This window comes from Acidovorax sp. 1608163 (assembly GCF_003669015.1).
Lineage (GTDB): Bacteria > Pseudomonadota > Gammaproteobacteria > Burkholderiales > Burkholderiaceae_C > Acidovorax.
In genome coordinates this window covers 3,251,459-3,307,701 of the sequence record NZ_CP033069.1, presented here as the reverse complement: position 1 = coordinate 3,307,701, position 56,243 = coordinate 3,251,459, and the positions used below count along the sequence as shown (strand labels likewise).

Sequence of the window (56,243 nt, the reverse complement as noted above, 5' to 3'; positions counted from 1 at the left end):
GGCAATGTGGGGTGACAGGGGATCGGGCAGCAGCACTGGTGTGTCCAGTTCAGGGGGCACGGCGATGGTGGACGCCGCCCGCAGGGCGATGCTGTCCTCGCTGGCCCAGCCTTCGCCCCAGGGCACCACGCCCGCAGCCACGGGCTTCATGCCTACCACGCGACTGTGGTGCTGTGCCAGGGCCTGCAGCAGCGCGCAGGAGACATGGGTTTTGCCCACGCCGGTATCGGTGCCCACCACAAAGCAGGCGGTCATGCTGGTTCCTCTGCCAGGGTGGCTTGCAGGGCATGGAATGCGCCCTGGGCCAGGCATTGCACGGCTTCGTCGTCCAGGACATAGGGCGGCATGGCATACAAGGTGTGACCTGTGCCGTTGGAGATGGGCCGCAGCAGCAGCCCCTGCGCCAGTGCGTGCTGGTGGTAGCGGCGGGCAAAGTCGGGCAGCGTGGTGTCTACATCCCAGGCCCAGACCATGCCCAGGCGGCGCGCGTGGCGCACGCGGGGGTGGTGGGTGAGGGGCGCGCAGGCCGCGTCGATGCGCTGGGCCAGGGCGGCGTTGGCGGTCAGCGTGTCCAGTTGCTCAAACAGCTCCAGCGTGGCCACCGCTGCGCGGCAGGCCAGCGGGTTGCCGGTGTACGAGTGCGAGTGCAAAAAGCCACGGGCCACGCTGTCGTCGTAGAACGCTGCATACACCGCATCGGTGGTGAGCACGGCCGACAGCGGCAGCGTGCCGCCGGTGATGCCTTTGGACAGGCAGATGAAGTCAGGCTGGATGCCCGCCTGCTGGTGGGCGAACATCGTGCCGGTGCGGCCAAAGCCCACCGCGATTTCGTCCACCACCAGGTGCACCTCGTAGCGGCTGCACAGGGCGCGGGCCAGGCGCAGGTACTCGGCATCGTGCATCGCCATGCCTGCGGCGCATTGCACCAGGGGCTCGACGATCAGGGCGGCAGTGTCGGCATGGTGCTCTTGCAGCCAGTGCTCCAGCGCGTCGGCGGCGCGGCGGGCCACGTCGGCGGCAGTCTCGCCCGGCTGGGCCTGGCGGGCGTCGGGGCTGGGTACGGTGGCGGCCAAGCGCACCAGCGGTGCGTAGGCCTCGCGAAACAGCGGGATGTCCGTGACGGCCAGGGCGCCCACGGTTTCGCCGTGGTAGCCCCCTGCCAGGCCGATGAAGCGGCTCTTGTTGGGGCCGCCGCAGTTGCGCCAGTAGTGCGCGCTCATCTTCAGCGCGATCTCGGTGGCCGATGAGCCGTCACTGCCGTAAAACGCGTGGCCCAGGCCGGTGAGGGCGCCCAGGCGCTCGGACAGCTCCACCACCGGCGCATGCGTGAAGCCCGCCAGCATGACGTGGTCGAGCTTGTCGAGCTGATCGGCCAGCGCGGCCTTGATGTGAGGATGGCTGTGCCCGAACAGGTTCACCCACCACGAGCTGATGCCGTCCAGGTAGCGTTGGCCGTCCTCGGCATGCAGCCAGGGCCCTTGGGCCCGGGCGATGGCAATGGGGGGCTGCGCCTCATGGCGCTTCATTTGTGTGCAGGGGTGCCACACGTGGGCCAGGCTGCGTTCAGCGAGGGATGCAAGGGGCGTGGTCATGGCGTGCAGGCTGGTTCAGGCGCTGGGTGCCTGGGGCAGGTCCAGCGTGCACGCGTCGCCCACGGCATCGCGCCACACGCGCACCTGGCTGGGGTGCAGGTCGGCCACGGCACGGGCGATGAAAAGGCACAGATGCTCTAGCGTGGGCACGCCCAGGCCAGGCACTTCGTCGAGAAAATGGTGGTCGAGCTGCTCGCGCACTTGGGCCAGGCGTGCGCGCAAATGGCCCAGGTCTTGCACCATGCCGGTGGCAGGGTCGAGCGGGCCGGTCAGGGCCACTTCGGCGTGGTAGGTGTGGCCGTGGATGCGGCGGCTGCCCTCGGCCTCGATCTCACGGCGCAGGGTGTGCGCGGCATCGAAGAAAAAGCGTTGGCGAATGGTCAGTTGCATGGCAAAAAAGGGGGCAGAGGCCGGTTCAACGGGAGCAGGAAGGTGGGATTCCGCAATGGCGTCGGATCAACGAATCCCGGTCAGCTTGTGGGTTTGCAGGCTCAGGCGCCAGGCGGGGTGGCGCATGCAGGTGTCTATGCACAGGGCGGTGTTTTGGCGTTGCAGGGGCCCGTCCATGGGCTGCAGGTAGCGGTGGGCAAAGTCGGTGTCTTGCTCCAGCGTAGGCAGGTCGAACCCGGGTTGAGGCCACACCAGTTTCAGCTCTTGCCCGCTGCGCTGCACAAAGGGGGCGCCTGCCTTGGGGCTGATGCACAGCCAGTCGATGCCTTCGGGGGCCTTCACGGTGCCGTTGCTTTCGACGGCGATGCGGAACTGCTGCGCGTGCAGCGCGTCGATGAGTGCTGCATCCACCTGCAGCAGGGGCTCGCCACCGGTCAACACCACCAGGCGGTGGCCTGCGCCCACGGGCCATTGCGCGGCGATGGTTTGCGCCAGCAGTGCAGCCGTCTCGAATTTGCCACCCAGCGTGCCGTCGGTGCCCACAAAATCGGTGTCGCAGAACTGGCAGACGGCCTGCGCGCGGTCCTGCTCACGGCCCGTCCAGAGGTTGCAGCCCGCAAAGCGGCAGAACACTGCGGGCGCGCCCGCCTGGCCGCCTTCGCCTTGCAAGGTGTAAAAAATTTCTTTGACGCTGTAGGTCATCGGGCCACCGGAGGGACTAAGAGGGTAGGGGCCGCAGGCGCGGCCATCTCGGGGTAGTCGCGGCTGAAATGCAGGCCCCGGCTTTCGCGGCGCAGCTGGGCGCTTTTCACGATCAGGTCGGCCACCTGCACCAGGTTGCGCAGCTCCAGCAGATCGCGCGTGATGTGGAAGTGCGCGTAGAACTCCTGGATCTCGCCCTGCAACATGGCAATGCGGTGGGCGGCGCGCTCCAGCCGCTTGTTGGTGCGCACGATGCCCACGTAGTCCCACATGAATCGGCGCAGCTCGTCCCAGTTGTGGGAGATGACGACGGACTCATCCGCATCGGTCACGCGGCTGTCGTCCCAGGCGGGCACGGCAGGCAGCGTGGAGGTGGGGGCGGCGGCAATGGCCTGGGCGGCCGCACGCGCAAACACCATGCATTCAAGCAGCGAGTTGCTGGCCAGGCGGTTGGCGCCGTGCAGGCCGGTGCAGGCCACTTCGCCCACGGCGTACAGGCCCGGCAGGTCGGTGCGGCCGGCCAGGTCGGTCAGCACGCCGCCGCAGGTGAAGTGGGCGGTGGGCACCACGGGGATGGGTTCCTTGGTGATGTCGATGCCCAGCGACGCGCAGTGCGCGAGGATGTTCGGAAAGTGCTCTTGCAGGAACTCCGGGCTCTGGTGCGAAATGTCGAGGTGCACGCAGTCCAGCCCGTGCTTTTTCATCTCAAAGTCGATGGCGCGGGCCACCACGTCGCGCGGGGCCAGTTCGGCGCGCGGGTCGTGGTCGAGCATGAAGCGCGTGCCGCCCGCCGATGGGGGCAGCAGCAGCTTGCCGCCTTCGCCGCGCACGGCCTCGCTGATGAGGAAGGACTTTTCGTGCGGGTGGTACAGCCCTGTGGGGTGGAACTGGATGAATTCCATGTTCGCCACGCGGCAGCCCGCACGCCAGGCGGCGGCAATGCCGTCGCCCGTGGCGGTGTCTGGGTTGGTGGTGTACAGGTACACCTTGCCAGCGCCGCCCGTGGCCAGAATGGTTTGCGGTGCGCGGAAGGTCACGACCTCGTCGGTGTCACTGTCGAGCGCGTACAGGCCCAGGCAGCGGTTGCTCGGCAAGCCCAGCTTGCGCGTGGTGATCAGGTCCACCAGCGTGTGCTGCTCGAACAGCGTGATGCCGGGTGTGCTGCGCACCACGTCCATCAGCGTGCGCTGCACGGCGGCGCCGGTGGCGTCGGTCACATGGGCAATGCGGCGCGCGCTGTGGCCGCCTTCACGGGTCAGGTGCAGCTGGTCGCCTTCGAGCGTGAAGGGCACGCCCAGCTGGCGCAGCCAGGCGATGGAGGCGGGCGCGTTCTCCACCACAAACCGCGTGGTGGCCAGGTCGCACAGGCCCGCACCCGCCACCAGCGTGTCTTCAATGTGGGCGGCAAAGCTGTCATCGTCGGCCAGCACGGCGGCAATACCGCCCTGGGCCCAGCCGCTGGAGCCATCCTGCAGCGTGCGCTTGGTGATGACGGCCACGCGGTGCGTGGGCGCCAGGTGCAGGGCCGCCGAGAGGCCGGCGAGGCCGCTGCCTACGATGAGAACGTCGAAGTCGTGGGATGCCATAGAAGGTGTCAGTTGCCGTTGAAACTGGCGCTGCGCCATGCCGGGGCCACCGTGGAGCTGGCTTTGCCAGGCCACCGGTGGCGTCCCCCTCCCGCGCAGCGAGAGAGGGGGAAGCGGCGTAGCCGCTCAGGGGGTGTCATACGGGGGTGTAAGCGAGGCGCACGTAAATGGGCGCAAACGCTTCGGCCTGCGTGATCTCGATCAGCGTCTCTTTGGCCAGCTCCAGCAGGGCGATGAACGTGACCACCAGCACGGTGCTGCCTTTGGCGGGCTCGAAGAGCTCTTCAAACTCCACAAAGCGGCGGCCTTGCAGGGTCTTGAGCACCATGCTCATGTATTCGCGCACGCTCAGTTCTTCGCGGGTGATCTTGTGGTGCTGCACGAGCTTGGCGCGTTTCAGAATGTCGCGCCAGGCGTCTTGCAGCTCCACCACGTGCACATCGGGAAAGCGCGGCTGCAGGCTTTGCTCGATGTAGACCTGGGCCTTGAGGAAGTCGCGGCCGTACTGCGGCAGCTGCCCCAGGCGGGCGGCTGCCATCTTCATTTGCTCGTATTCGAGCAGGCGGCGTACCAGTTCGGCGCGCGGGTCTTCGGGCTCCTCGCCCTCGGCCTGCTTCTTGGGCGGCAGCAGCATGCGCGACTTGATCTCGATGAGCATCGCCGCCATCAGCAAATACTCGGCCGCCAGCTCCAGGTTGCGGCTGCGGATCTCGTCCACGTACACCAAATACTGCTTGGTGACCCCCACCATGGGGATGTCGAGGATGTTGAAGTTCTGCTTGCGGATCAGGTACAGCAGCAAATCCAGCGGGCCTTCAAAGGCTTCGAGGAAGACTTCGAGCGCGTCGGGCGGGATGTACAGGTCGGTGGGCAGCGCAAACAGCGGCTCGCCATACAGGCGCGCCAGCGCCACCTGGTCGATCACATTGGGCATGCCGCTGGCCGCCGTGGCCGCCGTGGCTGCCAGGGCATCTGCCACGTCGGCGGCGGGCTGGGGGCTGGCGCTGCTCATGATTTGCTATGAAATGTGTAGCTGCTAGCGCTTTTTGTACAAGCGCTAGGTGCCAATTTCGTTGCAACTGCCAGCCGCAAGACGTCAGTCCGCGTTGGTCTGGTAGACGTAGGGCTTTTGGGCAACCTGGCCTTGGCGGTAGTCGCCCCACAGGGTGCGGTCGACCTGCTTGTCCCACAGCAGGGCGCGGCCTGTCTGCTGTTGCTGGTCCAGCTCGGGCTTGGTGGCCTTGAGCTGGTTGATGAACTGGGTAGCGTCGGATTGGTAATCGGGGCGGCGGAAAATGGACATGGACTGTTAACCTCTTTTGTTGGATTTTACCGGGACGACGCCATGCCATTTTTTCGACGCGCCCAAAGCGCTGTCACCGCCGCAGTCTCAGCCGCATTGACCCCCGTCTTCGCGGCCCTGGTTTTGCTGACTGCCAGCGGCTGCGATCCGCAGCGCATCAGCGAGCTGCAACCGGGTCAATCGACCGAGGCCGATGTGCGCGACCGCTTTGGCGCGCCTGAAAACGTGTGGAGCGAGGCCGATGGGGGCCGCACGCTGGAGTACAACCGCCAGCCTGCAGGCCAGGTCAACTACATGATCACCCTGGGGCCCGATGGCAAGGTGGCCGCTGTGCGCCAGGTGCTGACCCCCGACAACTTCGCCCGGGTGCAGCCCGGCATGCCCATGGCCGAGGTGCGCCGCCTGCTGGGCAAGCCTGCCAAGACGGCGCACTACGCCCTCAAAAACGAAACGGCAGTGGACTGGCGCTTTGCCGATGGCAGCCCTTCGCCCAAAGTGTTCACCGTGGTGCACGGCCCGGACTTGCGCGTGGTCCGCACCCAGACCGGTGACGACCTGGATGCGCCTGAGTTCAAGGGTGGCGGCAAATAGGGCTCGGTGCGCTGTTGGATTTTGAAAATAGAAGAAAATAGGCTCTAGCGCTTTAACCATAAGCGCTAGAAGCTATTTATTTGATAGCAATTGCGGCGCTGGGCGCTGCATGCCACTGGGCAAGCTGGCGTTTGGCGCGCTGCTTGCTTGTGTTCTCGTGCTCCCGTGACAGGGGCCAATGGCGTTGGGGCTCACAAGGTCCTGGCCCTCCATTTTCAAAATCAAGAGTTTTTTTCCATGTCTCCTGCTGAATCCGGCATTCCGCCCGCCCCGGGCCCCGTGGTGTCTTTGCGCCACGGCACTTACGAAGATGCGCAAGCCCTGTTCTCTGGCACCCTGTTTGTGGCCATGGCACTCATGCTGTTCAACCAGGCGGGGTTGCTCATCGGCAGTACGGCGGGCATTGCGTTTTTGCTGCACTACGTCACCGACATCTCGTTCGGCAAGCTGTTCTTTGTGGTGAACCTGCCGTTTTACTGGTTTGCCTGGACGCGCATGGGCCGCGAGTTCACGCTCAAGACCTTCCTTTGCGTGGCGCTGCTGTCGCTGTTGACCGAGCTGTTCCCGCATGTGATGCAGGTCAGCTACATCAATCCGCTGTTTGCCTCGCTGCTGGGCGGGCTGCTGCTGGGCACGGGTTGTCTGTTCCTGGCGCGGCACCGCTCCAGCCTGGGGGGCGCCACCATCGTGTCGCTGTACATGCAAAACCGCTACGGCGTGCGCGCAGGCAAGGTGCAGTTGGCGATTGACTGCGTGGTGCTGCTGCTGGCCCTGTTTGTGGTGCCGCTGGAGCGGGTGTTTTATTCGGTGCTGGCCGCCGTGGTGATGGGTGTGTTTTTGTGGATCAGCCACCGCCCGGGGCGGTACGTGGGCGGTTGATGGAGCGCGGCCCTAGGGGCCGTGGAGCTTGGATTGCACATCGCACGCAATCCCCCAAAGAAAAGGCCCTCTGAGCGAGGGCCTTGTCGTTGGTACCAATCGTGGCGTTCAGCGCACGCGCATGCCGGGCGTGGCGCCGGGCCAGGGGTTGAGCACGAAGATGCCGGGGTTGGCTTTTTCGTCGCCATGGCTGGCGGCCAGCACCATGCCTTCGCTCACGCCAAACTTCATCTTGCGCGGGGCCAGGTTGGCCACCATCACGGTGTGCTTGCCCACCAGGTCTTCGGGCTTGTAGGCGCTGGCGATGCCGCTGAAGACGTTACGGGTGCGGCCCTCGCCCACGTCCAGTGTCAGGCGCAGCAGCTTGGTCGATCCCTCCACGGCTTCGCAGTTCACGATCAGCGCAATGCGCAGGTCGATCTTGGTGAAGTCGTCGATGGTGATGGTGGGGGCAAGCTCTTCGCCGCCGGGGTGGGCACTGGTTGCTACGGTTTTTGTAGCTGCTGGCGCTTGTTCTGCTTGCGCTGGGGCCTCAAACAAGGCCTCAAGCTGCTCAGGGGTCACGCGTTGCATCAAGTGTTGGTAGGGCTGGATGGCTTGCACATTGCCCGCCACATTCCATTGCTGCATGTCCACCCCCACAAACGACTGCACTGCCTGGGCCAGGCCGGGCAGCACGGGCGAGAGGTAGCGGGTGAGTGTGGCAAAGGTGTTGATCAGCACCGAGCACACCTGGTGCAGTGCCTCGTTGTTGGCCGCGTCCTTGGCCAGGTCCCAGGGCTTGTTCTGGTCCACATAGGCGTTGACCTTGTCGGCCAGCAGCATGATCTCGCGCGTGGCCTTGCTGTACTCGCGGGTTTCATACATCTGCGCGATGGCGTCGCCCGCACCGCGCACCTCGGCCAGCAGGGCTGTGCCCGTGGCGCCAAAGTGGCTGGTCAGCTTGCCATCAAACCGCTTGGTCAAGAAGCCCGCTGCGCGGCTGGCAATGTTCACGTACTTGCCAATCAGATCGCTGTTCACCCGCAGCATGAAATCTTCGGCATTGAAGTCGATGTCTTCGTTGCGCGCCGACAGCTTGGCGGCCAGGTAATAGCGCAGCCACTCGGCGTTCATGCCCAGGCTCAGGTACTTGAGCGGGTCCAGGCCGGTGCCGCGGCTCTTGCTCATCTTCTCGCCGTTGTTCACCGTGAGGAAGCCGTGCACGAACACGTTGTTGGGCGTCTTGCGGCCGCTGAAGTGCAGCATGGCGGGCCAGAACAGGGTGTGGAAGGTGACGATGTCCTTGCCGATGAAGTGGTACTGCTCCATGGCCGGGTCGGCCATGTAGGCGTCGTAGCTTTCTCCGCGCTTTTCCAGCAGGTTTTTCAGCGAGGCCAGATAGCCCACGGGCGCATCCAGCCACACGTAGAAGTACTTGCCCGGCGCATCGGGGATCTCGATGCCGAAGTAGGGCGCGTCGCGGCTGATGTCCCAGTCGCCCAGGCCTTCGCTGGTGGTGCCGTCGGGGTTGGTGCGGACGGTGAACCATTCCTTGATCTTGTTGGCCACCTCGGGCTGCAGCTTGCCGTCCTGTGTCCACTTTTCCAGGAACTCGACGCAGCGTGGGTCAGAGAGCTTGAAGAAGAAGTGCTCGGAGTGCTTGAGCTCGGGCTTGGCACCCGACAGGGCCGAGAACGGGTTGATGAGGTCGGTGGGTGCATAGACCGAGCCGCACACCTCGCAGTTGTCGCCGTACTGGTCTTTGGCGTGGCACTTGGGGCACTCGCCCTTGATGTAGCGGTCGGGCAGGAACATGTTCTTCTCGGGGTCGAAGAACTGCTCGATGGTGCGCACTTCAATGAGCGAGCCATCCGCACGGTCGCGCAGGTCGCGGTAGATCTGGCGGGCCAGCTCGTGGTTTTCGGGTGCATCGGTGCTGTGCCAGTTGTCAAAGCTGATGTGAAAACCGTCCAGGTACTGCTTGCGGCCCGCGGCGATGTCGGCCACGAACTGCTGGGGTGTCTTGCCCGCTTTTTCGGCGGCAATCATGATGGGCGCGCCGTGGGTGTCGTCCGCGCCCACGAAATTCACCGCGTTGCCCTGCATTCGCTGATACCGCACCCAGATGTCGGCCTGGATGTATTCCATGATGTGGCCGATGTGGAAGTTGCCGTTGGCATACGGCAGGGCGGTGGTAACGAAGAGTTTGCGTGCGGGTGACGACATGGGGGGAACACTTTCTCAGGCGGAACCGGCGATTTTAGGCGAGTGCCAGAGCGGCTGCCGCCGATGGGGGCGCAGGACGTGGAACGTGAGGCGCGGGATGTGGGCCCGCGTTACTGGTGCAGCCGCGTCTTGATTTCTGCGCCGGTGTCGTTCCAGCCAAAAAACTGGCATACCTCGGCGCGCATGGCCAGGGTGTCCGCACGGCCCAGGGCCATCAGCTCCTGGGTGTAGCCCGCTTCAAACAGCAGGTAACTGGCCAGCGCCGCGCCGCGCACATCGGCCATGTTGGAGGTGACGCCCAAGGCGCCCAGCATGGTGCGCACCGGCGTGGGCAGGTCGCCCACGTGGCGCGCTGCCACGGCGTCCAGCCGCTGCGAGGGGGCAATCACCAGCAGCTCGATGGGGCGAAGGGAGCTGTGGGTGCGTTTTTCCTCGGGGATGAGGGACAGCGTCTGGTTGATGCGCTGCACCCGCTCCACGTCCACCGACAGTGCGTCCAGAAAGATGTTGGACAGCGCGTGCCCCGCAATTTGCGCCAGCGTGGGGTAGTTGGTCGTGGGGTTGGCGGCGGTGTCGCCCTTGGGCTCGTGCATGCGCCCGGCGCCAATGACGAGGATGCGCTCTGCCCCCAGATGGATGGCGGGCGCGATGGGCGCGGACTGGCGCATGGAGCCGTCGCCAAAGTATTCGACGTGGTCGTCCACCTCGATGCCTTTGGCCGGGAAGATGAACGGAATGGCCGAGGAGGCGAGCAGGTGCTCGTGCGTGATGCGGTCACGCGCGGCCTTGCGCTGCGAGCGCACCCAGGGCTGCACCGCCTCGGCCGACTCAAAAAACGTGACGTGCTCGCCCGAGCTGTAGCTGGACGCCGTGACGGCCAGCGCCTTGAGATGCCCCCTGCGGATGAGGCGCGGCAAGCGCACCAGGGGCACCATCTTGACCAGCAGCTTTTCGAGCGGTGCGTTGTCCAGCAGCGATTTGGGCCGCATGCGCCGCCAGCGGGCCAGAGCCCAGCCCAGAGAGACCAGCGTGAGCCAGCGCGCGCCGCTGCGCATCACGCTCAGCGAATCGGCGCCGTACACCTGGCTGGCGTGGAACTGCCGCCACACGCGGGCAATGCGGCGCACGGCGCGGTCAAAGTTGTCGGCCCCGCAGGCCAGCGCCGCTGCGTTGATGGCCCCGGCCGAGGTGCCGGTGATGATGGGAAACGGGTTGGGCTGCTGCCCCGCGCCGCAGGCCAGGCGCAGGTCGGCGATGGCTTCGAGCACGCCCACCTGGTAGGCAGCGCGGGCGCCGCCGCCGGTCAGCAGCAGGCCGGTGGACGGGGTTTGAGGGGGCTCAGGCGGGTCGCGGTGGGGCATGTCGAAAACCGTGGGTGTGCAAGCGGGTCTGCCCGTGGGTTGTTACAGCGGACAGGATGCCTAAAGTGTGCTGCGCAGGGCCCCCGCTTTGGTTTGTGAAAACCCGTAGATGCCGTGGCGCTGCGGGCCCTTGTCTCAGCCGAGCAACAGCGCCGCCAGGGCGGGGCCTTGCACGAGGGTGATGCCGTGGTCGCGGGCAAACAGGGCGGCGCTTTCGCTCACGCTGCCTTGGCCTGCCACATAGAGGGCGCCCTGGGCGTTTTGGGCCTGCATGGCGTTGTATAGCTCGCGCAGGGGCTCGATGCCGTGCGTGGCGGCCTTCCAGCGCTTGGCGCTGACCAAAATGGTCTGTTCGCCCTTGGTCAGGCGCAGGTCCACCGGCCCTTTGGACGCCACATTCACGTCAAACCCCTGGCCCACCCAGGCGTGGGTGAGTGCCTGGGAGAAGGCACTCCAGGGCATGGACTGGGTGCTGTCCAGCATTTGCTGCACCTTGGCTGCGCTGGGCGCGCGCAGCTGCCGCCAGGCCGCGATGCAGCCCACCACAAACAGCGGAAAACCGCTGAGCGCCCCGAGCACAAAGTATTCCGCAGGCAGCAAGGCCCGGGACACCAGCGCAAGGGCCGCCACCAGCACAAAGCTGATCCACCACGGCGAGCGCAGCAGCAGGGCAAACAGGGAGTTTTCGGACATCTTGAGTTTCACGGTGGCGTCTCGCTCTGGCGTTGGGGGCGGTAGGGTCAATGGGTGCGCATTGTCGTGCAGGTGCAGGGGTTGGCGGGCAGGTTGGTGTGGTTGCAACGGTGTTTCGGCCCCCGCAGAAGGTGGCTTGCCCCCAGTAAAAGCCAGTGAAAGCCTCTTGGATAGACTACTCGCCCCCACAGGAGTTATTTGAATGGCAGTCACCGAACAGGGCCTTTTGGCCGCACTCTCCAGCGTGCTGGACCCCCACACGGGCAAGGATTTTGTGAGCACGCGCGCCCTGCGCAATGTGCTGATCACCGGTGGCGATGTGGCCTTTGACGTGGAACTGGGCTACCCCGCCAAGAGCCTGGTGCCCGAGCTGCGCCGCAGCCTGGTGGCCGCCGCCAAGGGCGTGGCGGGCGTGGACAACGTGTCGGTCAACATCACCACCAAGGTGATTGCCCATGCCGTGCAGCGCGGCGTGCAGCTGCTGCCCCAGGTCAAGAACATCATCGCCGTGGCCTCGGGCAAAGGCGGCGTGGGCAAAAGCACCACGGCCGCCAACCTGGCCCTGGCCCTGGCCGCCGAGGGCGCCAGCGTAGGCGTGCTGGACGCCGACATCTACGGCCCCAGCCAGCCCATGATGCTGGGCATCAACCGCCGCCCCGAAAGCGAAGACGGCAAGACCATGGAGCCGCTGGAGAACTACGGCGTGCAGGTCATGTCCATCGGCTTTTTGGTGGACCAGGACGAAGCCATGATCTGGCGCGGCCCCATGGCCACGCAGGCGCTGGAGCAGCTGCTGCGCCAGACCAACTGGAAAGACCTGGATTACCTCATCATCGACATGCCCCCCGGCACCGGCGACATCCAGCTCACCCTGAGCCAGCGCGTGCCCATGACCGGCGCCGTCATCGTGACCACGCCGCAAGACATCGCCCTGCTGGACGCCAAGAAGGGCATCAAGATGTTCGAGAAGGTGGGCGTGCCCATCCTGGGCATCGTCGAGAACATGGCCGCCCACGTGTGCAGCAACTGCGGCCATGTGGAGCACATCTTTGGCGCCGATGGCGGCAAGAAGATGGCAGCCGACTACGGCATGGACTACCTGGGCGCGCTGCCGCTGAACATGAGCATCCGCCTGCAGGCCGACAGCGGCAAGCCCACCGTGGTGGCCGACCCCGATGGCGAAGTCGCCCAGATCTACAAGAAGGTGGCCCGCGACGTGGCGGTGAAGATCGCCCAGCAGGCCAAGGACTTTTCCAACAAGTTCCCGACCATCTCGATCAGCAAGAACACCTGAGTGTTTTGCTATTGAATCGATAGCTGCTTGCGCTTATTGGTAGAGCGCTAGCGGCCTAAAAGTCTTTAAATGTTATGAGCGAATCGCCCTTGCAGGAGGTAACGGTGGTGGTGCGGACCCCGCGGCTTGGGTGGGCAAGCCGCGCCCCCTCTTTGTGCGCAGGCAAGGCGTAAACCCATGAACCTGCTCGCGTCCCTGCGCTACCTGGTGGCGCTGCACGAGCACCGGCACTTTGGCCGGGCGGCGCAGGCCTGCCACATCACGCAGCCTGCGCTCTCCAACGCCCTGCGGTCGCTGGAGGAGGAGTTTGGCGTGGTCATCGTGCAGCGGGGGCGTGCGTATGTGGGGCTCACGCACGAGGGCCAGGCGGTGCTCACCACCGCGCAGCGCATGCTGCGCGAGAGCGAGGTGCTGCGCCAGGAGCTGAGCAGTTTGCAAGACATGCCGCGTGGCTGTTTGCGCATGGCATCGACCCCCACGGCGGTGCCAGTGCTGGCCAGGTTTGCGGCGCTGCTGCAGGCACGCCACCCGGGCATTGCCTCGGTGGTGCTGTCGATGAGTTCGCTGGAGCTGGAGCAGGGCCTGGAAGACCTCTCCATCGACCTGGCCGTGGGCTACAGCGAGCGCATGCAGGCGCAGCGCGCTAACTTGCGGTCGTGGCCGCAGTGCACCGAGCGCTATTACCTGCTGCGCCGCGCCGCAGAGCCTGCCCTCGACCACCTGCGCATTGGACCGCCCATGGCATGGCGCGAGGCAGGGCAGTTGCCGCTGTGCCTGCTGACGGCTGAGATGCACAACCGCTTCATCATCGACCAGGCCCTGGGCGAGGCAGGGGCGCCCGTGGTGCCTGCCATTGAGACGAATTCGGTGCTGACCCTGGTGCTGAGCGTGGCTGCGGGCCAGGTGTGCAGCATCTTGCCCAGCGCCATGGTGGCCGCGGTGCGCAGCGAGCGTGGCCTGGAGGCGCTGCCCCTGGTGGAGCCCGATGTGCGCACCCCCATTGGCTTCATGACCCAGCGCGGCCCCCGCACGTCGCGGGCGCTGGAGGCCGCGCTGGCGCTGCTGGAGTCCCCGAGTGGCAAGCGCAGTTGAGCGACCACTGTGGAGACCTGGCGCACTAGCCCATGCTTGGGCAGTGACTGAGGGCTTGGTTATGCACCGTGCTGCATACATTCGCTGCATGAATCAAGCGATGCTTTGATTTAATTTGACGCCCGGTTGCCGCTTTACTGAAACTCCGCTCCTGATTTTGATTTGCATCAAGAAACAACGCCGTGATGGCGCGAAAGGGAGAGGAAATACATGACAGCTTCTACAGCAAGCTTGCCTTTGGTTCAGGAGGACTCGGCTGCGCCGGGTTTTCTGAGCAAGGAGCGCATCATTGCCGGCCCAGGCTTTAACCGCTGGCTGGTGCCACCGGCAGCCTTGGCCATCCACCTGTGCATTGGCATGGCCTACGGCTTTTCCGTGTTCTGGCTGCCGCTGTCCAAGGCGCTGCAAACGGCGGGTGCCGGTGCGGCCTGCGGCAAGGAGGTGGGCTTTTTCACCCAGTTGTTCACCACGCAGTGCGACTGGACCGTGGCCACGCTGGGCTGGATGTACACGCTGTTCTTTGTGTTCCTGGGCTGCTCTGCGGCCATCTGGGGCGGCTGGCTGGAGCGGGCGGGCCCCCGCAAGGCCGGGGTGGTGTCGGCCGTGTGCTGGTGCGGCGGCATGCTGCTGTCGGCCCTGGGCATCCACACCCACCAGTTCTGGATGATGATTTTGGGCTCGGGTGTCATCGGCGGCATTGGGCTGGGGCTGGGCTACATCTCGCCCGTGTCCACACTGATCAAGTGGTTCCCCGACCGCCGTGGCATGGCCACCGGCATGGCCATCATGGGCTTTGGTGGTGGCGCGATGATTGGCTCGCCCCTGGCGGTGGAGTTGATGAAGTTCTTCGCCACCCCCACCGATGCCGGTGTGATGCAGACCTTTGTGGTCATGGCGCTGGTGTACTTTGCGTTCATGATGGCCGGGGCCCTGGGCTACCGCGTGCCACCCAGTGGCTGGAAGCCCGCAGGCTGGACACCCCCGGCCACGCTCACGGCCAACGCCATGATCACGCAGCGCCATGTGCACGTGAAGAAGGTATGGGGCATTCCCCAGTTCTGGCTGGTGTGGGTGGTGCTGTGCATGAACGTGTCGGCCGGCATTGGCGTGATCGGCATGGCCAGCCCCATGCTGCAGGAAGTGTTTGGCGGTGGCCTGGTGGGCATCGGCAAGAAGTTCTCCGAGCTGAGCAAGGAAGAGCTGTCCGCCATTGCGGCCGTGGCCGGTGGCTTCACGGCGCTGCTGTCGCTGTTCAACATCGGCGGCCGCTTCTTCTGGGCCAGCCTGTCAGACAAGCTGGGCCGCAAGCTCACTTACACCGTGTTCTTTGTGCTGGGTGGCCTGCTGTACTTCAGCATTCCTTCGTCGGCCGGTGCAGGCAGCAAGCTGCTGTTTGTGGGCGCGTTCTGCGTCATCCTGTCGATGTACGGTGGCGGCTTTGCCACCGTGCCTGCCTACCTGGCCGACCTGTTCGGCACGCAAATGGTGGGCGCCATCCATGGCCGCTTGCTCACTGCGTGGGCCACGGCGGGTATTTTGGGCCCGGTGGTGGTCAACTACATGCGTGAATACCAGCTGGGCCTGGGCATTCCGCGCGAGCAGGTCTATAACCAGACCATGTACATCCTGGTGGGCATGCTGGTGGTGGGCTTGATTGCCAACCTGCTGGTGCGCCCCGTGGCCGACAAGCACTTCATGACCGACGCCGAGCTGGCCCACGAGAAGAAACTGGCCCACGACAAGGCCGTGGCCGCAGAAGTGGGGGCGGGTGGCAACAGCACAGAGCGCACCAGCACCGCTGTGGTGGTGCTGGCCTGGCTGGCGGTGGGCTTGCCGCTGGCCTGGGGCACTTACAAGACACTGTTGAGCGCCGCCAAGTTCTTTCAGTGAATGACCTTGCGCGAGCCGTGGGCGCTGGGTGCAGGCACCCGCACTCGCGCTGGGGTGGCAGTACAAGCAGTGATGTGGGCGCACAGCAGGTTCCTCGTCTTGGGCGGGGCCTGCTGCAGCGCCTTTGGGTTTTCGTTCAGTCCGGGAGACGGCGATGAAACAAGAAAAAATTGAGTTTTACAAAGGCCCGGCCGGTGGCTGGGGCGCTTTGAACAGCGTGAAGAACACGCTGCTGCGCCAGGACATCCCTCTCAAGGGCGCGAAGACCTTGCTGTCGGCCAACCAGCCCGATGGGTTTGATTGCCCAGGTTGTGCCTGGCCCGATCGCAACCACGCATCGACCTTCGAGTTTTGTGAGAACGGCGCCAAGGCCGTGGCGGCCGAAGCCACGGAGCGCCGCGCAGGTGCGGAGTTTTTCGCCCAGCACACCGTGGCCGATCTGCAAACGCAAAGCGATTTTTGGCTGGAAGACCAGGGGCGGCTGACGCAGCCCATGGTGTACGACGCGCCCTCAGACCGCTACCAGCCCATTGCCTGGGACGACGCGTTTGCGCTGATTGCTCGCCATCTGAATGCGCTGCCGGACCCTAACCAGGCGATTTTTTACACCTCGGGCCGGGCCAGCAACGAGGCTGCGTTTTTGTACCAGTTGTTCGTGCGCCAGTACGGCACCAACAATTTCCCGGATTGCTCGAACATGTGCCACGAGCCCAGCGGCAGTGGCATGCGCCCGCAAATTGGCGTGGGCAAGGGCACCGTCACGCTGCACGACTTTGAGTGTGCCGACGCGATTTTTATTTTTGGCCAGAACCCTGGCACCAACCACCCCCGCATGCTGGCCGAGCTGCGCGACGCCCACAAGCGTGGCGCGCGCATCGTGAGCTTTAACCCCCTGCGCGAGCGGGGCCTTGAGCGCTTTGCCGACCCGCAAAACAAGATGGAGATGGCCACCTTGGGCTCGTCGCCCATCAGCACCCACTACTTCCAGTTGCGCGTGGGGGGCGATTTTGCGGCCGTCAAAGGCATGATGAAGCATGTGCTGGAGCAAGAGGACCTGCGCGGCGGGGTGCTGGACCACGCCTTCATTGCCGAACACACCACGGGCTTTGAGGCATTGGCCGCCGACCTGCGGGCCGAGTCGTGGGCGCTGCTGGAGGAGGAGTCGGGCCTGACCGAGGCACAGATCCGTGCGGCGGGCGACATCTACATCGGCGCCAAGAACGTGATCGCCTGCTGGGGCATGGGCATCACGCAGCACAAGTATTCCGTGGCCACCATCCAGGCCATTGTGGGCTGGCTGATGATGCGCGGCAATGTGGGGCGCGAGGGCGCGGGGCCTTGCCCGGTGCGCGGCCACAGCAATGTGCAGGGTGACCGCACCATGGGCATCTGGGAGAAGCCGCCTGCCGCCTTGCTCGACAAGCTGCGCGATGTGTTTGGCTTTGAGCCGCCGCGCAAACCCGGTGTGGACACGGTGGAGGCCATTGGCCAGATGCTGGCGGGGCAGGGCAAGGTGTTTTTTGCGCTGGGCGGCAACTTTGCTGCGGCCACGCCAGACACCTACGAAACCTGGAAAGCCCTGCAGCGCTGCGATCTCACCGTGCATGTCACCACCAAGCTCAACCGCAGTCATCTGGTGCATGGCCGTGAGGCGCTGATCCTGCCGTGCCTGGGTCGCACCGAAATCGACATGCAGGCCAGTGGCGCGCAGGGCGTGACGGTGGAAGACTCGATGAGCATGGTGCACCTGTCCATGGGCATCAACCCCCCGGCGTCCGAGCAGCTGCTGTCCGAGCCCGCCATCGTGGCCCGGCTGGCTGCGGCCACGCTGGGTGGGCGCAGCAACACGCCCTGGCTGTGGCTGGTGGAGGACTACCGCCGCATCCGCGATCTGATCGAGCAGGTGTTTCCCGATTTCAAAGACTTCAACACCCGTGTGGCGGCGCCGGGCGGATTCAGGCTGCGCAACACGGCCAGCGAGCGGGTCTGGACCACGGCGTCGGGCAAGGCCAGCTTCTACGCGCACCCCGTGCCCCGCGATACACCGTCGCACCTGGCGCGCGAGCGGGTGCGCGACACGGTGGTGTTCACCTTGCTCACCACCCGTTCGCACGACCAGTACAACACCACCATTTACGGCATGGACGACCGCTACCGGGGGGTCTACGGCCAGCGCCGCGTGGTGTTCATCCATGCCGAGGACATTCGCGAGTTGGGCATGAAGGACGGCGACTGGGTGGACATCCAGACCCTGTGGAGCGATGGGCAAGAACGCCGTGCCGACCGCTTCAAGCTGGTGGCGTATGACATTCCTCGGGGCAACCTAGCCGCCTACTACCCAGAGACCAACCCGTTGGTGCCTTTGAGCGCGGTGGCCGATGTGGCCGGTACGCCCACGTCCAAGTCCATTCCGGTGGTGCTGGTGCGGCATGTGGCCACCACCGGGGCAGAGGCTGGGGCAGAGAGCGGTGCAACGGGCACTGTTGCAGGGGCATTGGCTTGACGCACCTCCCTGCCGATCCCTTGGCCTGCGAGATTTTGCAGATGCTGGCAGCCGAGCAGGCCCCTGTGTCTTTGCCCCGCCTGGGCAAGCGGTTGGGGCAGAGTGCAAGCGTGCTCATGCGCCAGCTGGCTGTCATGGGCACTGCCTCCATTGCCGGGCAGGCGGGGCCTGGATGGGTGGACCTGCGCCAAGAGGACGGGCGCTGGGTGGCGCGAATCACCCCGCAAGGCCTGGGGGCGGTGGCCTTGGTGACTGACGCACCGGGCGCATCGCCCACGCAGGAGCTGGCATGAGTGCGCAGATGGAGTTTGGGGTGGACGCCGGGCTGGTGTGCAGTCCCCAAGATGCAGAGGCCGCATTGACCCTACCCGTGGTGCATGAGCGCCCGGTGCGCGTGTTTGGCGAGGCGGGCTTGCCCGGAGACGGAGCACAGCGCCCGGACTGGCTGGCGGCAGAAGTGCCAGTGGCCATGGTGTTCAACGGGGTGTCACACGCCGTGATGATGGCCACGCCGGACCAGCTGGAAGCCTTTGCCTTGGGCTTTGCCTTGAGCGAGGGCATTCTGGATCGCCCGGAGGACTGCCGTGGCATGGAGCTGCACACCGTGGACAGCGGGACGGCCGTGTTGCCCCCCGGTGTTTCGGCGGTCGAGGTGCGCATGGACATTTCGGTGCGCTGCTTTGAGCGCCTGAAGCAGCGCCGCCGCAGCCTGTCGGGCCGCACGGGCTGCGGTGTGTGCGGTGTGGAAAGCCTGGCCGCGCTGGACATGACTCCGGAGCGCTTGCCCGCCAAGCCTTGGGTTCCGCAAGTGGATGTTGCAACGGTGTTGCGCGCCTTCGATGTGCTGCGGGCGCGGCAGTGGGTCAACGCCCAGGCGGGGTCCTTGCACGCCGCAGGTTGGGCTAATCTGGACGGGCAGTTGATGCTGGTGTGCGAAGACGTGGGGCGCCACAACGCGCTCGACAAACTCATCGGCGCCCTGGCCCATGAGGGGCGTCTGTCGGAGCCGGGCTTCGTCGTGCTCACCAGCCGCGGCAGCCATGAGCTGGTGCGCAAATGCGCCCGTGTGGGCATCAGTGCCCTGGCCACCATCTCTGCACCGACTGCCACGGGGGTGCAATTGGCCGAGTTGGCCGGAGTTCGCCTGTGGGGGCTGTGCCGCTCACCACGGGCCATTCTGTATGCGGCAGGAGCTTAGAACAGGGTGCTTAGACAAGGCCGTTAGGCCATCTGCGACCATGGGGGCATTGGCCCGGCGTTACAGTTCGGCCATGCAAACACGCCCCGTTTTTCAAGTTGCGGTCATCATGCGCCGCGAGCAACTGGACAATCGCTGGCAGCCCTGGCGGTGGGTGCTGGAAGACGTCGTCCCCCATGAGGCCGCGTTTGGCACAGCCCCGCGCCTGCTGCGGCAAACCGATGGGGCGGCGCAGTGGCTCTTTCCTGGCTTTTCCGTGGAGTTGTTCCGCGATGATGCCGAGGGCTACCACCTCAATTCCACGTCCCCTGCGCCTTGCTGGTTTGTGCTGTGGCGGCTGGATGAAGAGACGGCAGAGGGCGCAGACAGTGCAGAGCGTCTGGCGCGCCCGGTGGAAGTCAGCCTCAGCTACCACGACGCGGGGCGCTGGCTGGATGCGCAAGAGACCGCTGAGCAAGTGCCCGTGCCCCCGGAGGTGTTGGCCGCCTTGCATGCCTTTGTGGCCGAGCACTACCAACCCGAGCCCAAGCGACGCAAGCGGCCCGACAGTTTTCAGCCTCTGCAGGACCGGTTTGGCAATCCGGCATCGGTCAGCACTGAAAAGCAGCGTGGGGGCGGTGGCCGTGGCTGATGGTTTTTTGGGCCGCTGGTCGCGGCGCAAGCAGGACGTGCGCGAGGGCAAGCCGCTCCAGGAGCCTGAACCACCACGCCCTGCGCCGCCCGTGCTGGCCCAGCAGGCTGTGGTTATGCCCCGAGCGGCGGAGCCACCGGCCAATGCCCCTGAGCCTGCCCCGCTGCCCACACTGCAGGACGCGCAGGCCCTGTCCATCGACTCCGACTTCAAGCCCTTTGTGGGCCGCGCTGTGGCGCCGGAAGTGCGCAACACCGCGATGAAAAAACTGTTTACTGACCCGCACTTCAATGTGATGGACGGGCTGGACACTTACATCGACGACTACACCCAACCTGACCCACTGCCTGCGGCGATGCTGCGCCAGATGGCCAGCGCGCAATTCATGGGCCTGGTTGAACCTGAGCCTGAACACCCTCAGGCGCTCGCGCCGCAGCCTGCCGATGGTGCGGCTGGTGCCCCGAAAGACCCCGCGCCCGCGCCGCAGACCGGGGTCGAACTGGCGGAATCGGCGCAAGACGTGGCACAGTCTGGGGTATGCACAGCCATTCCTAGCCCGCTTGGGGCGGCACCCGTGGGCTCAGAACCAGAGCCTGGGGTGCCCGTACCAGCCAGCCACCCAGAACATGACCACGCTCATCTGCGATTGCAACCAGACGATGCCGTTGAACGCCCAGGCCCTGGGCACAGCGCTTCGTGAAGACCTGACCCTCCACTCCACCCTCTGCCGCCGTGAGGCGGGCGCTTTCACCCAAGCCATCCGTTCGGGCGAAGACGTGGTGGTCGCCTGCACCCAGGAGCAGCGCCTGTTTGCCGAGCTGGGCCAGCAGACCGAAGGGGCGCTGTCGCCCATCCGCTTCGTCAATATCCGCGAAACCGGCGGCTGGAGCCGCGATGCGGCCAAGGCCAGCCCCAAGGTGGCGGCCTTGCTGGCCGCAGCCCATTTGCCCGAGCCTGCGCCCGTGCCGGTGGTCACCTACAAGAGCGCAGGGCGCCTGCTCATCATTGGCCCGCTGGATGCTGCCGAGCAGGTGGCCGCCTTGGTGTCCGATGTGTTGAATGTGACCCTGTTTGCGCAAGGGCCTGGCCAAGCCGGTGGCGCGCAGGAGCGGCGTTACCCCGTGCTGGGTGGCCGCATTGAAGCCCTCACGGGCTGGCTGGGCGCCTTTGAGCTGCGTTGGCGCGATGACAACCCCATCCAGCTGGACCTGTGCACCCGCTGCAACGCTTGTGTAGCGGCCTGCCCTGAGAACGCCATCGGGCTTGACTACCAGGTGGACCTGTCTGCCTGCCAGTCGCACCGCGACTGTGTGAAGGTCTGCCAGGTGGCGGGGGCCATCGATTTCCAGCGCGCTGCCTCGCCTGAGACGGCCCAGTTTGACCTGGTGCTGGACATGCGCCGCGCCGATGCCACGCCCACCTTTTTGCAGCATGCCCTGCCGCAGGGCTACCTGCGCAGCGATGGACGCGACGTTGCCACGGTGCTCAAGCTGCGCGAGCTGGTGGGTGAATTTGAAAAGCCCAAGTTCTTTGAATACAAGCAAAAGCTCTGCGCCCACAGCCGCAATGCCACCGTGGGTTGCAACGCTTGCGTGGACATTTGCTCGGCCGAGGCCATCAGCAGCGACAAGGCCCGCCAGCGCGTGGTCGTCAACCCCAACCTGTGCGTGGGCTGCGGTGCCTGCACCACCGTGTGCCCCACCGGGGCGATGACCTATGCCTACCCGCCTGCGGCGGAGCAGGGCCAGCGCTTCAAGACCTTGCTCTCCACCTACGCGGCGGCCGGCGGCAAGGATGCCGTGCTGCTGCTGCACAGCCAGGAGAGTGGACAAGCATTGGTGAACGAGCTGGGCCGTGCCGCGCAGCTCAAGGTGGCCCATGGCGTGCCCGCCCATGTGATTCCGGTGGCGTTGTGGCACACCGCCAGTACTGGGGTGGACCTGTGGCTGAGTGCTGTGGCATACGGTGCTTCGCAGATCGTGCTGCTGGTGACGGATGAAGAAGCCCCGCAGTATCTGGACGGGCTGCGCGCCCAGATGGAGGTGGCGCAGCGCTTGCTCAACGGCCTGGGCTACACCGGCACCCACCTGCGCCTGCTGGAGGCCAAGCACCCCACGGAGCTGGACGCCGCACTGCAAACGCTAGGCCAGACCCGCCAGAAAACCCCTGCGGTGGCGGCACGCTTTGCCGTGGCGCAGGAAAAGCGCAGCACGCTGGAGATGGCGCTGGACCACCTGATCGAGCAGGCCCCGTTGGGCGCTGCTGCCTTGCCTGGCGCCATTGAGTTGCCCGCCCAGGGCTCGCCGTTGGGTGCCATCACTGTCAACAAAGACCGCTGCACCCTGTGCCTGAGCTGCGTGAGCGCCTGCCCGGCCAGCGCCCTGCAAGACAACCCCCAAATGCCGCAGCTGCGCTTTCTGGAAAAGAACTGCGTGCAATGCGGCCTGTGTGAAACCACCTGCCCAGAGAATGCCATCACCCTGCAGCCGCGCCTGCTGCTGGCGCCTGAGCGCGCGCAGTTGCAGGTGCTCAACGAAGCCAAGCCTTGGTCTTGTGTGCGCTGCAGCAAACCCTTTGGCACCGTCAAAGCCATTGAAGCCATGCTGGGCAAGCTGGCCGGGCATGCCATGTTCCAGGGTGAAGCGCTGGAGCGCCTGAAGATGTGCAGCGACTGCCGCGTGATCGACCTGTATTCCGCCCAAAATGAATCGAAAGTGACCGACCTGTGAGCGCTACCGCCTCTTTGACCTTGCCCGGCAGCTCCGCGCTGGACGAAGAAACCGCCCGTGCCGAGCTGTACGGCGTGCTGGCGCAACTGTACTACGCAGCCCCCACGCCAGATCTGTTGGCCGCACTGCGCGTGGCCGTGACGCAAGCGCCCCTGGAAGGCGGCTTTTTGCAAGAGCCGTGGCAACAACTGGTGGGTGCGGCGCGGGCGCAGGACGATGCTGCCATTGCTGCCGAATACGAGCGCCTGTTTGGTGGCGTGGGCAAGCCCGAGGTGTTTGTGTATGCCTCGCATTACCTTGCAGGCTTTTTGAACGAAAAGCCCCTGGCCCGCCTGCGCAGTGATCTGGACCGCCTGGGCCTAGCGCGGGGCGACACCATGCCCGAGACCGAAGACCATGTGGCCTATCTGTGCGAGGTGATGCGTTACCTGATTGCGGGCGACGACATGGCTGTCTGCAACCTGACGCAGCAACAGGGCTTTTTTGCAACGCATTTGCAGCCCTGGTGGCCAGCCATGTGCGATGCCCTGGAGGCGCACCCTGCCGCCCAGTTCTATGGCGCGGTGGCCCGGCTCACACGGGCCTTCGTGGCGGTGGAGTCGCAGGGCTTTGACATGCTGACCTGACGCAGTTGCGGTGACCCCTGTGTCTTGACATGGGGCAAAGCTCAAGTGCCGCGCTGGGGTTAGGGCCGGCCTCGTTGCGAAGCGGCCTTGGCTCGCTTAGACTCCCTATGCAATTCGTTTCATAACTGCCAGCCCTCCTGGAGACAAGCATGCAGGACCGCCAGCCTTCTGACCGTGTGGCCAATGCCACCACGGCTTCTTCCTCTTCTTCCCGCCGCAGCTTTTTTGCAGGTGCCGCCGCCGTCAGCGCGGGCGCTGCGGCTGTGGCCGTTCTGCCCCGTGTCACTCCGTCCGAGGTCGTGGCCGCAGAACCTGCCCGCGTTGCGCCTGAAAAGGGGGGTGGCTACCACCTCTCCGCGCACGTCAAGCAGTACTACAAAACCACCCAACTTTGATTTCGGGGCGCACCATGTTGCTCACTAAAAAGTCTGCACATGCACCCCAGGGTGCATCGGCATCGTCTCCTTTTGTTCACAGCCTGCGCCGGGGCCTGGCCCAGGCGCTGCCCACCATGGACCGCCGCTCGTTCCTGCGCCGCTCTGGCTTGGGCGTGGGGGTGGGCATCGCTGCATCGCAGCTCACGCTGGTCAAAAAGTCCCAGGCGGCCGAAGGCGCCAAGGTGGGGCTGGGCGACAGCAAGATCGAAGTGCGCCGCACCGTGTGCTCGCACTGCTCGGTGGGCTGCGCGGTCGATGCGGTGGTGGAAAACGGCGTGTGGGTGCGCCAAGAGCCTGTGTTCGATTCGCCTATCAACCTGGGTGCGCACTGCGCCAAGGGTGCGGCGCTGCGTGAGCACGGCCACGGCGAATACCGCCTGCGCTACCCGATGAAGCTCGTCAACGGCAAGTACGAGCGCATCAGCTGGGACACCGCGCTGACCGAAATCACCGACAAGATGAAAGAGCTGCGCCAGGCCAGTGGGCCCGACAGCGTGTACTTCATCGGCTCGTCCAAGCACAACAACGAACAGGCCTATTTGCTGCGCAAGTTCGTGAGCTTCTGGGGCACCAACAACTGCGACCACCAGGCCCGCATCTGCCACTCCACCACCGTGGCGGGCGTTGCCAACACCTGGGGTTATGGCGCCATGACCAATTCGTACAACGACATGCAAAACAGCAAGGTCGCTTTGTACATTGGCTCCAACGCCGCCGAAGCCCACCCCGTGAGCATGCTGCACATGCTGCACGCCAAGGAAACTGGCTGCAAGATGATCGTGGTGGACCCCCGCTTTACCCGCACGGCCGCCAAGGCTGACGAGTACGTGCGCATCCGCTCGGGCACTGACATTCCTTTCCTGTTTGGCTTGCTCTACCACATCTTCAAGAACGGCTGGGAAGACAAGAAGTACCTCCACGACCGTGTCTATGGCATGGACAAGGTGCGCGAGGACGTGCTGGCCAAGTGGACCCCCGACAAGGTGGAAGAGGCCTGCGGCGTCAAGGAAGAGCAGGTCTTCAAGGTCGCCAAGATGCTGCACGAGAACAACCCCGGCACCATCGTGTGGTGCATGGGCCAGACGCAGCACACCATTGGCAATGCCATCGTGCGCGCTTCGTGCATCTTGCAGCTGGCATTGGGCAACGTGGGCAAGTCGGGCGGCGGCACCAATATCTTCCGTGGCCACGACAACGTGCAAGGCGCTACCGATGTGGGCCCCAACCCTGATTCGCTGCCCGGCTACTACGGCCTGGCCGAAGGCGCCTGGAAGCACTTTGCTGCGACCTGGGGCGTGGACTTTGAGTGGATCAAAAAGCAGTACGCATCGCCTGCGATGATGACCAAGAACGGCATCACCGTCTCGCGCTGGATCGACGGTGTGCTGGAGAAGAACGAGCTGATTGACCAGGACAGCAACCTGCGCGGCGTGTTCTATTGGGGCCATGCGCCCAACTCGCAAACCCGTGGCCTTGAAATGAAGCGCGCCATGGACAAGCTGGACCTGCTGGTGGTGGTGGACCCTTACCCATCGGCCACAGCCGCGATGGCGGCCATGCCTGGCAAATCCGAAGACCTGAACCCCAACCGCGCGGTGTACCTGCTGCCTGCGGCCACGCAGTTTGAAACCAGCGGCTCGTGCACGGCCTCCAACCGCTCCATCCAGTGGCGTGAGAAGGTCATTGAGCCACTGTGGGAGAGCCGCTCCGACCACATGATCATGTACCAGTTTGCGCAAAAGCTGGGCTTCGACAAAGAGCTGGTCAAGAACTACAAGATGCAGAAGGTCAAGGGCATGGACGAGCCCATGGTCGAAGACATCCTGCGTGAAATCAACAAGAGCGTCTGGACCATTGGCTACACCGGCCAAAGCCCCGAGCGCCTGAAGGCCCACATGAAGAACATGCACGTGTTCGATGTGAAGACCCTCAAGGCCAAGGGCGGCAAAGACAAGGAAACCGGCTACGACTTCGCGGGTGACTACTTTGGTCTGCCATGGCCTTGCTTTGGTACGCCCGAGCTCAAGCACCCCGGCTCGCCCAACCTGTACGACACCTCCAAGCACGTCATGGACGGCGGCGGCAACTTCCGCGCCAACTTTGGCGTGGAGCGCAACGGCGAGAACCTGCTGGCAGAAGACGGCTCCCACTCGGTGGGCGCGGACATCACCACGGGCTACCCAGAGTTTGACCATGTGCTGCTGAAAAAGCTGGGTTGGTGGGACGACCTGACCGACGCGGAGAAGAAGGCCGCCGAGGGCAAGAACTGGAAGACCGATCCTTCGGGCGGCATCATCCGTGTGGCGATGAAGGTCCACGGCTGCCACCCGTTTGGCAACGCCAAGGCGCGTGCCGTGGTCTGGAACTTCCCGGACCCCATTCCGCAGCACCGCGAGCCGTTGTATGGCACACGCCCCGACATGGCGGCCAAGTACCCCACCCACGACGACAAGAAGGCCTTCTGGCGCCTGCCCACCTTGTACAAGACCGTGCAAGAGAAGAACGTGGCCGACAAGGTGTACGAGAAATTCCCGCTCATCCTGACGTCGGGCCGCCTGGTCGAGTACGAAGGTGGCGGCGAGGAAACCCGCTCCAACCCATGGCTGGCCGAGTTGCAACAGGAAGCCTTCGTGGAAATCAACCCCAAGACGGCTGCCGACCGTGGCATTCGCAACGGGGGCCGCGTGTGGCTCAGCTCGCCCACTGGCGCGCGCCTGAATGTGCAGGCCCTGGTGACCGAGCGCGTCGCGCCCGACACGGTGTGGATGCCGTTCCACTTCTCGGGCCGCTGGCAAGGGGCCGACATGCTGGCGCACTACCCCAAGGGCGCAGCGCCCGTGGTGCGCGGCGAGGCGGTGAACACCGCCACTACCTATGGCTACGACAGCGTGACCATGATGCAGGAAACCAAGACCACGGTGTGCAACGTGGAGAGCGCGTGAGCGCCCGCCACTGAGCAGGAGACACAACAATGGCACGAATGAAATTCATCTGCGACGCTGAGCGTTGCATCGAGTGCAACGGCTGCGTGACCGCTTGCAAGAACGAACACGAAGTCCCGTGGGGCGTGAACCGCCGCCGCGTGGTCACCCTCAATGACGGGGTCCCTGGCGAGAAGTCCATCTCGGTGGCCTGCATGCATTGCAGCGATGCCCCTTGCATGGCCGTGTGCCCTGTGAACTGCTTCTACCGCACCGAAGAGGGCGTGGTGCTGCACGACAAGGACGTGTGCATTGGCTGCGGCTACTGCAGCTACGCCTGCCCGTTTGGCGCGCCCCAGTTTCCGTCGCAAGGCACGTTTGGCGTGCGCGGCAAGATGGACAAGTGCACCTTCTGCGCGGGTGGGCCTGAAACCCACGGCAGCCAGGCTGAGTTTGAAAAATATGGCCGCAACCGCCTGGCCGAAGGCAAGCTGCCTGCCTGCGCCGAAATGTGCTCGACCAAGGCGCTGCTGGCTGGCGATGGCGACGTGGTGGCGGACATCTTCCGCAACCGCGTGGTGCAACGCGGCAAGGGCGCCGAAGTGTGGGGCTGGGGCACGGCCTACGGCTCCAAGCAGGCGGGCCAACCCCCCGCAGGAGCCAAGTCATGAAGCGCATTGTCTCCACCCTCTCCATGGCCCTTGTCTTGGGCGCAGCCCTGTCGGCCTGCTCCGAAAAGCCGCAGACCGGCGGTGGCGTCAAGCACGACGCCGCACCCTACGCTGGCACCGGCAGCAACTTCACGCAGCCCGGCTGGACCACGGGGGACAAGACCAGCTGGGAGCAGCAGTTGCGCACACGCCAGCAGTACGGGCAAAACGAGTACTCCCGCAACCAGAAGCCCTGAGCGAGGTCTGCCATGAAACACAGTCTCTGTGCCTTGCTGCTGACCTTAGGGGCCTTCGCTGCGCACGCCCAGGCGCCCGCCGGGCCGACCGCCTCTGGCACCGTGGGCGAGGTGCCTGCTGCCGCTGCGGTGGCAGGCGTGCAAGGCCAAAACATTTTTGAAGTGAAGCCCGACGCCAGCGCCGAGCCCGGCTATGCCGAGCAAACCAACGGCGAGCGCATGAAGGTGCAGCCCGGCAACAATGCGCCCGTGTGGCGCCAGGTGGGGCAGGGCGTGACGGGCTACAGCAGCCTGCCCAAGACCCAGGCCCCTGAGGCGGGCAACCTGATCCAGCCCTTTGTGCAGTACCCCGGCTCGCGCTTTACCAATGCAGGCCAGGCTTGGCGTGAGGTGCGCAACCAATGGATCATTCCGTACGGTGCGGCATTGTTCGCCATCGTGCTGCTGGCCCTGGGCATCTTCTACTTCGTCAAAGGCCCCATGGGCCACGACCATCCCGACACGGGCAGCAAGGGCATCGAGCGCTTCACCCCGTTTGAACGTGCAGCCCACTGGGCCAATGCGTTTGCCTTCATTGCACTGGCCGCTTCCGGCATCGTCATGGCGTTTGGCAAGTTCTTCTTGCTGCCTGTGCTGGGCAGCACGCTGTTTGGCTGGCTGACCTACGCGCTCAAGAACGTGCACAACTTCATGGGCCCGCTGTTTGCGGTGTCGCTGGCGGTCATTGTGCTCACGTTCATCAAGGACAACATTGCCAACCGCGCCGACTTTGTGTGGCTGTCCAAGGGCGGCGGCATGCTGGGCGGTGACGGCCATGAAGTGCCCTCGCACCGCTTCAACGCGGGTGAGAAGGGGCTGTTCTGGTGGGGCATCACCATCCCGGGCATCTTTGTGGTGGCCACGGGTTTGGTGCTCGACAAGCTCTTCCCCGGCTTTGGCGATGTGCGCGGCGACATGCAGATCGCCCACATGATTCACGCCACCCTGGCGATCTGGATGATGGCGCTGATTTGCGGCCACATCTACATGGGCACGGTGGGTATGAAGGGCGCTTACAAGGCCATGAAGACGGGCTATGTGAGCGACGCCTGGGCCAAGGAGCACCACGAGCTGTGGTACGACGATGTTCAGGCGGGCAAGATCCCACGGCAACGCAGCGCAGCCCCCCAGGCGGGCGCTGCAGCAACGCCATCTGCGGGCCAGCCCGCACAGGTATGAGGCAACGCACCATGACGCATTTTTTCCGACCCTCCCTGCTCGCAACCTTGGCATTGGGCCTGAGCGCACTGTGCTCTGTGGCCTCGGCCAAGCTGCCTGCCCCCAGCCCTGAAGCCGCAGAAAAAGCCGCCGAAGCCGCCGCCAAGGCCGCTTGGGCAGGCAAGGTAGACAACTACAAGCTGTGCCAGTCGCAAGACCGCGTGGCCGCGCACTACCGCAAGACCAACAAGGACGCCAAACCCGCAGCGGCAGCGCCTGCCACCTGTGCCGACCCCGGGCCCTTTGCTTACACCCCGCCAGCGGCCAAGCCGCAAGAGGCGGCCGGCGCCCATTCGCCACCAGGCACGGCCAGCAGCCCGCCGAGCACGAACACGCCAGCGGCCTCGGCGCCCAAGTCTTAAGAGCGGCTAACAAAACTCTTCTGGCGTCGTTGCCGCGTCTTGTCGTACTACGCGTACTGCCTGCGACGCAGCGCCTAGCCAGAACCGTTTCGCTGAGTTTTGTGAGCCGCTCTAACTTTGAAGGGGGCTGATCCCCCTGACTTTCTCAAGCCGCAAGCGCACTTCGCTTGCGGCTTTTTTGCGTGTACTCTGCCGCCATGACCGTTGCCATGCCTCACCCCGTTCCCGCCTCCACCCTGGCCTTGCCGCGCCTGACCCAGGCGCAGGCGCCGCTGACGCAGGCGGTGGACGTGATCAATGAACGGGGCGAGACCGAGGCGGTGCACATTCCTGCCGAGCGGCCCCTCACCGTGTATGTGGACCGGCGCGAACTGGTCACCCTGATGACGCTGGGCGCCCACCCTGAGTTGCTGGTGCTGGGCTACCTGCGCAACCAGCGGTTGGTGGAGTCGGTGTTTGACATCGAGTCCATCACCGTGGATTGGGACGTGCATGCCGCCGCAGTGCGCACGCGCCACGGCATTGCCCGCATTGAAGAGCGCACCGCCAGCAAGGTGGTGACCACCGGCTGCGGCCAGGGCAGTGTGTTTGGTGGCTTGATGGACGAGGTGGACCGCATCGAACTGCCCGAAGCCCAGCTGACCCAAGCGCAGCTGTACGGCCTGGTCAACGCCATCCGCCTGAAAGAGACCACCTACAAGTCTGCGGGCTCGGTGCATGGCTGCGCGCTGTTTCGGGGTGATGAGATGCTGACCTTTGTGGAGGACGTGGGCCGCCACAACGCGATTGACACCATTGCAGGCTGGATGTGGATGAACCCCGAGCCGGCGCCTCTGGAAGGCACCGATGCCGCAGCAGCGCAGAAGGGGCAGGGCAGTGCAACCCCCTTCCAGCCCATGGCCGGGGCCGACAAAGTGTTCTACACCACCGGGCGGCTGACCAGCGAGATGGTCATCAAGTCTGCCCAGATGGGGGTGCCCATCGTCGTCTCGCGCAGCGGCATGACGCAAATGGGCCACGCCGTTGCGCAGCAGCTGGGCCTGTGCGCCATTGGCCGTGCGACCAACCGGCGTTTTGTTTGCTACACGGGCGTACACCGGCTGGTGCTGCAGCCCGAGTTGGCCTGAGCGTGGCGCTGGCCTCTTGGTTGAATGCATGGTTGCTATCAAAAACGTAGCTGCTAGCGCTTGTTGAATAAGCGCTAGGTGCCATTTTTATCTAATGGCATGATTGGGCCATGACCGTCGAGCCTCAATCCGCAGAAGTCCCCGCGCCTTCCCCTGTTCCTGCTGCTTCTAGCGTCCCAGTCGCCTCCGTTGCCCCAGCGGCATCGGCAGAGGCTGTGGGCGATGCACCGCCATCCCATCCCTCCGCCGCGCCTACTGTGCCTACCGCACCCACGGCGCCCGGGCCTGCTGTGCCCACGCACCTGCCCTGGTACCGCTGGGTGCTCGAGAGCTTGCGCGCCGCTGTCTTCATGGCCCCGCGCACGGGGGCGGCAGCGCCGACCCCGGCGCAGTTGATCAGTGCCATGGTGGTGAGCTGGGGCTTGGTGGTGCTGGGCGAATGGTGGGCTGCCGTGGCCGTGGGGCCGGTGGAATTCAATGCCCAGGCTTGGCTGGGCCAGCACTGGTTGTCGCTGGCATTGCTGGGCGCGGCCTGGTGGGCCATGTGGCCAGTGCAGAAACAGGCGCCTGGACCGGCTGAGGCGCTGGCGGGTGGTGTGCCAGCTTGGTTGTTGTTGAGTAGCCTGGCCGTGCTGCCGTGGGTGATTCCTTTGCTCCTGATTCCTGCGAGCGACGAGGCCAGTGCCGGCATGCCTGCATGGCAAGACCGTTTGGATTGGACGCTGCCCGAGCTGCTGCTGGGGCTGTCGGCCATTGCCGTCATCTTGTGTTCGTATGCCGCCATGGTGCGGCTCACGGCGCGTTTCGTGCGGTCGCGCTGGCGCACAGCGGTGTTTGCGCTGTGCCTGGTGGCGGGCACGGCTGTGCAATTGGGTTTGGGGGTGGAGCCCACCTGGAAGCCCGTGGTGGATGTGCAGGCAGCGACCGATGCCGCCGCTGCCGAAGGGGCAGACGCGCAACCCGCAGGCGTGCCCCTGTCCCAAGCGGTGTTTGAGGGCCAGCAGCTCATGCTGGAGGCCTACACCCAAGACCTGACCCCCGAACGCCCCGGCGTGGTGGATGTGTACGGCCTGGTGTTCGCCCCTTATGCGGGCGAAGAAGTGTTCCGCCGCGAAAGCACCATGGTGAGCGATCTGCTGCAAGACCGCTTCGATGCCGAAGGCCGCGTGCTGCACCTGCTTAACCATGCCGAGACGGCCGACACCCATCTGTGGGCCACGCCAGAGAATCTGCGCAGCGCCGTGGACGCCCTGGCCGCCACCATGGACCGCGAGCAGGACGTGCTCGTGGTTTACATGACCTCGCATGGTGCCCGCAACCATCAGCTTGCTGCCGCCCACCCGCCCTTGCAGGTGGACCCCATGACGCCCGAGCTGCTGCGCCACATGCTGGACGATGCGGGCATCCGTCACCGCGTGATCGCCATCTCGGCTTGTTACTCGGGCGGCTGGCTCGATACGCTGGCCACCCCGTCCACCCTCATCATGACGGCAGCGGACGCCACGCACACCTCCTACGGCTGCGGCATGCGCTCTGAGCTGACCTTCTTTGGCCGCGCCGTATTTAACGAGCAACTGCGCAGCACCTACTCCTTCACCGATGCGTTCAACAAAGCCGTGCCCATCATCGCCCAGCGCGAGGTCGAGGCGGGCAAGGCCGATGGCTTCTCTAATCCGCAGATGCGCGTGGGGGCCGAGATTGACCCGGTGCTCAAGGCCCTGGCCCAGCGTCTGTCGGCAGAGGCTGCAACGCCTTCCTCTGCGCCACGGCCCGGTGGCAAAGGCCTGGTGGCGCAAACCCCTATGGCGCACCGCGCCGTGCAATTGCGCTAAGGTTTGCGCCCATGAATCTGTCCTTCTTGCGCCTGGGGTGGCGCACCTTGCTGCGCGACCTGCGCGCTGGCGAGCTGCGTTTGTTGATGGTGGCCGTCACGCTGGCGGTGGCCGCGCTCACCTCGGTGGGCTTTTTTGCCGACCGCCTGCAAGGCGGCCTGCAGCGCGATGCCCTGCAGCTGCTGGGGGGCGATGCGGTGGTGGCCAGCGACAACCCCACGCCAGCGGCCTTTGTGGAAAAAGCCCGTGCGTTGGGTCTGCAAACCGTGGGCACCATGGGCTTTCCCACCATGGGCCGCGCCAGCGATGCGCAAGGCGGTGCCAGCAAGCTGGTGGCCCTCAAAAGCGTAGAGGCGGGCTACCCGCTGCGCGGCGCCCTCAAAGTGACCGACGCGCCGGGCGGGCCAGAGCAGACCACCCGCGACATTCCCGCCCCTGGCGACGTATGGGTGGATGCACCTTTGCTGGACGCGCTGGGCCTGGCCATGGGCGACAAGCTGCTGCTGGGCGATGCCCAGTTGCGCATTGCCCGCATCATCGTCATCGAGCCCGACCGGGGCGCGGGCTTCATGAGCTTTGCACCGCGTGTCATGCTCAACGCGGCCGATGTGCCTGCCACCGGCCTGGTGCAGCCCGCCAGCCGCATCACCTACCGATTTGCCGTGGCGGGGGCACCCGCCGCCGTCAAGGCCTTTGCCGACTGGGCCAATGCCGAGGTCAAAAAGACCGACGTGCGCGCCGTGCGGGTCGAGTCGCTGGAGAGCGGCCGCCCCGAAATGCGCCAGACGCTGGACCGCGCCCAGAAGTTTTTGAACCTGGTGGCCTTGTTGGCCGCGCTGCTCTCGGCCGTGGCCGTGGCGCTGGCGGCACGCGGCTTTGCCGCCGACCACCTCGATGCCTCGGCCATGCTGCGCGTGCTGGGGCAAAGCCAGCGCACCATTGCGGGTGCGTACACCACCGAATTCGCGCTGATTGGCCTGTTTGCCAGCGCATTGGGCGTGGCGCTGGGCTACCTGGTGCACAACGTGTTTGTGATGCTGCTGGCCGGGCTGGTGGAGTCGGCCTTGCCCGCGCCCAGCCTGTGGCCCGTGGCCTTTGGTTTGGGCATGGGGCTCACGCTGCTGTTTGCCTTTGGCCTGCCGCCCGTGTTGCAACTGGCCCAGGTGCCGCCGCTGCGCGTCATCCGCCGCGACGTGGGCGGCCTCAAGCCTGCATCGCTGGCCGTGCTGTGCGTGGGCGTGGCGGGCTTTGCGGCGTTGCTGCTGGCCGTGAGCAGCGACCTCAAGCTGGGCTTCATTGCCGTGGGCGGCTTTGCCGGGGCCGTGGCCTTGTTCGCAGGCCTGAGTTGGGTGGCCGTGAAGCTGCTGCGCAAAAGCGTGAACGAAGCCACGGCCCCGCGCTGGCTGGTGCTGGCCACGCGGCAAATCTCGGCCCGCCCGGCCTATGCCGTGGTGCAGGTCAGCAGCCTGGCTGTGGGCCTGTTGGCGCTGGTGCTGCTGGTGCTGCTGCGCACCGACCTCATCAGCAGCTGGCGCCAGGCCACCCCGCCCGATGCGCCCAACCGTTTCGTCATCAACGTGATGCCCGAGCAGGCCGACGATTTTCAGAAAACCCTGCAGACCAGCGGCGTGGCCAAGTACGACTGGTACCCCATGATCCGCGGCCGCCTGCTGGCCGTGAACGGCCAGCCCGTGGGGCCGGACACCTACACCGAAGACCGCGCCAAGCGCCTGGTGGACCGCGAGTTCAACCTCTCCACGGCCGTGCAGCAGCCCGCCCACAACCAGATCGTGGCAGGCCATTGGACCGACAACGAGGCTGGTGCCGTGAGCGTGGAAGAGGGCATTGCGCAGACCCTGGGCCTGAAGCTGGGCGACAGCCTGCTGTTTGACATTGGCGGTGTGCAGAACGAAGCCCGCATCACCAGCCTGCGCAAGGTGGACTGGGGCTCCATGCGTGCCAACTTCTTTGTGATGTACCCGGTGCAGCAGCTAGAAGGCGTGGCTGTCACCTACCTGGCGGCTTACCGCGCGCCCGAGGCCCAGGGCTTTGACAACGCGCTGGTGCGCCAATTCCCCAACATTACCAACGTGGACATGGCCAGCACCATCACCCAGGTGCAGCGTGTGCTCGATCAGGTCATCCGCGCGGTGGAGTTTTTGTTCGCCTTCACCCTGGCCGCTGGGCTGGTGGTGCTGTTTGCGGCCGTTACCGCCACACGCGAGGAGCGCGCCCGCGAATTCGCCATCATGCGCGCCGTGGGCGCCCGCGCCAGCCTGCTGCGCCAGGTGCAGCGGGCCGAGCTGATGGGCGTGGGGCTGCTGGCGGGTTTTTTGGCCAGCGCCGTGGCCGTGGCCGTGGGCTGGGCCCTGGCCCGCTACGTGTTTGACTTTGCCTGGACGGCATCGCTGTGGGTGCCGCTGGCCGGGGCCTTGGCCGGTGCCGTGCTGGCCCTGCTGGCGGGCTGGTGGGGCCTGCGCGACGTGCTGCGTCGCCCCGTGGTCGAGACACTGCGCCGCGCTGCGGAGTGATGGGACTGATCGGCCGCAGAGGCGCTGGCTGTTTTATGCAGCCAGCGCAAAGGGCGTGCGGATGTCCGACAGAAACTGCTGGGCCCGTGGGTGCTGAGGGCGGTTGAAAAAGTCGTCTGGGGTGGCACGCTCCAGCACCTGCCCTTGGTCGAGAAACAGCACCCGGTCGGCCACTTCGCGGGCAAACCCCATTTCATGCGTGACCACCACCATGGTCATGCCGTCGCGGGCCAGATCGCGCATCACCAGCAGCACCTCTCCTACCATCTCGGGGTCGAGCGCGCTGGTGGGCTCGTCAAACAGAATCACCGGGGGCTCCATGGCCAGCGCGCGGGCTATGGCAACGCGTTGCTGCTGCCCGCCAGACAGCTCGGTGGGGTACGCCTGGGCTTTGTGCGCCAGGCCGACCCGATCAAGCAAGGCCAGGGCGCGGCGCTCGGCTTCGGCCGGGGCGAGTTTGCCGAGCTGGGTGGGGGCGAGCGTGCAGTTTTGCAGCGCCGTGAGGTGCGGGAACAAATTGAACTGCTGGAACACAAAACCCACCCGTGAGCGAAACTGGTTCAGCAGGAGCCCAGGGCGGTAAATGTCTTCTCCCTGCACCAGAATGCGCCCGCCCTGAATGGGCTCCAGCCGATTGATGGTGCGTATCAGTGTGGACTTGCCAGAGCCCGATGGACCGCACACCACCACCACCTCGCCTGCGTGAATGGTCTCATTCACATCGCGCAGCGCCTGGTAGCTGCCAAACCATTTTTGTACGTTGTCAAACCGGATCATGCGGTGGCTCCTGCCAGGGATGTGGATGTGCGGAGGGCTGTGGTGGGCGGCTTGGCGCGTCGGGCCAGTCGCTGCTCCAGCCCATAGGCCAGGCGCGTCAGGCCAAAGCACAGGATGAAATAGGTGAGGGCCAGCACGGCATAAATTTGCGCGGGCAGCACGAACACCAGGGAGTTGATTTGTGTCGCAATCATGGCGACCTCATTGAGGCCAATGATGAAGCCCAGCGATGTCTCCTTGATCGTGGACACCAGCTGGTTCAGCAGCGAGGGCAGCATGTGGCGCAGCGCCTGTGGCAGCACCACCTTCCGCATCGCCTGCAGGTAGCTCAGCCCCAGTGCGCGGGCGCATTCCATTTGCCCGCGTGGCAGGCCTTGGATGCCCGCGCGCACGATTTCGGCCAGGTAGGCACCATTGAACAAGGCCAGTGCCAGCAGCATGGTGGTGAACTGGTCGGTTTTGTGGCCTGTCACGCTGGGCAAAAAGAAGTAGGCCCAGAACACCACCATGAGCAGTGGCGTGCTGCGCACCACGAACACCAGCCCAGTGACAGGCCAGCGCAGCCAGCGCCAGGGGCTGACACGGCCCAGCCCCAGCAGAAGCCCCACCGGCAGCGCCGACACCAGGCCCAGGCTGGCCAGTATCAAGGTGAGTGCCAGCCCCCCCAGTGGCCCCTGTGGGTACTGGCCCACCAGAAAGTACAGCCAGTAGGTGTCCACCATTTCCAAAAAACTCATGTGCAATGCCTTGGAGAGGAGGGCTGCAGCGCCAGCCTCTGCGGTGCGCGGGGCGCCTGTTGGCTGAGGGTTTGTGCCATGCTGCCCCTGTTACGTCCGCACGGGGTAGCGGTGCTGGTACCAGGCTGCCAGCCCGGTGATCACCAGCGACAGCGCCACGTAGCTTGCCGTCGCAAAAACAAACGCCTCGAAGCTGCGGAAAGTGGCGCTTTCCACCTTGGCGGCCTGGTACATCAGCTCGGCAGCACCAATCACGGTGGCAATGCTGGTGTTCTTCCACAGGTTCAGCGTTTGGGAGATGAGCGGTGGCACCGTGACGCGCAGTGCCTGCGGCAAGATGACCAAGCGCATGGTGGCCAGAAACCCCAGACCCAGCGCCCGCCCCGCCTCAAACTGCACGCCAGGGATGCCGCGAATACCGCTGCGAATGTCTTCCGCCATGAACGCGGCCGTGTACAGGGTGAGCGCAGCCACGGCTGCGGTAGCCTCGTAGTTGTGTCCGTACAGCCATTCCTTGGTGGCTTCGGGCAGCAACTCTGGCGCGCCAAAGTACCAAAACAGCATGTGGGCCAAAAGGGGGACGTTGCGGATGGATTCCACATACACAGCCCCCAGCCAACGCAGCGCAGCCACGGGTGCCAGCCGCAGCAGCGCCACCACCACCGCTAGCGGCAGTGCCAGTACCAGCGTGGAGGCCAGCAGCGCCAGCGACAGGCGCAGCCCGGCCAGCAGCATGCCAAGGTAGGGGCCCGAGAGCAGCAGTGAAAAATCTAAAACAGGCATGGAACAAAGGCGGTCAGACCACACAGAAAAGCCCGCCGTAGCGGGCTGTCGGCCGCATGTCCGGTATTTAGCTGTCTACCTTGTCGCTCTCGATCTTGAAGTCGCGCTTGGGGAACTTGAGTTTGCTGTCGGGGCCGTACCACTTGATGAAGAGCTTCTCGGCTTCGCCGGACTTTTCAAGCTCGCGCAGTGTTTCGTCCACCACGGTCTTGATGGCCACTTCCCCCTTCTTGATGCCAAAAGCCAGAGGTTCCACGCTCAGGTTTTGCGGCAGGATCACGTAGTCCTTGGCCTTGGGGCCCAGCTTGGCGTAGTCGGCCAGCAGGCTGGCTTCATCGTTCACGTAGGCCACGCCCTTGCCCTGCTGCAGGGCCTGAAACGCCTGCTGTGTGGATTCAAAGGTCACGACATCGGCGGTGGGGGCGGCTTTCAGCAGGTTGGGGCCTTGCGTGCCACCCTTCACGGTCAATGCTTTTTTGCCAGCGAGGTCTGCCACGCTCTTGATGCCGCTGCTGGTTTTGACCAACACCTTTTGGCCGGTGACCAAGTGCGTCAAGCCAAAGTCCACCTGCGACTCACGCTCCTTGTTGTGCGTTAGCGAGGCGGCCAGCACGTCCACATGGCCTTGCTGCAGCTCAGGGATGCGCGCAGCCACTGCCACTTGTTTGAACACGGGCTTTACGCCGATTTTCTGGGCCACAGCGCGTGCCAAGTCCACTTCGTAGCCAATGAATTCGCGGGTCTTAGCGTCAATGAAGCTGTTGGGCTCATCAATGCCCAGCACGCCGAACACGATCTCGCCGCGCTTCTTGATGTCGGCCAGTTGGTCTGCATGGGCGGCCGCTGCAAACAATGCCAGGGTGGCGGCGGTGATCACCGGGAAAATCGAGCGTCTGCGCATAAAGGTGGGTCCCTCAAGTGGTTTGGAACAATGGATGGCTGTCAGGGGGAACCAGGGAAGGCACAGCCCCCCAACCTGCAGCACAGGCCTTTGCCAACGCCTTCCCGGTTCCTTGGGTCATGAGCGTAGGTGGGCGGTGCTTGCCTGTGAAATAAGGAATGCAAATATCATTAGTCGCCGCATGCTGTGCGGCCCCACCTTTGCACGCACCGCTACGCCGCAGTGCAACGCCCTGCGTATCCCCAGCGAAACACCGTTTTTTCTCAGGCACCTAGCCACGCTTTTTTCACGCATGACCGACAACGCTACCGACGCAGCCAGCGACACCGCAGCCTCCCCTGCAACCCCCTTTGAGTGGATCGGGGGCGAGGCCCGCGTACAGGCCTTGACAGACCGCTTCTACGACCTGATGGACTTGGAGCCTGCCTACACAGAGCTGCGCGCGGCCCACGGCCCAGAGTTGGACAGCGCCCGGCAAAAGCTGTTCTGGTTCTTGTGCGGCTGGCTCGGCGGCCCCTCGTACTACACCGACCAGTTCGGCCACCCGCGCCTGCGTGCGCGGCACATGCCGTTTGCCATCGGCATCAAAGAGCGTGACCAGTGGGTAGCCTGCATGGACCAGGCCATGGGCGAGACCGGCGTGCCGGACGATTTGCGCGCCCGCCTGCGCGAGAGCTTCATGGGCACGGCCGACTGGATGCGCAACAAGGGGGTTTAGGGATGGGGCCCATCGCCGGTCGTGCTGCGCTACGTCAGCGCTGCGCCAAACACCTACCGCCCATAGGCCCATGCGGGTGTTTTGGTGGCCCTTCTTTGCACAATGGCTCGGTCATTGTTGACAGAGACAAACCACCACCCATGAAGATATCGACCCGTTCCTCTGCCGCCGTTGCAGCCTTGGCCATGGCCGCTTTGCTGGCGCCGCACCTTGCCCACGCCAAGCGGCTGGGTGGTGGCAAATCCGTGCAGCCCACCCGCAGCGCACCGGCGCCAGCGGCCCCCGCAGCGACCAAGGCCACGAGCCCGGCTGCACCAGCGGCTGCCACCCCGGCCACGGCCGCTCCTGCCGCAACATCGGCTGCACCCGCTGCAGCCCCGGCAGCAGCGCCCAGCATGATGGGCACCATGGGGGCGGTCGCCGTAGGCGCTGTGGCAGGCAGCATGGCTGGCAATGCGCTGGCCAATGCCAACGCGCCATCCGACAAGGAAAAGAAAGCCAAGGAAGCTGAAGCAGCAGATAAAGAGGCTGCGGAGCTGCAGCGCAAAACCGACGAAGCCAAAGCCCGCGCCGAGGCCGCACGCAAAGCCAACAAGCCCAAGGACGCAGAGGCTGCAGACAAGGAAGCGGCCGAACTGCAGCGCAAGGCCACAGAGGCCAAAGCCAAGGCAGACGCTGCCAGGGCTGCCACCAAGTAGTCCCGCAGGGCAGGGCGCTTCCTGTGCTGACCCCTATGCAGGGTTGGACGGCAGATAAAAAAGACGGGCCGCGAGGGCCCGTTTTGCTAGGGATGACCTGCATCACCCTCGCGAGGCGGTGGTAGTGCGGATCGGGATGGGACGCAAGGCGTCTTTTGGCAGCCAATAGCCCGGCTATTGGCAAGAAAAGCAACGCAGCGGACCGCCCGAGGCCGCGCTGCCACAGACCGCAGGGAGTTATGCAGGTCATCCCTAGGTGTTCTGGCTGAGGTTCAGTGTTGTCGGTGGGCGTGGATCAGGCGGCGGGCCAAGATCTTGCGCTCACTCGCAGCAGCCCCTGCGCAGTTTGGCTGAACCGGTCACCTGCGGGGTTGCATCCCCGTCGGCGGATGGCCGCAGGCTACGAAGGGCAGCGGCGCGCGCCCAGTCCAACCTTTTGTCGTTCGGCCGCATCTCGGTAGGCCAGCAAAAACCCATCAGACGCCACCTGATCGGCCAACGCCCTCAGCATGCCTGCGGATTCAGGCCCCAGCACCTCTTCTACGCGGTGGTTCACGGCAGACCACGCCTGCAATGCCTGCTTGAGGCGCGCCTTCCCGTGCTCGGTGAGTGCCGCACGCTTGGTGCGTTTGTCTTGGGCATCAGGTTGCAGGGTGATGAGTCCATCGCGCACCAAAGGCCTCAGCGCATGGGTCAGTGCCGAAATCTGGATCGCGAGCCCGGCGGCCAGTTCCAGCAGCGTTGGGCCCAGCGCCGTTTGAACATCGGTCATCTGGTCGATCGTGCCCGCCAGGGTGACCTGGGTCGCTTTCAAGTCCACACACTCCGCCGCCTCGTCGTACAGATACGCCAGCCTGCGGGCCGCCCGCCGAATCGAAATGTTCGTGCACGGCAAATCCCCCAGCGCTTCTCTTTTGTAGGCGCAAGGGTTCACAGGGTCGATGTCCGTCGTCGACTGGTTTGTCATCGTGCAGATTGTCTATCAGCCCGATGCACTGTCCAAGCACACTTTGCTATTCACTTGAGTGCTCAATGGTTTTAATAAGGGCATATAGTTGTGCACTCAACCCAGTTGCATTGGCTACCCAGCGCACTTCGCGCACAGCCCTTTTTTCACCCTGACCGCGATCCATTCCATGCTATTTAACCCCCTGCAAGCCGGCGCCCTGACACTTCCCAACCGCATCCTGATGGCCCCCCTGACGCGCGCACGCGCAGATGCAGGCCACATGCCCAACGCCATGATGGCCGAGTACTACGCCCAGCGCGCCAGCGGGGGCCTGCTGATCACCGAATGCACCATGGTGGCACCCAACACCTCCGCATTCATCGCCGAGCCGGGCATTTACTCCGACGAGCAGATCGCCGCCTGGAAGCAAGTGACATCGGCCGTGCACGCCAAGGGTGGCCGCATCTTCATGCAAATCTGGCACGCGGGCCGGGCTGCCCATCCCGCCATCAACGGGGGCGCGCCCACCGTGTCGTCCACTGCCACGCCGGTGGAGGGCGACATCCACACGCCCACGGGCAAGGTGCCTCACGTCGCAGCCCATGTGCTGACAGAAGCTGAAATTCCGGCCATCGTGGCTGCCTTTGTGCAGGGCGCCAAAAACGCCATCGCCGCAGGCTTTGATGGCGTGGAAGTGCACGGAGCCAACGGCTACCTGATCGACCAGTTTTTGCGCGATGGCGCGAACGACCGCACCGACGGCTACGGCGGCACCATGGAAAACCGCGCACGTTTCCTGTTTGAAGTGCTGACCGCTGTGACCGCCGCCATCGGCAGCGACCGCGTGGGCCTGCGCTTGTCGCCCCTGAACAGCTACAACAGCATGAAAGACAGCGACCCGCTGGCCTTGATTGGCTTCCTGGCCGAAAAGCTCAACGCCTACAAGCTGGCCTATCTGCACGTCATGCGCGCAGACTTCTTCCAAGCCCAGCACGGCGATGTGATGACCGTGGCACGCGCCAAGTACCAAGGCGTGCTGGTGGGCAACATGGGCTACACCGCAGAAGAAGCCGAGCAGGCCATCGCCAACGGCAAGCTGGATGCGGTAGCCTTTGGCACCAGCTTCTTGGCCAACCCTGATCTGCCAGGCCGTATCAAGGCAGGTGCGGCACTGAACGCGCCCAACCCCAATACGTTCTACTCTCCCGGCCCCGTGGGCTACACCGACTACCCCACGATGGCCGGCTGAGGCGGCCATCGCCACGCACCGCTGTATACCGCTCCCATCCGACTTGCTTGCGGCGTCGCAACGGCGCAAAGCGGCAGGGAGGTGGTCGGGCGGCAAGGCGGTGCATGGCGAGTGTGCGGTCCGCGTTTGAACCGGTACTTGCAGGCCATGCGCCCCGGCAGTGGGCCGCGCGTTGTGCGTTAGCCCCGCCCGACAAAAGGCATCTTGGTGGCCATCACGGTGTGAAAGAGCACGTTGGCCTCCAGAGGCAGGTTGGCCATGTAGCGGACGGACTCACCCACGATGGCCACATCGATCAGCGGCTCCACCGCGATCTCGCCGTTGGCCTGCGGCACGCCCTTGCCCATGCGCGAGGCCAGGTCAGTCAAAGCGTTGCCAATATCGATTTGCCCCACAGCAATGTTGTACTTGCGGCCATCCAAGGCACCGGTTTTGGTCAATCCCATCACGGCATGTTTGGTCGCCGTGTAGGCGATGGAGTTGGGGCGCGGCGCGTGGGCCGAAATAGAGCCGTTGTTGATGATGCGCCCACCTAGCGGCGTCTGCGCACGCATCACGCGAAACGCTTGCTGCATGCAGAAAAACATGCCGTTGAGGTTAACGTCCACCACCTCCCGCCATTGCTCGGCCGTCCATTCGGTGAACTCGCCAGGCGGGTTGCCCCGGCCCGCATTGTTGAACAGCACATCGACGCGCCCAAACTGCGAAACCGCTTGGGCAAACAGCGCCTCCACCGCTGCCGCGTCGCCCACGTCGGTGGGCACACACAAAACGCGGTCCGCCGCACCGTGCAACGCTTGCGCCTGCGCACGCACTTCGTCCAGCATGGCCGCCCGGCGCCCCGCCAGCACCACGTGGTAGCCATCGCCAACCAGCGCCAGCGCCACCGCCTTGCCTACGCCCGAGCCCGCACCGGTAATCACGGCCACCTTCTTCGTACTCGCTTGCACATCGATCTCCTGTTTCAGACATTCATGGAGGCAGCGCGCCCATACACACCCACGCCACCGCAGCACCAGGCAATGCACCCGGGGCCCACGTTCTAGCACGGCGGGTGGCAACGCCTGCAAAACTCAGAAAGAGTGGCCCAGGCGCGCTTGGAGCGCATGCGTGTATCGCAGAAGAAGTCTCAGATCGCGGCCGACGTGCAGAAGCATCTTGCGCAGGGGGCAGCCAATGAGAACGCTGGCAGAAATCAAGGGCCGGAGCGTCATCACCGAGGATGGACACTGGCTGTGGCGTGGGTCCTTGCGGCGTGATGGCCGACCCAATATCTACGCCCCTGACTACACCCATGCAAACGGCGCGCTGCGCACCCAATGCGGCATGCGCGCGGTATGGCATTGCGTCAACCAGAAGGCTGTGCCGGAGGGTTGTCGGGTGTTTGGCGACTGCGATGAGCCCACCTGCTGCAATCCCGCGCACATCAAGTGCACGAGCGTGGACGATGGAAAGCTCAAGCGCCTTTTGCGCGGCATCTATGAGCTGGTGGAGGTGTTCCCGCCAGCACGGACCATCAGCAAGACCGTGCTCTCTAACGGAGCCGTGGTGTACGACATTGGCGACGATGTGCTGACCCTGAGCCCACAGGAGGCCCGGGTGCTGGCTGAGCTGAGCATGGGCGCTGCTGGCACTGCAGTGCTGATCCAGAGCACCAATCAGCACCTGTTCCTGGCCACTGAGCTGGCCGCCCAGGTGGAGAAGCAGGGCCGAGAAATCAAAGCCCTCAAAGCAGCCCTGAAGCTGGACGACGACGACCGCCAGGGCAGCCTGATCGCATAGGAGGAGCACCTCTGTCGGGGTCCTTTGAAATTTTGCCACGCCCGCTCGTGGCAACGCTCGGTTGAAATTCTGGGTCGCTCATTTTTTGGTGCGTCACGAGCACCATAATCTGTTCATACGAAGGGGGGCACATGTAAATTCCAGGTCCAGTATCACCATCAATATCGGTGTCCGTCAATGAGTTATGGAACGAGCTGGTTGTACTCATCCGTTCAATAAGCGCAGATTTGTCAGGCCTTGATGCCGAGAGCAAGTTCTCAACTACAAAAAAATTCGACACAGTTGCCAGCTTGTTAAGCGAAATTGCCGAATTCGAACATATTCTGTCTGGGTTGCCCAACGATCTCATTTCGGTGATCAAACTGCTCTCTGCTGCTTTGCGGATATCGGAGTTGACGAGCAGGTTTGTCCATTGGGGTGCAGCGGTGCAGCCGCCAAGTGAACTTCCACTTCCATATGAAGTCCTGTTGATTAAAGCTAATAACCTTTTCAACACGGCCAGTCGCGAAGCCTGGGCATTGCCGGCAGATTTGCGTGAAGCGAATTTCCCGGATTTGCCCAAACCGCGTGAAGCAAATCATGACGAAGTTGACGCTGTCCTGAAACGACTCCAGAAGCGCCAGGCCACAACAGAGTCTCGTCAACTCGAAATCGATCGATCTGTTTCCGAACTGGGAGTCCGCGTTGAACAAAAATTCAGCCAGTTCGAGCTTCAAGCCGAGACTGCATTCACTTCAATGCGGTCTGAATTTGATCGAGAGGGCAAGGCGCTGTTGGCTAACTATGATGCGGCGAAAGTCGAGCTTACAAACAGACGCAAAGCCATTGATCAGCTTTTGGGCGTACTCGCATCCAAGGCACTAGGTGGGGGATACATGCGAAATGCACTCAAGGAAGAGAAGCTCGCAGATAGGTTCCGCAGTGCCGCGGTAGTCCTAATGGTCTTGTTGGGAATTTGCATAGTAGGCGCTATCGTTTCAATGGAAGTTCATTCCGTTACCCCTGAGCAAGTAATGGTGCGTGGTACCGGTGTTTTGTTCTTCTCGTTCGTAATAGGGTATTTGATTCGTCAGTCAGCCGTGCATCGTGCTCAGCAACATCGCTATCAGCGTACGGCGCTCGACCTCAAAGCGATAGACCCATTTTTAGCCGATTTGCCACTTGAAGCCCGGCAAGCAGTAAAGCTGCAATTGGCGGACAAGATTTTTGTCCCCAAGGAGGTTCTTGCTGCATCGGATTCAGCGGGGTTTGGTTGGGCCGAGGTGGCGATAAAGGCAATTGATAAAGCGAAATCTGTGAAAGAAAAGAGCTCTTAGTGAGCGTCTCCGCATGGAGTTCGAACTCTTCATGTAAGGGCGGAGCAACAACGCCCCGGCTGCACACTATGTGACCCAGGGCTATTACAAGGAATCGCTGCACCACTTCGACACCAACACCCGGGGCCGCCAGCTCAGTCGGGTAGCGCGCGTGACGGGGCGGGGGCTGGAGTTCTTGCGGCGGTTCGTGGAGCGCCATGCAGACCTATTGGCTCAAGCGCCGCGTCGGAAGGCTGCGGGCTAGTATTCAGCGCGAGCCGGAAATCAATCAATCTTGGTCGAGGTCGCTTGCGTCCAAGAGCGTATGTCATCTTCGCCACCTACTTGATAGCTATAGATTTCCTCATCTGCGTAGTAATTGACATCAAACCGCTGAGAGCCCGGGACGCCTGCAGAATCAATATAGCTGACCAAAAAGCCAGCAGTCTCCATCTGGTCGGGCCCAGTGGAGTGCACCACGACCACTTGGTCTTGTGAGCCTGCCTTAGCGTCATCCAAATAGCTTGCGACGTTTTCTGTGATGGAGTTCGCTCGCAAATGGCTGCAGGGCGCCCCCACATTTTTCAATGAGATATGGATCTTTTGCCCCTCAGAGGCGCTCTCCCGGAAGCTTACTACCCGCGTTTCAAACTTAGGTCGTGCCGCAACCGCACGGGCATCTGCGTCTCTCCTATTCAGCTCCACAAGTTTCTGTTGCTGCTTGACAGAGTTGGCTAGCTCTGCAGCTTGAAGTCGCAAGGCTTCAGTATTCTGCTTTAGTTCATCGCCTTGCTGTAGATATCCCAGAACAAGCCAGAGGATCGCCAACGGGCCAAACGCCCCCGCAAAGAAGTCCCCGAGGGCGTTCAGCTCAAGCGCCTTGACACTCTCCCAGCGCCAAGTGATCAAGGCGGAAAGCAGGATCATGTATACGACCGACACAGCGATTCCGACCAGTGTGCGGGCGCTGCGCCCCTCAGAAATCGAGTTGCTGACTTTGTTTTGCTGCATTAGACCCTCCGCATGAAAGTGTAGGGCCAGGAGCGCTTGATGCGGCCCAGCATAGGGTTAGGCCAAACCCCCATGCCCCGGAAGACTCCCGGGCATGGCCAAACCCCCAGCGGGCAAGAAGTCCGCGCCCCCCAGTAAGAAGACCACTCCCAAGCCTGCAGCCCCCAAGAAGGCCGCAGGCTCAGTCGCACCTGCGCGCAAGGCAGCACTAGCCAAGAAGGCGCCCGCAGCAAGCACCAAGCCTGCTAAGCCTGCAAGGGCCGCAGCACCTCCCAAGGCCAAGGCGCCAGCCAAAACCCCGACCAAGGCGGAATCGCTACGGGCCGCGCCGGGGATGTTTTAGGGCCGCTGATCTTGTATGTTGCTCCAGCGACATTTCCCGACGAATCCCGACGCTAAAGCCCACCAGTAATCCGCGCGCCGCCCCGCGCCAGCGCTTGCTCGGGATGCTATCGGCACCCTCGACAAAATCGACACATCAAGCGAGCGGGCGCGGCGGGGTCTCGACTGCGCGCCAGGGGGTAAGGTGGGGTTAGGGGTGGCAGGCGGGCCGGGGGGCGGCTGCCGTGGGTGCTGGGGCGCGCTGTGCGGGCCGCTGTGGGACCTTGGAGCAGCGCGGCAGGGCACGGGCAGGACGAAAAAAAGCCCGCGCTTGGCGGGCTCCTATGGGGCTTGGTTGGGCTGTGCGCTATGCGGTGGCCGCTGGGGCGTCTTCCAGCAGGTAGGGTTTGAAGCTGCACACCGTGCTGCCTGCCCAGGTGTTGATGGCATGGGACATGCGTGCCTGAAGCGGTGCAATCTCATTGCGGGCGAACACCTTTGCGGCCTTTTCCACGTCCCCGAAGCCCCCCACATTGTTGGGCAACATGCCCATCAGCTGCGGGGGCACGCGGTGCGCGGCCAGCACGTCATCGCGGCTGGTGTTCTTGATGTTCAGAAAGTCATCTTTGGCGGCGACCTCGCCAATCGGGATAAGTTGAATCCCTTCCTTCTTGCCGCCTGGGGCATAGTAGAAAAGGTTTTTGAAATTGCCCGCGCCCTTGGCTTTGGTCAGCTGCTCGCGCATCTTGTCTACGTCTCCCTGCGACTGGGCTGCATCGGTCAAATACAAGATGAAGCCCGCGTGGCTGCCGTTGTTGTAGTAGCGGCGGCGGAACAGGGTTGCCGATTCATTCAACATGGCCGACTGAAGGGCGCCAAGGTATGGAGGAAGTCCATAGATTTCCTGATGAATGTCAGGCTCGCGCAGCTGGAAAAGATCGTTGCGCGGGAATTCATGCGGGCTCTGCAGGTCAGTGACAAAGAAGAAGCGGCCAGCCTCAAGGCCGCGCCGGGTGTACTTGCCAAGCGCGTGGCGCAGTTCCAGCAGATCGCCCAGCCGGTTACGGCGGCGCTCCAAATAGGCATTGCCCAGCACCATGTAATCCAGCGCAAAGCCGCTGAACGCCTCCGCACTGAGGGCTGGTGAGGGAATGAATGTGCTGGCCAGCACATTGATCTTGAAACGCAAGGCGGATTCGTGGTGCGCACCCACGCGCAGCAGGCGGGCCAGGGCGGACAGGCTAACGGGTGGTTCGTACCAGTCACCAGACTGCAGGCATTCCGCGTACTCCAGCAGCGCAGAACGCCCGCCGATGACTGGCTCAGGGTCTCCGAGGTCAAACGCAAAGGACTGAGCGGGGGCCGTGGAAATTGGCGCAGGCGGGGCGGCTGCAGCGGTGGTGTGTTGCGCTTGAGCCTGCGCGCGGCGGTTTCGTTTCGTCATGGTCAGTCAGAGATAACAAAGAAGGATTGGCCCTGCGGTGTGGCCAGGTCGGTGCCTGTTTCCAAGGGCTCATTGCTGAGCGCATTCAGAAGGGCCCACGCAAGATCGGAGTGGCCGGTTTCCTGACTTCGGCCGGCTGCATAGGTGACATTGCGTCCACTGGCTGTCAGCTCGCGCTTGATGGCCATCAGGCTGGCGGCAAGGTCTTTGTTCGCGGCGTCGAACTCAAGCCGGCCTGACTTGATGACCTGTAGTGCCTTGAGCACCAGCATGGTTTTGCGTTCCACGCTGTAGTTAAGTCCTCGCACTGAGGGGAAGAACTTCTGGACAAGTTGGTAAACGCCTTCGCCCATGCCAGTGGTGTCTACCGTAATGGCGGTCACGTTGTATTTTTCGGTGATCGCTTTGATGGCCTTCGCCTGGGCCTCGTAGTCCATTCCCTTGAACTGCTCTTGGTGCAGCACTCTGAGCACGCCACCTGGACGTGTGGGTGGTGCCAGCACCACCAAGCCGGCTGCGTCACCCGTGTGGCTTGGGTCATAGCCAACCCACACCGGCAACCATCCATAGGGCCGCTGGCTGAATTGCTTGAAATCGCTCCACAGTTCCCAGCTGTCCACCATGCAGCCCTGCAGCATCGAGAGCGGGAACACAGAGAACGAATCATCGACAAACCCGCACATCAGCAGATTGGCGAACTCCGCGTCGGAATACTCCAGCTTCAACTCTTCAAGGTCGAACAGGTCACAGCCGCCCGCGAACGCATCCATGATCGTGACGATGTTGCGCCACACCCGATCCTCGCCAGTGAAGCCACCAGCCAGGCGCGCGTGGGTCAAGTCCACTTCAATCTTGGTCTTCTTCTTGACGCGCAGGCCCGACCAGAACGCATACGCCGCATGCTGAATGCTGCTGGGCGTGCTGAAGTACGTCTTGCGCCACTTCTTGTGCATGGCCATGCCGCTGGCCACCTTGTTAAGGCGCTCAAAGTCCTGAGTCCAAAAGAACTCGTCAAAGTAGAAGTTGCCGTGATAGCCCTGGGCCGTGCGTGCATTGCTGCCCAGAAAGTACAGCGTTGCGCCATTGGCCAAAACGATGGGATCGCCCTTCAGCTCCACGCCAGTGACCTCATGCACAAACGCGCAGATGTACTGTTTGAAGATGTGGGCCTGAGCCTTGCTGGCAGACAGGAAAATCTGATTCCGCCCAGTCTCCAGCGCATCAATCAGCGCCTCGCGCGCAAAGTACCAAGTGGCGCCAATCTGACGAGACTTGAGGATGGCCCGCGTGCGCTGCTGGCTGTTCTGCCACCAGCCAAGCTGGTACTTAAAAAGCGAATCAAGGAAAGCGCTTTTCAGCTGCTCTACCTGTTCCTCAGATAGATAGTTTTTGCCGCGCGCCTTCTTTGGCCCTGCGTTGCGCGCTTCTACCAGCACACAGGCATGGTGGACAAGGGCAGCTTCACCGTGGATGAAATCGAGCACCGGGGCACCCCCGACACGGTGGACATTCGCTGCCGCAGTGCCGAGCTGCGCAGCACCTTGCGCCAGCGTGCCAGCCAAAGCTGGCACGACACCACCCTGGGCCAGATCGTGCGGGACATTGCCGCCAAGAACAAATTGCAGGCCAAGGTGGACGAAAGCCTGGCCGCCAAGCCCGTGCAGCACATCGACCAGACCAACGAAAGCGACGTGCATTTCCTCACCCGCCTGGGCCGCCAGCACGATGCCGTGGCCACGGTCAAAAAAGGCCGCCTGGTGTTTCTGCCCATCGGCAGCACCAAGAACAGCAGCGGCAAGGAACTGGACGCCATCTTGCTGACCCGCAGTGACGGCGACCGCCACCGCTACCACAGCGCCGCCCGCGACAGCTACACGGGCGTGCGTGCGCACTGGCAAGACCCCCGCGCGGCAGAGAAGAAAGCCGCCATTGCCGGCACAGAAAAGAACCTCAAGACCCTGCGCGACAGCTACGCCAACGAAGACGCAGCCAAGGCCGCCGCAGAGGCAGAGCTGGGGCGCATCGGGCGCGGGGCCGCCACGCTGGAAATCACGCTGGCCATCGGTCAACCCGCATTGATGGTGCAGACCCCCGTCAACGTGCGCGGCTGGAAACCCGAGATCGACGGCACCGGCTGGCTGTGCAAAACCGTAGAACACAGCCTGGATGGAAACGGCCTTGCAACCCGGTTGGAGTTGGAGATTAAGGGGGCGAAGAACGACAAGGAAACCAAGGAAACGGACTGAACACCACCAGCCCAAGCGCAGACACCAAGCCCGCCACCGTGCGGGCTTTTTGCTGCCTGCGCAATATCAAGAATTTATTCGGACCGGGAAAATATATGCACCTCAAGAGCCCGGTGTGTACATTTAAATCTGCGCAGTGATCGGGAGAGCGAAGTGATGAACAGCTGCCAGGAACTTAAAGACTTGAACGTGGAGCAGGTGGCGAGGGCTATCGAGGCAGATGCGGGAGAAAGCCTGCCAGGATTGCGCGAAGCTCTGGCAGAAGCTAAGGCGGGCAGGGGGCGTGCTGAGTACACGTTCAATGCCGTAATAGGCGGCAAGGGCATTGCCCAGGAGCGGTGAGACCAGATTTTGATGTTGCCCCCGCAGGGTGGAGAGAATTGCTTTCGAAGCCCTGGTCACTCGAAATATTGCGAAGCGCTTATTTCAAAAACACATTCTCTCGATGGAAATTGAGGTAAGGCATATGCCTCTCAGCGAAGGGTGGGCATCCTGCCGCGCATGCCTCGGCAAGCCCCAGGCGCCTCAGATCGTTGGTATCTAGGCGCGGCGATACCAACACTCCACCAGCTTCTGTGAAGCTGATGAACCCTTTGTCAAACAAACGGTCCACGTGGGGTGCGAGCAGCAGGCCGTTGGCTCCATCCAGCCGTTCCGCGGCTGTGCTGCATGATCTCCATGGCTTGATGTGGCTTGCAATGAGCAATGCAGGTGTACTCACACGGGTTAGTCTGCACGACTGCTCCAGCGCGAATACACGGGAGCGAAATAGGCCCTGACCATTGCGTGCGAGGACAACCTGCTGTTTTGTTGTGGCATCCAGTCCGGGGTCTTGAATGACTTGGGTTGCAATGGAGTCTTCAATGCTGGCCAGTGCCTTGGTTGTGCTAGCTTGAAGCGCTGATTGAGGTGCTTCAGCCAGCATTTGCCCGGTCAGCTTTTCGAACAGGGCTGCGCTGATTTCTGCCAAATAGGCCTTTTGATTGCCGTTACCTGATTCCGGGTGGATCGGGGAATATTTGGCTGGAAGCAACGGAGCCAGTTCCTCAATGATTTGCTTTGGGCTGATGGCTGCCGGCAGCTCTTCCCATGCCACGGGCAGGAGCCAACCACTGTCGCTCCAATAGTCGCCAACCGCGCCGAAACTATCGGGCTTGGGGGCCGGGCTGGCGAAATCGGCTACTCGGCCAAGATGCCGAATGATGCCGCCTGAGAACGACAACACCGCATCACCTGGCGCGGCGATTCTCATGTTGTCGTAAAACTGGCTGCGGGCGCCGCTGGCTTCACGCACGGGAGACCACAGGTAGCCGCCTCCCAGCTCTTGCCTCGATGTCTGCTTGTGATTCACCCACCAATATCGCATCACGAATCCCGTTTTTTCTAGTCTGTGCACACGTGTGCACAAAAAGTGCCAAACAATTTCACTTCAAATTTGATAGCGTAGTACACTTGCCCAGCGGGTCATTGACTGATATTTCGCTGTTTTCTTGGGCTGCTACGCACCCCGATTGAGTTTTACACTCACAACACCCTAATGCCCTCAGATATGAAAGCTGTATCACTATTTTCCGGTTGCGGCGGCTCTGACGCTGGAGTTCTTGCTACAGGATTCGAAGTGGTCATGGCCAACGATATCCTGCCGTATGCACGTGACGTGTACTTGGCCAACCACCCAGAGACCGACTATGTGGTCAAAGATGTGTCCAAGATCGAGCACTTCCCCAAAGCCGACCTCTTGGTGGGCTGCTACCCCTGTCAAGGCTTCAGCCAGGGTGGTGTGCGCAAGCCTGAAGCAAAGATCAACACGCTGTACTTAGAGTTTGCCCGGGCGCTCGGCCTCATCAAGCCCAAAGCGTTCATTGTCGAGAATGTCTCTGGCATGGTGCGTAACAACTTCAGGCACTTGCTGGAAGACCAATTTAAGGTTTTTACCGAAGCTGGCTACAAGGTTAAGGCGGAGGTGCTCAACGCTGCGCATTTCGGCGTTGCTCAAGAGCGTAGGCGCATTTTCATTGTCGGCATTCGGAACGACATTGATGTGGAGTACCAGTTCCCCCTACGGACGCACGGTGAAGGTTTTGAGAACCCCGCGGTGACTATCCGTGATGCCATCGGAGATCTGCCCGAGTGGCCAGAAGGCGAGTTCTACGCCAGAGAGTTTCACTGGTACTACATGTCGCGCGATCGCCGCAACGGATGGGATGAGGCATCCCGAACCATTGTGGCTAACCCTCGCCATATGCCGTTGCATCCCGTCAGCCCTAAGATGATCAAGGTGCAGCATAACGAATGGAAATTTGAGACGGATGCCCCTGCGCGACGTTTCACCTATCGTGAGGCGGCACGCATTCAAGGATTTGCGAAGAACTTCAAATTTCCAGACACAAACGCTGGAAGCTTGGACATGAAATACAAGGTGGCGGGAAATGCGGTACCTCCACCGTTGTTCGAAGCGGTTGCGCGAGCAATCCCGCAGGCAGTTTGGTACTAGACAGCATTACTTTTAAAAGCGAGGGCTTCGTCAACGATTTTGCTGGTTAACCCCCCAGTTTGAAGCAAATCGTAATCAGAGGCCAGCTTGATTAGACGGTACCTGTCAATAATAATGGCATTTGTCAAATCATTGCCTTGATGCCAATCTGTTGTATTGCCAGCATTGAATAGTAAATCCTGGGGCATGAAATAATAGGCTGTCCAGGGAACTGGACTCCTCAAATTTGCACCTAGTCTTGCGGGTGAGGCTTCCAATGTCTTCATGGTCCAGTCATCCGCAACACAGCCACATTGGGCCAATGCTGCAGGAATGCATATTCTCTCGTCGCCCATAGAATGCCACGCGACCAAATCCAATCCACCATCACCGGTATTTCTCTCACTATAGTAGTGGCGGGGTGCGGTAAATTCAGCTCTTATATCTTTCGCAAGCGCCGCCAGCTTTTCATAAAGCTTACCGGTGTATCTTGTAGAGCCCTTTGCGCCAAATCTGTGCACATTCCAGCCCTTTGGCATTAGAGATGAAAATATTTTTTCAGAAACTTCCTCAAATGGCTCTGTAAGGTCTGGCCACCGCTTCTTCGGAATCGTTCTGAGACTAGACGATAGGAGCAACTGGATGTACAGGCGTTGCGATTCGTCGAGGGTAGGCCGCAAACAAAGTTCTTGCCGGTCTTCACTTATCTCGAAAGGGTATGAAGCACCAAAGATTTTTTGTCTAAATTCCAGATGGGAAAACCACTCTGCGGCCTTCGCCTCATTTCTGACGCTGTTTCTCACGGGGGAAGCATCGGGCAACAAGTCTGCTTCGCTCTCGTCGTCACTCTCAATTCCATCGCCTGGCAGGTCGATATCCAGCAACGGATCATCGGAATCCGTAACCTCCCCATAGAGCTGAGCTGAATCATCCAAAACCTCTAGTACCTGTCCACGAGAGAAGCGCGCTTCACTGCTCAGCAAGCACCGTAGCTCAATAAAATCGCACCACTTATGACCATCAGCTTGGGTCGGCCTACTAATTCGGCCTGCGACTAAAGGCATTAGAGCTTTGTTAGGCTTTGTTTTGGGGACTCGCGTTGCTGTGACCATTAGTCTGCCTTTCGTGCAGTGGTCTTTTTGCTTTTGGCGACCTGCGAATTTCCAGAGGCAACCGATTCTTGGATCTCATTTAGCAAGGCTCGAGCCGCCTTGCTTATCTGCATGGCAAGTAACTCATGCTGCTCGGAAACTGAATTCGCTTTCCAAACCATACTCAATGCTGAATTGATTTTCAGATTGGCAACACGCAACAGATCAGCCAAAGCAACCTCAGGCCCTTTGCTCAATTCATATGCTTCGTTAAGCTGGCGATTAGCCTTGAGTTCTTTAACAGCGTCTGCCGAATTAACAATGGCAGCTAGCTTGCGAAGGTCGCGCGACTCACTAACAACGGGTTTTTGCTTATTGGTTGAGACAAAAAGCCAGTCAAAAAGGTCTTGTGTTGCCTTATCATCAATACCCTTCAGCCTTAAATCTGTTCGAGAATCAAGATTCAGATAATCGGTAATATTGGCATAGCTAAGTGCTGTGCTAAGAACAGAAAACTCGATATCATCCGGTGAAAGATCAAGACCAAAAAACTTGCTTTTCTCTGCACGATCATATATCGCCAGGGATGTAAGCATTTGACCGACGTAGTCTGATCTGCTACCGATTTCTTTGGCAAGCAACTTAAGCCCCTCATCAAGGGGCTTATTCTTGTAGGTTTCCCAAAGGCGGGCCGCATACCGAGCTTTTTGGAGAGCTCCCCATGCTTTCACCCCAGTAATATGACGGAAACCCAAATAGCGCAGAACTTCTTGCTCATTATCAAATATTAAGCATGGAACTTTTTGCGGGCGAAATTCAGCCTTCTCAATTGCTTCCGCAATATTTGTTCGCCCGCTGGGCGGTGTCAGCTCCCCGGAAAGAAGCTTCAGGGCAGCAAGACGCCGATTTCCTTCTACAACCTTAAACAAATCATCGCCGAATTCATCTTTTTCTTCCGCGCTGACAACCAAAAGCGGTTCACCAGGAAAAAATCCGTGATTTCCAATAGAGTCAACTATCTCTTGCAAACGCTCATCACGAATAAATCTTTCGAGTAACTTATCTGTCGGACCGCTTGCAATTTCCTTCGGGAAACGGGGGTTTTCCGAATCAAAAGTTAGCTGATGAACAGGCAGCGCTTCACTACGGGCGGCACTTTGGTTTGGGGCCTTTTTTTGGGTTGCCATGATGTGTCCTTGTTCGCGAGATGCGAGCATGAATCCAATGAATGTCGCTGAATCAATGCAACGGGTTGTCTAGAAACGCCGTCCGTTCCAACCATACACCACTCGCCCGCAGATGCGCACCGGCTGGCTGCCATCCAACACATCCACCGTGCGCACGCTGGGGTTGTCGCTGGTGATGACATGGGCGCCATCAATGCGGCGCGTCACACGCTTGATGAACAGCTGGCCATTGGCCTGCAGCACGTACACGCCGTCAATGTCGGCCACCTGGCAGTCGGTATCCACAATGGCGAAGTCGCCTGAATTCAGGGTGCCCTGCATGCTGTCGCCGTAGGCGTGCACCAGTTGCAGCGCCTCGGGCCGGGAGCGGGGCACGTTGAGCGCCAGCCAGTGGCGCGACACAGGAATCTCACCCATCAGCACGTCTTCGGTGATGAGGTCATTGCCCTTGCCCATGCTGCCGGTGGCGCTGAACAAGGGGATGCGGATGGTGTCTGCGTCTCCTGCCGGGGCTGGTGCTGGCCCTGTCAGAGCGCCTGTAGTGCGGCGGCCGGTGATGATGTAGTTCACGTCAAAACCCAGCCCCGCTGTGGCTGCATAGAACTCTGATTTTGGAGAGGCCTTTCCTGCCTCCCATCCATAGATGGTGCTCGCAGGCCATCCACCATGACTCTCGAAATCCGTAGCCTTCAAGTGGAGACGCTTCCGCTCCTCCTTCAGGCGGCTGCCTATTTCACGAGTCAAGCTCTCCATTTCTGGATTTAATTTCTCTTTTTTCGTAGTCATGCTTGATTCACTACGGATTTTCGTAGTACGATTCGGCGCACTAACAGGTAACGCCATCTAACACGATGGTACACGCGCCGAATTCGGCAGAAGGGGTGACCATGGCAGACAAGAAGTGGAACGGGTTTGAGGCCTGCAAGGCGCGACTCACGGATGCGCCGGCGGCAATCCAGAACGCCGGTGCGACCATCCCCGCCAGCCGGGCTACCGGGGAGCCGACGCGCTGGGTGATGCTGGCCCTACCCAGCAGAGCCGGGCAGTCCCTGAAATCAGTCTGGGCCGCCGTTCGTGGTGTAGACCCCTTCCAGGGCAGCGAAGGTGCGTTCAACGGCCTCCGGCGATCCCTTGAGAACCCACGTTTCTATGCCGCAGGCGTCGCAGAGGGCGGCGCCTGCCACTTCGATGCCAGCCATGCCTCGGGTGTCCATCGGGTGGATTTCCGTCAGCTCAGCCTTGCAGGTGTTGCATTTCACGCTGGGTGGAAGGTTAGCCCGCTCACGCGCCTGAGCTTGCGCGATCCGGTCTGACTGGTTTCCCCGTTTTTTGGCTTGTCCCATGGCGAGTTCTTTCATTAATACGTCATCTAGCGCGATGGTGCTCATCGCCACGCATGGCAGGCAGGAGGTTTTGGCAATGGCAGATCAAGACAAACGAACCACCAGGCTGACGACTCAGCCCGTGATGGCGGGGAGCCTGGTTTCTTTCTCCATCAACCAAGGGAAGGCCGAGTGCCCCGCCGATCTGGATGCATTCATTGACCTGTGTTCGGTCTTGTCCGGCGGCCTGTGCGAGCTGGTGCACAAGCAACTGCCCGGTGCGGTGGTGGTCATGGACGTTGCCGAGAACATCACCCTGGGGTTGGCCGCACAAGAGGTCTTTTCTCGGGTGAAGGCTATTCGCCAAAGTCCACCAATGGACGCTGGCGCGTCTCGCTCTGAGCCTGCTCCTGTTCGGCCTGGACCTCCCGTCGATGGATCTCATCAGCGATAGCCAGCAACGCGTCGTAGGCCGTCATGAATTCTTCCTCTATGAAGAATGAAAGCCTGCTGTTGCTTTGTGCTGCAGCCCCGCCAACCACCGTTGCTGCGGCTTGAAACACAGGCCAGTTCACCTTGTCCATTTGATTCCCTCTCTTTCGTTGATTCACATGAAT

General features: G+C 62.8%; 53 protein-coding genes and 1 pseudogene (1 of these 54 cut by a window edge). 29 read left to right on the top strand and 25 right to left on the bottom strand.

Annotated features, from left to right (window positions below):
- From bioD to EAG14_RS14635, 7 genes are all read right to left on the bottom strand, one after another.
- Positions 1-255: the start of a dethiobiotin synthase gene (gene bioD, locus EAG14_RS14665; protein WP_121729331.1), read on the bottom strand. The gene continues 423 nt to the left of window position 1, outside the view; the window shows 255 of its 678 coding nt (coding positions 1-255); it begins with the start codon at positions 253-255; its stop codon lies beyond the left edge, outside the window.
- Complete coding sequence (gene bioA / locus EAG14_RS14660) at positions 252-1,592, bottom strand: adenosylmethionine--8-amino-7-oxononanoate transaminase (protein WP_121729330.1); 1,341 nt, start codon at positions 1,590-1,592, stop codon at positions 252-254. The genes bioD and bioA overlap by 4 nt, the downstream gene beginning before the upstream one ends.
- A gap of 15 nt (positions 1,593-1,607) precedes the next feature.
- Complete coding sequence (locus tag EAG14_RS14655; protein WP_099658493.1) at positions 1,608-1,982, bottom strand: 6-carboxytetrahydropterin synthase; 375 nt, start codon at positions 1,980-1,982, stop codon at positions 1,608-1,610.
- Positions 1,983-2,048: 66 nt separating this feature from the next.
- Positions 2,049-2,684, bottom strand: coding sequence for a 7-carboxy-7-deazaguanine synthase (gene queE / locus EAG14_RS14650; protein WP_121729329.1), 636 nt, complete (start codon positions 2,682-2,684; stop codon positions 2,049-2,051).
- On the bottom strand, positions 2,681-4,270 hold the full coding sequence (gene nadB / locus EAG14_RS14645) for an L-aspartate oxidase (protein WP_121730491.1): 1,590 nt from the start codon (positions 4,268-4,270) through the stop codon (positions 2,681-2,683). Before nadB ends, queE begins: the two co-directional genes overlap by 4 nt.
- Before the next feature lie 136 nt (positions 4,271-4,406).
- Positions 4,407-5,282, bottom strand: coding sequence for a ScpA family protein (locus tag EAG14_RS14640; RefSeq protein WP_205603404.1), 876 nt, complete (start codon positions 5,280-5,282; stop codon positions 4,407-4,409).
- A gap of 84 nt (positions 5,283-5,366) precedes the next feature.
- Entirely contained in the window at positions 5,367-5,573 is a 207-nt protein-coding gene (locus EAG14_RS14635) for a DUF3460 family protein (protein WP_099658497.1), read from the bottom strand.
- A 42-nt stretch (positions 5,574-5,615) separates the two neighbouring features.
- Between EAG14_RS14635 and EAG14_RS14630 the strand changes: the two genes are divergently transcribed.
- Both EAG14_RS14630 and EAG14_RS14625 read left to right on the top strand, forming a co-directional pair.
- Complete coding sequence (locus EAG14_RS14630; protein WP_240456796.1) at positions 5,616-6,164, top strand: outer membrane protein assembly factor BamE; 549 nt, start codon at positions 5,616-5,618, stop codon at positions 6,162-6,164.
- Positions 6,165-6,401: 237 nt separating this feature from the next.
- The gene (locus EAG14_RS14625; protein WP_099740520.1) at positions 6,402-7,043 is read left to right on the top strand and encodes a YitT family protein; all 642 of its coding nucleotides are present in this window, start codon (positions 6,402-6,404) and stop codon (positions 7,041-7,043) included.
- Positions 7,044-7,151: 108 nt separating this feature from the next.
- Here EAG14_RS14625 and metG read toward each other — a convergent pair whose 3' ends face one another.
- From metG to EAG14_RS14610, 3 genes are all read right to left on the bottom strand, one after another.
- Positions 7,152-9,251: a methionine--tRNA ligase gene (metG, locus tag EAG14_RS14620; RefSeq protein WP_121729328.1), complete on the bottom strand. Its 2,100-nt coding sequence runs from the start codon at positions 9,249-9,251 to the stop codon at positions 7,152-7,154.
- 110 nt (positions 9,252-9,361) lie between these two features.
- Entirely contained in the window at positions 9,362-10,612 is a 1,251-nt protein-coding gene (locus tag EAG14_RS14615) for a patatin-like phospholipase family protein (protein ID WP_121729327.1), read from the bottom strand.
- 135 nt (positions 10,613-10,747) lie between these two features.
- Positions 10,748-11,305, bottom strand: a complete 558-nt coding sequence (locus EAG14_RS14610) for a restriction endonuclease (protein WP_099659085.1) — start codon at positions 11,303-11,305, stop codon at positions 10,748-10,750.
- 202 nt (positions 11,306-11,507) lie between these two features.
- On the opposite strand from EAG14_RS14610, the gene apbC reads away from it, so the two are divergent.
- The 19 genes from apbC to EAG14_RS14515 all read left to right on the top strand — a co-directional run bounded on the left by apbC (position 11,508) and on the right by EAG14_RS14515 (position 34,642).
- A complete protein-coding gene (gene apbC / locus EAG14_RS14605; RefSeq protein WP_121729326.1) occupies positions 11,508-12,599 on the top strand; it encodes an iron-sulfur cluster carrier protein ApbC in 1,092 nt (363 codons plus the stop codon).
- A gap of 177 nt (positions 12,600-12,776) precedes the next feature.
- Positions 12,777-13,691 (top strand): LysR substrate-binding domain-containing protein, encoded by a 915-nt coding sequence (locus EAG14_RS14600; RefSeq protein ID WP_121729325.1) that lies wholly within the window; start codon positions 12,777-12,779, stop codon positions 13,689-13,691.
- Between the two features lie 210 nt (positions 13,692-13,901).
- Complete coding sequence (locus EAG14_RS14595) at positions 13,902-15,581, top strand: OFA family MFS transporter (protein WP_099740525.1); 1,680 nt, start codon at positions 13,902-13,904, stop codon at positions 15,579-15,581.
- A 154-nt stretch (positions 15,582-15,735) separates the two neighbouring features.
- Complete coding sequence (locus EAG14_RS14590) at positions 15,736-18,084, top strand: FdhF/YdeP family oxidoreductase (protein WP_121729324.1); 2,349 nt, start codon at positions 15,736-15,738, stop codon at positions 18,082-18,084.
- A gap of 41 nt (positions 18,085-18,125) precedes the next feature.
- The gene (locus EAG14_RS14585; protein WP_240457060.1) at positions 18,126-18,377 is read left to right on the top strand and encodes a hypothetical protein; all 252 of its coding nucleotides are present in this window, start codon (positions 18,126-18,128) and stop codon (positions 18,375-18,377) included.
- Entirely contained in the window at positions 18,374-19,282 is a 909-nt protein-coding gene (fdhD, locus tag EAG14_RS14580; protein ID WP_121729323.1) for a formate dehydrogenase accessory sulfurtransferase FdhD, read from the top strand. The genes EAG14_RS14585 and fdhD overlap by 4 nt, the downstream gene beginning before the upstream one ends.
- 73 nt (positions 19,283-19,355) lie before the next feature.
- Complete coding sequence (locus EAG14_RS14575) at positions 19,356-19,913, top strand: DUF3305 domain-containing protein (RefSeq protein WP_121729322.1); 558 nt, start codon at positions 19,356-19,358, stop codon at positions 19,911-19,913.
- On the top strand, positions 19,906-20,613 hold the full coding sequence (locus tag EAG14_RS14570; RefSeq protein ID WP_121730488.1) for a DUF3306 domain-containing protein: 708 nt from the start codon (positions 19,906-19,908) through the stop codon (positions 20,611-20,613). Before EAG14_RS14575 ends, EAG14_RS14570 begins: the two co-directional genes overlap by 8 nt.
- Positions 20,573-22,642, top strand: coding sequence for a 4Fe-4S binding protein (locus EAG14_RS14565; protein WP_121729321.1), 2,070 nt, complete (start codon positions 20,573-20,575; stop codon positions 22,640-22,642). Before EAG14_RS14570 ends, EAG14_RS14565 begins: the two co-directional genes overlap by 41 nt.
- Positions 22,639-23,268: a molecular chaperone gene (locus tag EAG14_RS14560; RefSeq protein ID WP_121729320.1), complete on the top strand. Its 630-nt coding sequence runs from the start codon at positions 22,639-22,641 to the stop codon at positions 23,266-23,268. Before EAG14_RS14565 ends, EAG14_RS14560 begins: the two co-directional genes overlap by 4 nt.
- A 149-nt stretch (positions 23,269-23,417) precedes the next feature.
- A complete protein-coding gene (locus EAG14_RS14555; protein ID WP_099658509.1) occupies positions 23,418-23,663 on the top strand; it encodes a formate dehydrogenase in 246 nt (81 codons plus the stop codon).
- A 14-nt stretch (positions 23,664-23,677) separates the two neighbouring features.
- Complete coding sequence (locus EAG14_RS14550) at positions 23,678-26,647, top strand: formate dehydrogenase subunit alpha (protein ID WP_121729319.1); 2,970 nt, start codon at positions 23,678-23,680, stop codon at positions 26,645-26,647.
- 29 nt (positions 26,648-26,676) lie between these two features.
- Positions 26,677-27,297 (top strand): formate dehydrogenase FDH3 subunit beta, encoded by a 621-nt coding sequence (gene fdh3B, locus EAG14_RS14545; RefSeq protein WP_099658511.1) that lies wholly within the window; start codon positions 26,677-26,679, stop codon positions 27,295-27,297.
- Positions 27,294-27,533, top strand: coding sequence for a hypothetical protein (locus tag EAG14_RS14540; protein ID WP_099658512.1), 240 nt, complete (start codon positions 27,294-27,296; stop codon positions 27,531-27,533). The genes fdh3B and EAG14_RS14540 overlap by 4 nt, the downstream gene beginning before the upstream one ends.
- Positions 27,534-27,545: 12 nt before the next feature.
- Complete coding sequence (locus tag EAG14_RS14535) at positions 27,546-28,751, top strand: formate dehydrogenase subunit gamma (protein ID WP_121729318.1); 1,206 nt, start codon at positions 27,546-27,548, stop codon at positions 28,749-28,751.
- Between the two features lie 11 nt (positions 28,752-28,762).
- Positions 28,763-29,152 (top strand): hypothetical protein, encoded by a 390-nt coding sequence (locus EAG14_RS14530; RefSeq protein ID WP_099658514.1) that lies wholly within the window; start codon positions 28,763-28,765, stop codon positions 29,150-29,152.
- Between the two features lie 209 nt (positions 29,153-29,361).
- On the top strand, positions 29,362-30,279 hold the full coding sequence (locus EAG14_RS14525) for a formate dehydrogenase accessory sulfurtransferase FdhD (RefSeq protein ID WP_205603402.1): 918 nt from the start codon (positions 29,362-29,364) through the stop codon (positions 30,277-30,279).
- Between the two features lie 110 nt (positions 30,280-30,389).
- Positions 30,390-32,111, top strand: coding sequence for a C13 family peptidase (locus EAG14_RS14520; protein WP_121729316.1), 1,722 nt, complete (start codon positions 30,390-30,392; stop codon positions 32,109-32,111).
- Positions 32,112-32,122: 11 nt separating this feature from the next.
- A complete protein-coding gene (locus EAG14_RS14515; protein ID WP_121729315.1) occupies positions 32,123-34,642 on the top strand; it encodes an ABC transporter permease in 2,520 nt (839 codons plus the stop codon).
- 33 nt (positions 34,643-34,675) lie between these two features.
- Here EAG14_RS14515 and EAG14_RS14510 read toward each other — a convergent pair whose 3' ends face one another.
- From EAG14_RS14510 to EAG14_RS14495, 4 genes are all read right to left on the bottom strand, one after another.
- Positions 34,676-35,419 carry an amino acid ABC transporter ATP-binding protein gene (locus EAG14_RS14510; protein WP_121729314.1) on the bottom strand — a complete coding sequence of 248 codons (744 nt, stop codon included), beginning with the start codon at positions 35,417-35,419 and terminating at the stop codon, positions 34,676-34,678.
- Positions 35,416-36,156, bottom strand: a complete 741-nt coding sequence (locus EAG14_RS14505) for an amino acid ABC transporter permease (protein ID WP_121729313.1) — start codon at positions 36,154-36,156, stop codon at positions 35,416-35,418. The genes EAG14_RS14510 and EAG14_RS14505 overlap by 4 nt, the downstream gene beginning before the upstream one ends.
- 90 nt (positions 36,157-36,246) lie before the next feature.
- Positions 36,247-36,939 carry an amino acid ABC transporter permease gene (locus EAG14_RS14500; protein ID WP_121729312.1) on the bottom strand — a complete coding sequence of 231 codons (693 nt, stop codon included), beginning with the start codon at positions 36,937-36,939 and terminating at the stop codon, positions 36,247-36,249.
- A gap of 67 nt (positions 36,940-37,006) precedes the next feature.
- A complete protein-coding gene (locus EAG14_RS14495) occupies positions 37,007-37,840 on the bottom strand; it encodes an ABC transporter substrate-binding protein (RefSeq protein WP_121729311.1) in 834 nt (277 codons plus the stop codon).
- Between the two features lie 292 nt (positions 37,841-38,132).
- Between EAG14_RS14495 and EAG14_RS14490 the strand changes: the two genes are divergently transcribed.
- Together EAG14_RS14490 and EAG14_RS14485 are read left to right on the top strand one after the other, a co-directional pair.
- Entirely contained in the window at positions 38,133-38,558 is a 426-nt protein-coding gene (locus tag EAG14_RS14490; RefSeq protein ID WP_121730487.1) for a group II truncated hemoglobin, read from the top strand.
- A 140-nt stretch (positions 38,559-38,698) separates the two neighbouring features.
- Entirely contained in the window at positions 38,699-39,256 is a 558-nt protein-coding gene (locus tag EAG14_RS14485; RefSeq protein WP_371414360.1) for an ABC transporter substrate-binding protein, read from the top strand.
- Positions 39,257-39,656: 400 nt separating this feature from the next.
- On the opposite strand, the gene EAG14_RS14480 is transcribed toward EAG14_RS14485, so the two are convergent.
- Positions 39,657-40,223, bottom strand: coding sequence for a MarR family winged helix-turn-helix transcriptional regulator (locus EAG14_RS14480; protein WP_121729310.1), 567 nt, complete (start codon positions 40,221-40,223; stop codon positions 39,657-39,659).
- A 169-nt stretch (positions 40,224-40,392) separates the two neighbouring features.
- On the opposite strand from EAG14_RS14480, the gene EAG14_RS14475 reads away from it, so the two are divergent.
- Positions 40,393-41,454 carry an alkene reductase gene (locus tag EAG14_RS14475; protein WP_121729309.1) on the top strand — a complete coding sequence of 354 codons (1,062 nt, stop codon included), beginning with the start codon at positions 40,393-40,395 and terminating at the stop codon, positions 41,452-41,454.
- Positions 41,455-41,633: 179 nt separating this feature from the next.
- Here EAG14_RS14475 and EAG14_RS14470 read toward each other — a convergent pair whose 3' ends face one another.
- A complete protein-coding gene (locus EAG14_RS14470; RefSeq protein WP_371414359.1) occupies positions 41,634-42,404 on the bottom strand; it encodes an SDR family oxidoreductase in 771 nt (256 codons plus the stop codon).
- Between the two features lie 226 nt (positions 42,405-42,630).
- On the opposite strand from EAG14_RS14470, the gene EAG14_RS14465 reads away from it, so the two are divergent.
- Together EAG14_RS14465 and EAG14_RS22875 are read left to right on the top strand one after the other, a co-directional pair.
- On the top strand, positions 42,631-43,236 hold the full coding sequence (locus tag EAG14_RS14465; RefSeq protein ID WP_121729308.1) for a hypothetical protein: 606 nt from the start codon (positions 42,631-42,633) through the stop codon (positions 43,234-43,236).
- Positions 43,237-43,403: 167 nt separating this feature from the next.
- Positions 43,404-44,552, top strand: a complete 1,149-nt coding sequence (locus EAG14_RS22875) for a hypothetical protein (protein ID WP_162996010.1) — start codon at positions 43,404-43,406, stop codon at positions 44,550-44,552.
- 264 nt (positions 44,553-44,816) lie between these two features.
- Here EAG14_RS22875 and EAG14_RS14450 read toward each other — a convergent pair whose 3' ends face one another.
- The 3 genes from EAG14_RS14450 to EAG14_RS14435 form a co-directional block, all read right to left on the bottom strand.
- Positions 44,817-45,542: a hypothetical protein gene (locus EAG14_RS14450; protein WP_121729305.1), complete on the bottom strand. Its 726-nt coding sequence runs from the start codon at positions 45,540-45,542 to the stop codon at positions 44,817-44,819.
- 688 nt (positions 45,543-46,230) lie between these two features.
- Positions 46,231-47,307: a phage portal protein gene (locus EAG14_RS14440; RefSeq protein WP_121729304.1), complete on the bottom strand. Its 1,077-nt coding sequence runs from the start codon at positions 47,305-47,307 to the stop codon at positions 46,231-46,233.
- Positions 47,308-47,309: 2 nt separating this feature from the next.
- Entirely contained in the window at positions 47,310-48,974 is a 1,665-nt protein-coding gene (locus EAG14_RS14435; protein WP_371414358.1) for a terminase large subunit domain-containing protein, read from the bottom strand.
- On the opposite strand from EAG14_RS14435, the pseudogene EAG14_RS14430 reads away from it, so the two are divergent.
- Positions 48,858-49,553: pseudogene (locus tag EAG14_RS14430) on the top strand (contractile injection system protein, VgrG/Pvc8 family); the annotation flags it as partial. The gene EAG14_RS14435 and the pseudogene EAG14_RS14430 overlap by 117 nt on opposite strands.
- Positions 49,554-49,709: 156 nt before the next feature.
- The gene (locus tag EAG14_RS14425) at positions 49,710-49,895 is read left to right on the top strand and encodes a hypothetical protein (protein WP_121729302.1); all 186 of its coding nucleotides are present in this window, start codon (positions 49,710-49,712) and stop codon (positions 49,893-49,895) included.
- A gap of 79 nt (positions 49,896-49,974) precedes the next feature.
- Here EAG14_RS14425 and EAG14_RS14420 read toward each other — a convergent pair whose 3' ends face one another.
- On the bottom strand, positions 49,975-50,847 hold the full coding sequence (locus tag EAG14_RS14420) for an HNH endonuclease (protein ID WP_240456795.1): 873 nt from the start codon (positions 50,845-50,847) through the stop codon (positions 49,975-49,977).
- Positions 50,848-51,102: 255 nt separating this feature from the next.
- Between EAG14_RS14420 and EAG14_RS14415 the strand changes: the two genes are divergently transcribed.
- A complete protein-coding gene (locus EAG14_RS14415; RefSeq protein WP_240456794.1) occupies positions 51,103-52,047 on the top strand; it encodes a DNA cytosine methyltransferase in 945 nt (314 codons plus the stop codon).
- Here EAG14_RS14415 and EAG14_RS22870 read toward each other — a convergent pair.
- The 5 genes from EAG14_RS22870 to EAG14_RS14395 all read right to left on the bottom strand — a co-directional run bounded on the left by EAG14_RS22870 (position 52,044) and on the right by EAG14_RS14395 (position 56,210).
- On the bottom strand, positions 52,044-53,009 hold the full coding sequence (locus EAG14_RS22870) for a hypothetical protein (RefSeq protein ID WP_162996009.1): 966 nt from the start codon (positions 53,007-53,009) through the stop codon (positions 52,044-52,046). The two genes, EAG14_RS14415 and EAG14_RS22870, sit on opposite strands and share 4 nt — an antisense overlap.
- A gap of 128 nt (positions 53,010-53,137) precedes the next feature.
- Positions 53,138-54,304, bottom strand: a complete 1,167-nt coding sequence (locus EAG14_RS14410) for a ParB N-terminal domain-containing protein (RefSeq protein WP_162996008.1) — start codon at positions 54,302-54,304, stop codon at positions 53,138-53,140.
- Positions 54,305-54,373: 69 nt separating this feature from the next.
- On the bottom strand, positions 54,374-54,874 hold the full coding sequence (locus EAG14_RS14405) for a S24 family peptidase (RefSeq protein ID WP_240456793.1): 501 nt from the start codon (positions 54,872-54,874) through the stop codon (positions 54,374-54,376).
- 485 nt (positions 54,875-55,359) lie between these two features.
- The gene (locus tag EAG14_RS14400) at positions 55,360-55,692 is read right to left on the bottom strand and encodes a hypothetical protein (protein ID WP_121729297.1); all 333 of its coding nucleotides are present in this window, start codon (positions 55,690-55,692) and stop codon (positions 55,360-55,362) included.
- Between the two features lie 290 nt (positions 55,693-55,982).
- Positions 55,983-56,210, bottom strand: coding sequence for a hypothetical protein (locus EAG14_RS14395; RefSeq protein WP_121729296.1), 228 nt, complete (start codon positions 56,208-56,210; stop codon positions 55,983-55,985).
- Between the last annotated feature and the right edge of the window lie 33 nt (positions 56,211-56,243).

Excerpts from the sequence above, each read along its gene's own strand:
- bioA (WP_121729330.1), bottom strand. The coding sequence starts at position 1,592 with ATGACCACGCCCCTTGCATCCCTCGCTGAACGCAGCCTGGCCCACGTG.
- EAG14_RS14655 (WP_099658493.1), bottom strand. The coding sequence starts at position 1,982 with ATGCAACTGACCATTCGCCAACGCTTTTTCTTCGATGCCGCGCACACC.
- queE (WP_121729329.1), bottom strand. The coding sequence starts at position 2,684 with ATGACCTACAGCGTCAAAGAAATTTTTTACACCTTGCAAGGCGAAGGC.
- nadB (WP_121730491.1), bottom strand. The coding sequence starts at position 4,270 with ATGGCATCCCACGACTTCGACGTTCTCATCGTAGGCAGCGGCCTCGCC.
- EAG14_RS14640 (WP_205603404.1), bottom strand. The coding sequence starts at position 5,282 with ATGAGCAGCGCCAGCCCCCAGCCCGCCGCCGACGTGGCAGATGCCCTG.
- EAG14_RS14635 (WP_099658497.1), bottom strand. The coding sequence starts at position 5,573 with ATGTCCATTTTCCGCCGCCCCGATTACCAATCCGACGCTACCCAGTTC.
- EAG14_RS14630 (WP_240456796.1), top strand. The coding sequence starts at position 5,616 with ATGCCATTTTTTCGACGCGCCCAAAGCGCTGTCACCGCCGCAGTCTCA.
- EAG14_RS14625 (WP_099740520.1), top strand. The coding sequence starts at position 6,402 with ATGTCTCCTGCTGAATCCGGCATTCCGCCCGCCCCGGGCCCCGTGGTG.
- metG (WP_121729328.1), bottom strand. The coding sequence starts at position 9,251 with ATGTCGTCACCCGCACGCAAACTCTTCGTTACCACCGCCCTGCCGTAT.
- EAG14_RS14615 (WP_121729327.1), bottom strand. The coding sequence starts at position 10,612 with ATGCCCCACCGCGACCCGCCTGAGCCCCCTCAAACCCCGTCCACCGGC.
- EAG14_RS14610 (WP_099659085.1), bottom strand. The coding sequence starts at position 11,305 with ATGTCCGAAAACTCCCTGTTTGCCCTGCTGCTGCGCTCGCCGTGGTGG.
- apbC (WP_121729326.1), top strand. The coding sequence starts at position 11,508 with ATGGCAGTCACCGAACAGGGCCTTTTGGCCGCACTCTCCAGCGTGCTG.
- EAG14_RS14600 (WP_121729325.1), top strand. The coding sequence starts at position 12,777 with ATGAACCTGCTCGCGTCCCTGCGCTACCTGGTGGCGCTGCACGAGCAC.
- EAG14_RS14595 (WP_099740525.1), top strand. The coding sequence starts at position 13,902 with ATGACAGCTTCTACAGCAAGCTTGCCTTTGGTTCAGGAGGACTCGGCT.
- EAG14_RS14590 (WP_121729324.1), top strand. The coding sequence starts at position 15,736 with ATGAAACAAGAAAAAATTGAGTTTTACAAAGGCCCGGCCGGTGGCTGG.
- EAG14_RS14585 (WP_240457060.1), top strand. The coding sequence starts at position 18,126 with ATGCTGGCAGCCGAGCAGGCCCCTGTGTCTTTGCCCCGCCTGGGCAAG.
- fdhD (WP_121729323.1), top strand. The coding sequence starts at position 18,374 with ATGAGTGCGCAGATGGAGTTTGGGGTGGACGCCGGGCTGGTGTGCAGT.
- EAG14_RS14575 (WP_121729322.1), top strand. The coding sequence starts at position 19,356 with ATGCAAACACGCCCCGTTTTTCAAGTTGCGGTCATCATGCGCCGCGAG.
- EAG14_RS14565 (WP_121729321.1), top strand. The coding sequence starts at position 20,573 with ATGCCGTTGAACGCCCAGGCCCTGGGCACAGCGCTTCGTGAAGACCTG.
- EAG14_RS14555 (WP_099658509.1), top strand. The coding sequence starts at position 23,418 with ATGCAGGACCGCCAGCCTTCTGACCGTGTGGCCAATGCCACCACGGCT.
- EAG14_RS14550 (WP_121729319.1), top strand. The coding sequence starts at position 23,678 with ATGTTGCTCACTAAAAAGTCTGCACATGCACCCCAGGGTGCATCGGCA.
- fdh3B (WP_099658511.1), top strand. The coding sequence starts at position 26,677 with ATGGCACGAATGAAATTCATCTGCGACGCTGAGCGTTGCATCGAGTGC.
- EAG14_RS14540 (WP_099658512.1), top strand. The coding sequence starts at position 27,294 with ATGAAGCGCATTGTCTCCACCCTCTCCATGGCCCTTGTCTTGGGCGCA.
- EAG14_RS14535 (WP_121729318.1), top strand. The coding sequence starts at position 27,546 with ATGAAACACAGTCTCTGTGCCTTGCTGCTGACCTTAGGGGCCTTCGCT.
- EAG14_RS14530 (WP_099658514.1), top strand. The coding sequence starts at position 28,763 with ATGACGCATTTTTTCCGACCCTCCCTGCTCGCAACCTTGGCATTGGGC.
- EAG14_RS14525 (WP_205603402.1), top strand. The coding sequence starts at position 29,362 with ATGCCTCACCCCGTTCCCGCCTCCACCCTGGCCTTGCCGCGCCTGACC.
- EAG14_RS14520 (WP_121729316.1), top strand. The coding sequence starts at position 30,390 with ATGACCGTCGAGCCTCAATCCGCAGAAGTCCCCGCGCCTTCCCCTGTT.
- EAG14_RS14515 (WP_121729315.1), top strand. The coding sequence starts at position 32,123 with ATGAATCTGTCCTTCTTGCGCCTGGGGTGGCGCACCTTGCTGCGCGAC.
- EAG14_RS14510 (WP_121729314.1), bottom strand. The coding sequence starts at position 35,419 with ATGATCCGGTTTGACAACGTACAAAAATGGTTTGGCAGCTACCAGGCG.
- EAG14_RS14505 (WP_121729313.1), bottom strand. The coding sequence starts at position 36,156 with ATGAGTTTTTTGGAAATGGTGGACACCTACTGGCTGTACTTTCTGGTG.
- EAG14_RS14500 (WP_121729312.1), bottom strand. The coding sequence starts at position 36,939 with ATGCCTGTTTTAGATTTTTCACTGCTGCTCTCGGGCCCCTACCTTGGC.
- EAG14_RS14495 (WP_121729311.1), bottom strand. The coding sequence starts at position 37,840 with ATGCGCAGACGCTCGATTTTCCCGGTGATCACCGCCGCCACCCTGGCA.
- EAG14_RS14490 (WP_121730487.1), top strand. The coding sequence starts at position 38,133 with ATGACCGACAACGCTACCGACGCAGCCAGCGACACCGCAGCCTCCCCT.
- EAG14_RS14485 (WP_371414360.1), top strand. The coding sequence starts at position 38,699 with ATGAAGATATCGACCCGTTCCTCTGCCGCCGTTGCAGCCTTGGCCATG.
- EAG14_RS14480 (WP_121729310.1), bottom strand. The coding sequence starts at position 40,223 with ATGACAAACCAGTCGACGACGGACATCGACCCTGTGAACCCTTGCGCC.
- EAG14_RS14475 (WP_121729309.1), top strand. The coding sequence starts at position 40,393 with ATGCTATTTAACCCCCTGCAAGCCGGCGCCCTGACACTTCCCAACCGC.
- EAG14_RS14465 (WP_121729308.1), top strand. The coding sequence starts at position 42,631 with ATGAGAACGCTGGCAGAAATCAAGGGCCGGAGCGTCATCACCGAGGAT.
- EAG14_RS14450 (WP_121729305.1), bottom strand. The coding sequence starts at position 45,542 with ATGCAGCAAAACAAAGTCAGCAACTCGATTTCTGAGGGGCGCAGCGCC.
- EAG14_RS14440 (WP_121729304.1), bottom strand. The coding sequence starts at position 47,307 with ATGACGAAACGAAACCGCCGCGCGCAGGCTCAAGCGCAACACACCACC.
- EAG14_RS14425 (WP_121729302.1), top strand. The coding sequence starts at position 49,710 with ATGAACAGCTGCCAGGAACTTAAAGACTTGAACGTGGAGCAGGTGGCG.
- EAG14_RS14415 (WP_240456794.1), top strand. The coding sequence starts at position 51,103 with ATGAAAGCTGTATCACTATTTTCCGGTTGCGGCGGCTCTGACGCTGGA.
- EAG14_RS14410 (WP_162996008.1), bottom strand. The coding sequence starts at position 54,304 with ATGGCAACCCAAAAAAAGGCCCCAAACCAAAGTGCCGCCCGTAGTGAA.
- EAG14_RS14400 (WP_121729297.1), bottom strand. The coding sequence starts at position 55,692 with ATGAGCACCATCGCGCTAGATGACGTATTAATGAAAGAACTCGCCATG.
- EAG14_RS14395 (WP_121729296.1), bottom strand. The coding sequence starts at position 56,210 with ATGGACAAGGTGAACTGGCCTGTGTTTCAAGCCGCAGCAACGGTGGTT.